Annotated in this window: 44 protein-coding genes and 3 tRNA genes (1 of these 47 only partly in view); 10 read left to right on the top strand and 37 right to left on the bottom strand. The window is 48.6% G+C overall.

Translation table 11 applies throughout. The annotated features are described in order from the left end of the window. From ACN0T0_RS04610 to ACN0T0_RS04600, 3 genes are all read right to left on the bottom strand, one after another. Positions 1-1,798: the 5' portion of a DUF294 nucleotidyltransferase-like domain-containing protein gene (locus ACN0T0_RS04610; RefSeq protein ID WP_417223773.1), read on the bottom strand. The gene continues 29 nt to the left of window position 1, outside the view; the window shows 1,798 of its 1,827 coding nt (coding positions 1-1,798); it begins with the start codon at positions 1,796-1,798; its stop codon lies beyond the left edge, outside the window. 157 nt (positions 1,799-1,955) lie between these two features. Then, positions 1,956-3,764: a sodium:solute symporter family protein gene (locus tag ACN0T0_RS04605; protein WP_417223771.1), complete on the bottom strand. Its 1,809-nt coding sequence runs from the start codon at positions 3,762-3,764 to the stop codon at positions 1,956-1,958. 32 nt (positions 3,765-3,796) lie between these two features. Continuing rightward, complete coding sequence (locus tag ACN0T0_RS04600; protein WP_417223770.1) at positions 3,797-4,060, bottom strand: DUF4212 domain-containing protein; 264 nt, start codon at positions 4,058-4,060, stop codon at positions 3,797-3,799. Between the two features lie 280 nt (positions 4,061-4,340). On the opposite strand from ACN0T0_RS04600, the gene ACN0T0_RS04595 reads away from it, so the two are divergent. Continuing rightward, positions 4,341-8,279, top strand: a complete 3,939-nt coding sequence (locus ACN0T0_RS04595) for a NahK/ErcS family hybrid sensor histidine kinase/response regulator (protein WP_417223768.1) — start codon at positions 4,341-4,343, stop codon at positions 8,277-8,279. A gap of 149 nt (positions 8,280-8,428) precedes the next feature. Here ACN0T0_RS04595 and ACN0T0_RS04590 read toward each other — a convergent pair whose 3' ends face one another. From ACN0T0_RS04590 to ACN0T0_RS04550, 9 genes are all read right to left on the bottom strand, one after another. Beyond that, positions 8,429-9,094: a response regulator transcription factor gene (locus tag ACN0T0_RS04590; RefSeq protein WP_215951266.1), complete on the bottom strand. Its 666-nt coding sequence runs from the start codon at positions 9,092-9,094 to the stop codon at positions 8,429-8,431. Between the two features lie 197 nt (positions 9,095-9,291). Next, positions 9,292-11,244 (bottom strand): acetate--CoA ligase, encoded by a 1,953-nt coding sequence (gene acs, locus ACN0T0_RS04585; protein WP_417223765.1) that lies wholly within the window; start codon positions 11,242-11,244, stop codon positions 9,292-9,294. Between the two features lie 321 nt (positions 11,245-11,565). Then, a complete protein-coding gene (locus ACN0T0_RS04580) occupies positions 11,566-12,939 on the bottom strand; it encodes a sigma-54-dependent transcriptional regulator (protein ID WP_417223763.1) in 1,374 nt (457 codons plus the stop codon). A gap of 3 nt (positions 12,940-12,942) precedes the next feature. After that, complete coding sequence (locus ACN0T0_RS04575; RefSeq protein WP_417223762.1) at positions 12,943-14,097, bottom strand: sensor histidine kinase; 1,155 nt, start codon at positions 14,095-14,097, stop codon at positions 12,943-12,945. After that, the gene (locus ACN0T0_RS04570; protein ID WP_417223760.1) at positions 14,098-15,543 is read right to left on the bottom strand and encodes a sigma 54-interacting transcriptional regulator; all 1,446 of its coding nucleotides are present in this window, start codon (positions 15,541-15,543) and stop codon (positions 14,098-14,100) included. It lies immediately after the preceding gene. 271 nt (positions 15,544-15,814) lie between these two features. Next, positions 15,815-16,204: a flagellar export chaperone FliS gene (gene fliS, locus ACN0T0_RS04565; RefSeq protein WP_417223759.1), complete on the bottom strand. Its 390-nt coding sequence runs from the start codon at positions 16,202-16,204 to the stop codon at positions 15,815-15,817. A 29-nt stretch (positions 16,205-16,233) separates the two neighbouring features. Further along, the gene (gene fliD, locus ACN0T0_RS04560; protein ID WP_417223758.1) at positions 16,234-18,270 is read right to left on the bottom strand and encodes a flagellar filament capping protein FliD; all 2,037 of its coding nucleotides are present in this window, start codon (positions 18,268-18,270) and stop codon (positions 16,234-16,236) included. Positions 18,271-18,342: 72 nt separating this feature from the next. Continuing rightward, a complete protein-coding gene (locus tag ACN0T0_RS04555) occupies positions 18,343-18,702 on the bottom strand; it encodes a flagellar protein FlaG (protein WP_417223756.1) in 360 nt (119 codons plus the stop codon). A gap of 111 nt (positions 18,703-18,813) precedes the next feature. Beyond that, entirely contained in the window at positions 18,814-20,817 is a 2,004-nt protein-coding gene (locus tag ACN0T0_RS04550) for a flagellin (protein ID WP_417223754.1), read from the bottom strand. A gap of 281 nt (positions 20,818-21,098) precedes the next feature. Between ACN0T0_RS04550 and ACN0T0_RS04545 the strand changes: the two genes are divergently transcribed. Next, a complete protein-coding gene (locus tag ACN0T0_RS04545) occupies positions 21,099-21,404 on the top strand; it encodes a flagellar protein FliT (RefSeq protein WP_417223752.1) in 306 nt (101 codons plus the stop codon). 471 nt (positions 21,405-21,875) lie between these two features. Here the strand turns inward: ACN0T0_RS04545 and flgL are convergent, their stop codons facing one another. The 13 genes from flgL to ACN0T0_RS04480 all read right to left on the bottom strand — a co-directional run bounded on the left by flgL (position 21,876) and on the right by ACN0T0_RS04480 (position 35,632). After that, positions 21,876-23,117 carry a flagellar hook-associated protein FlgL gene (gene flgL / locus ACN0T0_RS04540; RefSeq protein ID WP_417223751.1) on the bottom strand — a complete coding sequence of 414 codons (1,242 nt, stop codon included), beginning with the start codon at positions 23,115-23,117 and terminating at the stop codon, positions 21,876-21,878. A gap of 15 nt (positions 23,118-23,132) precedes the next feature. Beyond that, positions 23,133-25,208 (bottom strand): flagellar hook-associated protein FlgK, encoded by a 2,076-nt coding sequence (gene flgK / locus ACN0T0_RS04535; protein WP_417223749.1) that lies wholly within the window; start codon positions 25,206-25,208, stop codon positions 23,133-23,135. A gap of 84 nt (positions 25,209-25,292) precedes the next feature. Continuing rightward, positions 25,293-26,360, bottom strand: a complete 1,068-nt coding sequence (gene flgJ / locus ACN0T0_RS04530) for a flagellar assembly peptidoglycan hydrolase FlgJ (RefSeq protein WP_417223747.1) — start codon at positions 26,358-26,360, stop codon at positions 25,293-25,295. 8 nt (positions 26,361-26,368) lie between these two features. Further along, the gene (locus ACN0T0_RS04525; protein ID WP_417223745.1) at positions 26,369-27,460 is read right to left on the bottom strand and encodes a flagellar basal body P-ring protein FlgI; all 1,092 of its coding nucleotides are present in this window, start codon (positions 27,458-27,460) and stop codon (positions 26,369-26,371) included. A gap of 22 nt (positions 27,461-27,482) precedes the next feature. Further along, complete coding sequence (gene flgH, locus ACN0T0_RS04520) at positions 27,483-28,157, bottom strand: flagellar basal body L-ring protein FlgH (protein WP_417223744.1); 675 nt, start codon at positions 28,155-28,157, stop codon at positions 27,483-27,485. A 22-nt stretch (positions 28,158-28,179) separates the two neighbouring features. Continuing rightward, positions 28,180-28,965 carry a flagellar basal-body rod protein FlgG gene (flgG, locus tag ACN0T0_RS04515; RefSeq protein WP_417223743.1) on the bottom strand — a complete coding sequence of 262 codons (786 nt, stop codon included), beginning with the start codon at positions 28,963-28,965 and terminating at the stop codon, positions 28,180-28,182. Between the two features lie 36 nt (positions 28,966-29,001). Next, positions 29,002-29,745 carry a flagellar basal-body rod protein FlgF gene (flgF, locus tag ACN0T0_RS04510; RefSeq protein ID WP_417223741.1) on the bottom strand — a complete coding sequence of 248 codons (744 nt, stop codon included), beginning with the start codon at positions 29,743-29,745 and terminating at the stop codon, positions 29,002-29,004. Between the two features lie 163 nt (positions 29,746-29,908). Then, positions 29,909-31,867: a flagellar hook-basal body complex protein gene (locus ACN0T0_RS04505; RefSeq protein ID WP_417223740.1), complete on the bottom strand. Its 1,959-nt coding sequence runs from the start codon at positions 31,865-31,867 to the stop codon at positions 29,909-29,911. A 15-nt stretch (positions 31,868-31,882) separates the two neighbouring features. Beyond that, the gene (locus tag ACN0T0_RS04500; protein WP_417223738.1) at positions 31,883-32,554 is read right to left on the bottom strand and encodes a flagellar hook capping FlgD N-terminal domain-containing protein; all 672 of its coding nucleotides are present in this window, start codon (positions 32,552-32,554) and stop codon (positions 31,883-31,885) included. A gap of 30 nt (positions 32,555-32,584) precedes the next feature. Beyond that, complete coding sequence (flgC, locus tag ACN0T0_RS04495; protein WP_417223737.1) at positions 32,585-33,019, bottom strand: flagellar basal body rod protein FlgC; 435 nt, start codon at positions 33,017-33,019, stop codon at positions 32,585-32,587. A 2-nt stretch (positions 33,020-33,021) separates the two neighbouring features. After that, on the bottom strand, positions 33,022-33,423 hold the full coding sequence (gene flgB / locus ACN0T0_RS04490) for a flagellar basal body rod protein FlgB (protein ID WP_417223736.1): 402 nt from the start codon (positions 33,421-33,423) through the stop codon (positions 33,022-33,024). A 401-nt stretch (positions 33,424-33,824) separates the two neighbouring features. Then, on the bottom strand, positions 33,825-34,700 hold the full coding sequence (locus ACN0T0_RS04485) for a CheR family methyltransferase (RefSeq protein WP_417223735.1): 876 nt from the start codon (positions 34,698-34,700) through the stop codon (positions 33,825-33,827). Beyond that, on the bottom strand, positions 34,697-35,632 hold the full coding sequence (locus tag ACN0T0_RS04480) for a chemotaxis protein CheV (protein ID WP_417223733.1): 936 nt from the start codon (positions 35,630-35,632) through the stop codon (positions 34,697-34,699). The genes ACN0T0_RS04485 and ACN0T0_RS04480 overlap by 4 nt, the downstream gene beginning before the upstream one ends. 69 nt (positions 35,633-35,701) lie before the next feature. Between ACN0T0_RS04480 and flgA the strand changes: the two genes are divergently transcribed. The 5 genes from flgA to ACN0T0_RS04455 all read left to right on the top strand — a co-directional run bounded on the left by flgA (position 35,702) and on the right by ACN0T0_RS04455 (position 38,150). After that, entirely contained in the window at positions 35,702-36,403 is a 702-nt protein-coding gene (gene flgA, locus ACN0T0_RS04475) for a flagellar basal body P-ring formation chaperone FlgA (RefSeq protein WP_417223731.1), read from the top strand. 118 nt (positions 36,404-36,521) lie between these two features. Then, positions 36,522-36,845, top strand: a complete 324-nt coding sequence (gene flgM / locus ACN0T0_RS04470; RefSeq protein WP_417223730.1) for a flagellar biosynthesis anti-sigma factor FlgM — start codon at positions 36,522-36,524, stop codon at positions 36,843-36,845. Positions 36,846-36,848: 3 nt separating this feature from the next. Continuing rightward, complete coding sequence (locus ACN0T0_RS04465) at positions 36,849-37,340, top strand: flagella synthesis protein FlgN (RefSeq protein WP_417223729.1); 492 nt, start codon at positions 36,849-36,851, stop codon at positions 37,338-37,340. Positions 37,341-37,497: 157 nt separating this feature from the next. Further along, positions 37,498-37,574, top strand: a tRNA-Arg gene (locus ACN0T0_RS04460). Positions 37,575-37,817: 243 nt separating this feature from the next. Further along, positions 37,818-38,150 carry a PBPRA1643 family SWIM/SEC-C metal-binding motif protein gene (locus ACN0T0_RS04455; protein WP_417223727.1) on the top strand — a complete coding sequence of 111 codons (333 nt, stop codon included), beginning with the start codon at positions 37,818-37,820 and terminating at the stop codon, positions 38,148-38,150. Between the two features lie 87 nt (positions 38,151-38,237). Here ACN0T0_RS04455 and ACN0T0_RS04450 read toward each other — a convergent pair whose 3' ends face one another. The 4 genes from ACN0T0_RS04450 to ACN0T0_RS04435 all read right to left on the bottom strand — a co-directional run bounded on the left by ACN0T0_RS04450 (position 38,238) and on the right by ACN0T0_RS04435 (position 44,136). After that, complete coding sequence (locus tag ACN0T0_RS04450; RefSeq protein ID WP_417223725.1) at positions 38,238-41,297, bottom strand: AAA family ATPase; 3,060 nt, start codon at positions 41,295-41,297, stop codon at positions 38,238-38,240. Next, the gene (locus ACN0T0_RS04445) at positions 41,294-42,442 is read right to left on the bottom strand and encodes an exonuclease SbcCD subunit D (protein WP_417223723.1); all 1,149 of its coding nucleotides are present in this window, start codon (positions 42,440-42,442) and stop codon (positions 41,294-41,296) included. The genes ACN0T0_RS04450 and ACN0T0_RS04445 overlap by 4 nt, the downstream gene beginning before the upstream one ends. Positions 42,443-42,482: 40 nt before the next feature. After that, the gene (locus ACN0T0_RS04440) at positions 42,483-43,139 is read right to left on the bottom strand and encodes a hypothetical protein (RefSeq protein ID WP_417223722.1); all 657 of its coding nucleotides are present in this window, start codon (positions 43,137-43,139) and stop codon (positions 42,483-42,485) included. Positions 43,140-43,251: 112 nt separating this feature from the next. Beyond that, positions 43,252-44,136 carry a LysR family transcriptional regulator gene (locus tag ACN0T0_RS04435; protein WP_417223721.1) on the bottom strand — a complete coding sequence of 295 codons (885 nt, stop codon included), beginning with the start codon at positions 44,134-44,136 and terminating at the stop codon, positions 43,252-43,254. 214 nt (positions 44,137-44,350) lie between these two features. Between ACN0T0_RS04435 and ACN0T0_RS04430 the strand changes: the two genes are divergently transcribed. Continuing rightward, positions 44,351-45,436 (top strand): efflux RND transporter periplasmic adaptor subunit, encoded by a 1,086-nt coding sequence (locus tag ACN0T0_RS04430; RefSeq protein ID WP_417223719.1) that lies wholly within the window; start codon positions 44,351-44,353, stop codon positions 45,434-45,436. Next, positions 45,437-48,511 (top strand): efflux RND transporter permease subunit, encoded by a 3,075-nt coding sequence (locus tag ACN0T0_RS04425; protein WP_417223717.1) that lies wholly within the window; start codon positions 45,437-45,439, stop codon positions 48,509-48,511. Positions 48,512-48,620: 109 nt separating this feature from the next. Here the strand turns inward: ACN0T0_RS04425 and ACN0T0_RS04420 are convergent, their stop codons facing one another. Both ACN0T0_RS04420 and ACN0T0_RS04415 read right to left on the bottom strand, forming a co-directional pair. After that, the gene (locus ACN0T0_RS04420) at positions 48,621-48,800 is read right to left on the bottom strand and encodes a hypothetical protein (protein WP_417223716.1); all 180 of its coding nucleotides are present in this window, start codon (positions 48,798-48,800) and stop codon (positions 48,621-48,623) included. A gap of 122 nt (positions 48,801-48,922) precedes the next feature. Continuing rightward, a complete protein-coding gene (locus ACN0T0_RS04415) occupies positions 48,923-50,548 on the bottom strand; it encodes a response regulator (RefSeq protein ID WP_417223714.1) in 1,626 nt (541 codons plus the stop codon). Between the two features lie 316 nt (positions 50,549-50,864). Between ACN0T0_RS04415 and ACN0T0_RS04410 the strand changes: the two genes are divergently transcribed. Then, entirely contained in the window at positions 50,865-51,788 is a 924-nt protein-coding gene (locus ACN0T0_RS04410; RefSeq protein ID WP_417223712.1) for a histone deacetylase family protein, read from the top strand. A 136-nt stretch (positions 51,789-51,924) separates the two neighbouring features. Here the strand turns inward: ACN0T0_RS04410 and ACN0T0_RS04405 are convergent, their stop codons facing one another. The 6 genes from ACN0T0_RS04405 to ACN0T0_RS04380 all read right to left on the bottom strand — a co-directional run bounded on the left by ACN0T0_RS04405 (position 51,925) and on the right by ACN0T0_RS04380 (position 57,670). Continuing rightward, positions 51,925-53,226, bottom strand: a complete 1,302-nt coding sequence (locus ACN0T0_RS04405) for a sodium ion-translocating decarboxylase subunit beta (RefSeq protein ID WP_417223711.1) — start codon at positions 53,224-53,226, stop codon at positions 51,925-51,927. A gap of 13 nt (positions 53,227-53,239) precedes the next feature. Continuing rightward, on the bottom strand, positions 53,240-55,018 hold the full coding sequence (gene oadA / locus ACN0T0_RS04400) for a sodium-extruding oxaloacetate decarboxylase subunit alpha (protein ID WP_417223709.1): 1,779 nt from the start codon (positions 55,016-55,018) through the stop codon (positions 53,240-53,242). A gap of 59 nt (positions 55,019-55,077) precedes the next feature. Further along, a complete protein-coding gene (locus tag ACN0T0_RS04395) occupies positions 55,078-55,317 on the bottom strand; it encodes an OadG family protein (RefSeq protein ID WP_417223707.1) in 240 nt (79 codons plus the stop codon). A 258-nt stretch (positions 55,318-55,575) separates the two neighbouring features. Continuing rightward, complete coding sequence (gene thiI / locus ACN0T0_RS04390; RefSeq protein WP_417223705.1) at positions 55,576-57,033, bottom strand: tRNA uracil 4-sulfurtransferase ThiI; 1,458 nt, start codon at positions 57,031-57,033, stop codon at positions 55,576-55,578. A gap of 418 nt (positions 57,034-57,451) precedes the next feature. Continuing rightward, positions 57,452-57,528, bottom strand: a tRNA-Arg gene (locus tag ACN0T0_RS04385). Between the two features lie 65 nt (positions 57,529-57,593). Continuing rightward, positions 57,594-57,670 (bottom strand) — tRNA-Arg (locus ACN0T0_RS04380). Between the last annotated feature and the right edge of the window lies 1 nt (position 57,671).

Raw genomic sequence — 57,671 nt, 5'->3', positions numbered from 1 at the left:
GATGTTTTTTAAATCCTTTAACGATATGCATCCCATCCCGAAGCAAATCTTTCTCCATTTTATCCAATGATGACAGTTCAAGGATATTAGGCGTTTGGTCTACACCATCACTCGACTCGTCAATACGCTTAACCTGTTGCTTTAGGCGTGTCTGGATAAACAATGCCAACGCCTCACCCAATTCACGACCATGTTCAGGCTTCATCTCCCCCATCTCAACCAGCGCTTCGATACGCTTGAAGGTGTTGGTTTCCAATATTTTGAACTGCAACGCCATAGTACGTATACCGTGCACAATCGGAAAAATACCGGCCTTCTTCACATCCAGCTCACCTTTATCTTTTAAGTTACCAAAAAAGGTCAGCGGAGTATTGAACTCAATAGCCGCCCGGGCAAAATGGGAAAAGAAAACATCATTGTTCTGCAGATGACGCAAAAACCAGTTTCTTGACGCTTTAAAAAGCGCCGCATTACCCGCGACCGGATGAGCATCAACGGCAATCGCTAATCGCATCTGCGCCTCGCCTTCACACTGGTAAGACCAATCACTCATAGCTTGAGTCCACTGGCCAATCGACTTAACCCACTCTGGGTTAGAGACCATGATATTACCTGGGCATTTAGGAAAGCCGAACGAGATCAGTATCTCGGTAAAGCGCTCCATAGTCGCTTGCATCTCAGGCCAGATCAAACCATCACGATAGATCAATGCATTATCCTGATCGGTTTTCATGACCTGCTCGCCACGCCCCTCACTGCCCATCACCACCAAGCACACATGGGGCTGCATATCCGGCGGCACAACCAACCCGAAGAGTTTAGCAATCACCCGTTCATTCATGGCGGCAATCAACTCCATCGCAAAGCGCGCCTTAACGCCCTGCGACACCATCGCTTTAATCAGGTCATTTAATCCATGCGCCGCCTCATAGAGATCTTCAACCGTCTGCGCTCGCTCGATTCGCAAACCGATCACATGGGAATGACTGGAAAAATAACTCAATACATCGGTCAGTTCGATCACGCCGGTTAAACGATCACCATCCATCACCACGATTCGCTCTATGCGCTGCTGAGTCATAATAATCAGCGCATTAAACAGATAGTCATCCGAGGTTGTGGTAATCAGTCGATAACTGGCGATACCGGCAACACTGGCATCCAGCGCTAACTTATTCACCACCACCGCATCTAACAGATCGGTCCCCGTCACCATACCGTAACGATTACCACGTTTAACCAAGACACAATCGGCACGCTTCTCTCGCATCAGCAGCGTCGCTTCAGTAATCGTCGTTCCTTCAAGCACGATCAGCGGCTCACGAATCAGGCCGTCTTTGACCTGAGCCAGCATAAACTCGGCCATATCCTGATCGCCGCCCTCTTGGGCTTGGATCTCAGTCTTAGCGGAAAGGCTTTGCTGAAAGTAATCGGCAAAGCGACTATTACTGGCGCACAGATCGAGCAGCACACGGGTCGGCAATATATGGCAGATCGTTTCGTCGACCGCAATAAAGTTATGAATCGCCTTACCCTTAAGTGCCGACCAACCGCCAAAGTAGTCTTCGTTGGTATAGTGAACATAGAGGTGCTCTTGCGCCCCCTGCTCTTCTACTTCGTCACTCTCAGCGACCCGACCCTTTAAGATGACGTACACACCTTCAGGCACACTGCCCGCCGCAAGAATGGTCTCACCTGACTGGTAGTAACCAATATCCAAGCTCGAACGCAGTAGCTCCTGCTCCTTTGCAGACAGCAAGCTAAACGGCATATTCTCTATTTTGAAAGATGATGGCATCAATACTCTCCTCAATCCGCGGCGGCTTAAAGCATCTGATTAAAGGGTCAAAGAACCCTTTAGGCTGAAACTTTAATAACACTCAATCAGACTCGATAAAAAAAGGCGCGCCAACCTTCGCTGACGCGCCTTACATTGAATCAGATCTATTCAGATCTTAGTGCGCGTGAGCAACACCAGCACCACGTGGTACACGAATGTTCTCAACCATTTCCTGAATTTCAGCAGGTGGTGGCGGAGTCATCATGCAAACAACATAAGCGACGATGAAGTTCAGGATCATACCCACGAAGCCGAAGCCACCGGTGGAGATACCCAAGAACAGGTCATCTTTCGAGCCGCCCATGAAGGTGAAGTAGACCATATAAGCCATAGTAGAACCCAGACCCACAACCATACCTGCGATTGCGCCTTCTTTGTTCATACGGCTGTTGAAGATACCCATCACGATAACAGGGAACACTGAGGAGGATGCCAAACCAAAGGCCAGCGCCACCACCTGTGCCACAAATCCTGGCGGGTTAATACCGAAGTAACCTGCAATACAGATCGCCACAATCGCCGCAAGACGAGCGTACATCAGCTCCTGTTTCTCAGAGATACCTGGGTTGATACAGGTTTTCATCAAGTCATGCGCAATCGCAGTAGAGATTACCAACAACAAACCTGCCGCTGTTGATAGGGCCGCAGCAACCGCACCGGCTGCTACCAGCGCAATAACCCAGTTAGGCAACTGAGCAATCTCAGGGTTAGCCAATACCATGATGTCACGGTCAACATACACTTCGGTGACAAATGGAGCGCCTGGCGCCGGTGTTGGATTAACCTTAGCGTTTGTTACCGCACGCTCACCATGAATACCACGAGCCTCACCATCAAATGCTGGCTTACCACCGTCAAACGCTGAACCTGCAGAGTATTGTACTTTGCCGTCACCGTTATAATCGTGCCAGCCTAACAGACCCGCATTTTCCCAGTTCTTAAACCACTTAGGCATTTGCTCGTATTCAGTACCCACATTAGCGGCATCAGTACCGTTAATTGTTTCAATCAGGTTTACACGACCGAAACCAGCAACACCAGGGATAGTAGTGTACAGAATCGCGATGAAGATCAACGCCCAACCCGCAGAGGTACGCGCATCTTTAACACGCGGTACCGTGAAGAAACGTACGATTACGTGTGGTAGACCCGCAGTACCCGCCATCAGCGCCGCTGTCAGACAGAAAATGTCGATAGTGGATTTCTGACCGGAGGTATATTCCGCAAAGCCAAGGTCAACAGACAATTTATCCAGCGTTGCCAAAACAGACAAACCTGAATCCAGTGTCGCACCCAGACCAATTTGTGGCAGGAAGTGACCGGTAACCTGCATAGACATAAAGATCGCTGGCACCATGAACGCCAGAATCAGTACGCAGTACTGAGCTACCTGAGTATAGGTAATACCCTTCATACCACCCAATACAGCGTAGAAGAATACGATCGCCATACCGATGATAACGCCCGTGTTGATATCAACATGCAGGTAACGGGAGAATACAATACCCACACCACGCATCTGACCAGCAACATAAGTAAAGGAGATAACGATAGTACAAACAATGGCAATCACACGCGCCGTTGTAGAGTAATAACGATCACCCACGAAATCAGGCACGGTAAACTTACCAAATTTACGCAGGTAAGGTGCCAGCAGCATCGCCAACAGCACATAGCCGCCGGTCCAGCCCATCAGGTAAGCCGCTCCATCACGACCGATAAACGATACCAATCCCGCAAGCGAGATAAAGGAAGCTGCTGACATCCAGTCAGCGGCTGTCGCCATGCCGTTCGCAATGGGGTGTACACCACCGCCAGCGACATAGAATTCTTTTGTAGACCCGGCACGGGCCCAGATTGCAATACCAATATAGAGAGCAAAGGAGCCCCCTATAAAGATGTAAGTAAGTAGATCAAGACTCATATTCGTAATCCTCAGCTCAGCCGTTATTGTTCTTATTCATGAACATCGTATTTTTCATCAAGCTTGTTCATGCTCGCAACGTACATCCAAATCAATGCGACATAGACGAAGATTGCACCCTGCTGCGCGATCCAGAAACCCAGAGGGAAACCGAAGAACGGGATAGCGTTCAATTGATCAACGAACAGGATTCCAGCGACGAAAGACACTACAAACCAGACCGAAAGGTAAGTCATGATAATGCGTAGGTTTTCGGCCCAATAAGCCGAAGCATTGTCTTGTGCAGAAGTAGACATTTGCACCATCCTTATTTTTGTTATTGAAGGTTAAGTAAAAGTTGTGGACTGTTAGAATTTAACAAAGTGTTCTGGCAAAAAAATCCCCTACTTTGGTCTGATCAAACATCACCAAAACACCCTAAACAGGCCGCAGGCCATACCCTGCGCGCCTTCAAGCCATTTCAAAAAAACCGTTACAACTCAACAGACTAGACAAAGGTATAAGAGCGATAGGGTTCTCACCCCGAGTTCGGTTACACTAAGCACTCCAGCACCGTAACAACAGGCAGACCTGACTATGCTTTCTGGCGGCTCCATTATTCTTATTTCACTGGCCTATGTGGGGCTGCTCTTTGCTATTGCCTACTTTGGTGACCGCAGCGCCCAAGGACGCTCATACGCCAGCAACCCCGTTATTTATTCACTGTCTTTGGCTATCTATTGCTCCTCTTGGACCTTCTACGGAGCAGTAGGTCGGGCATCGGTCAGCGGCTGGCAATTTTTGGCCACCTATCTCGGCCCCGCCATTGTGTTTATTTTTGCTTGGCGGGTTATTGAAAAAATCATCTTGGTGAGTAAGCAGCAAAACACTACCTCAATTGCCGATTTTATCTCCTCCCGCTATGGCAAGAGTCAGGCACTGGCGGTATTAGTCACCATCATCGCCGTCTTTGGCACCATTCCCTATATTGCCATGCAGCTCAAAGCCGTGGCGATTAGCTATGACGCGATTGCTCCCGGCGCGACTGAAGCCCTCAGCAAGGGTAACGACACCGCTCTGTTTGTCGCCTTAGTCATGGCCGTCTTTACTATTTTATTCGGCACCCGGCATATCGATGCCACCGAACATCACGAAGGCATGGTGCTAGCGGTGGCGTTCGAGTCCATCGTCAAACTCACCGCCTTTATTGCCGTCGGCCTGCTGGTTACCTTTGAGATTTTTGATGGTGTGCCTGATCTGATCGACAATATTCGCCATCAACTCAACAACAATACTAATTTCAATAGCCCACTCAACGGCAGCTTTCTCGGCAATAGCTTCCTCACCGAGATACTGCTCGCCTGTGCCGCTATTCTCTGCCTACCACGACAGTTTCATGTCACCATCGTCGAAAATACCCGCATTGAAAATCTAAAAACCGCCCGTTGGCTCTTCCCCCTCTATATGCTGTTGCTATCACTGTTTGTGCTGCCCATCGCAACCGCAGGGATGACCCTATTCGCAGGCTCCGATATCAATGCTGATACCTTCTTGCTGATGCTGCCCCTGCACGAAGGCTTTGAAGATTTAGCCACCTTCGCCTTTATTGGTGGTCTATCCGCGTCAACCAGTATGGTTATCGTCGCCTCTATTTCACTCTCCACTATGGTTTGTAACGACATTGTTATGCCTCTGCTGTTGAGAGTTTCTTGGCTCAAACTATCTAAAAATAAAGATCTCGGCGCGATGCTACTTCGTGTCAGGCGAATCACCATTATCTGCCTGATGATCATGGCTTACTTTTATTATCGAATCCTGGGTGATCAAGGCACCCTGGCATCATTTGGCCTGCTGGCCTTTGCCGCCTCGGCGCAATTCTTACCGGGACTACTCGGCGGCGTCTATTGGAAAACCGGCTCGCGCCACGGCATTCTCATCGGCCTTTGCGCAGGCTTCCTAATCTGGCTTTACACCTTGGTGTTCCCCACCATGGCCAGCGCCGGCTTGATGCCCAACTCGTTTATCGAAAACGGCTTATTTGGTTATGACTTCTTACGACCCACACAACTATTCGGCATCACCGGTATGGATCCCCTCACCCACGGCACGTTCTGGAGCCTCTCGATCAACACCTTGCTCTATGTGGTGATATCCCGCTATAGCCCACAACGACTGGTCGATCGGATTCAGGCCAGCGCCTTTGTAGATGTTTACAGCAAAGACCTATCTGAACCCTCCCGGGTGTTCAGCCACGCCACCGTAGGTGACTTACAGATACTCACCGAGCGCTTCCTCGGCATTAGCCGCACACAGCACGCGTTTACTGGCTTTGCTCTAAAGGCGGGCATCGATCCACCACTGTCCGGCGATAAAGCCAGTGCCGAACTGATCCAATTTACCGAGCGTCTGTTAGCCGGGGTTATCGGCGCGTCCTCTGCCCGCATCGTATTGGCCTCGACCCTGCGCGGCAAAGATATGCAGATTGGCGATGTGGTCACCATCGTTGATGAAGCCTCGCAAGCGCTGCGCTTTAACCGTTCGTTACTGCAATCGACCATCGAAAACATCACCATGGGCATCAGCGTGGTGGATCAACAGATGCGTCTGGTCGCTTGGAACCGGCGTTATATTGAGATGTTCGAATACCCTAGCGGCCTAATCTGTGTTGGTCGCCCAATCGAGGAGATCTTCCGCTATAACGCCTCGAAGGGTGAATATGGCCCCGGCGATATCGAACAACAGGTTACAACCCGCCTGACGACCCTAAAAGAGGGTAAGGCTCACTCCTATGAACGCCACCGTACCGACGGTTCGGTATTAGAGGTCCGGGGCAATCGGATGCCCAATGGTGGTTTTGTTAACACCTATATGGATATTACCGAACATAAACGGGTGCAGGAGGCATTGCGGGAGAGTGAGCAAAATGTCCGTATCTATACCGATAATGTGCCGGTATTGATCGCCTTTTTGGATACCGAGCGGAACTTCCGCTTTATCAACAAAGCCTATGCCAATACCTTTAAACTCGATCGCCACAACATCGCCGGCGTTAACAGCGCCAGCACCCTATCTGCACAAGAGATTGAGATACGCCACCCCTATGTTGATAAGGTATTACAGGGTGAACGTCAGCGCTTTGAAACTCAAATCCCATCACCCGACGGCCAAGCCCGTTATGCGGAAGTAACCTACATTCCTCATATCAACGACAGCGGTGATCAACTGGGTTATTTCACCCTTTATCAGGACATCACCGAGCGTCGTAAAGCCGAGCAACTACTACAAGAAACCAACGAAAACTTAGAGCAGCGGGTACGCGAACGGACCCATACGCTATCAGTGGTTAACAAAGAACTGCGAAAAGAGAACACCATTCGTGCCCTCATTGAGGATGAGCTGCGACAGGCTAAATTTGATGCCGACGCTGCCAACCTAGGCAAAACCCGCTTTCTTGCCGCCGCCAGCCACGACCTACTGCAGCCGCTAAATGCCGCTCGATTATTTATCTCGGCCCTAGCGCAGCAAAAACATACCGAAGAAACCCACCAACTGGTTAACAACCTCGATGGCTCGCTAAAAGCCGCCGAGAGCCTGATAACCACCATTCTCGATATCTCTAAACTGGATGCGGGCGCTTTAGAGCCAAACCTCAGCCACTTCTCTATCAACGGCATGTTCGACAATCTCAGCGCCGAATTCACCGCCCTAGCTGAAGAGAAAAACTTGCAGTTTGATTTCGTTAAATGCTGCCAGACCATTCATTCCGATCAACAACTGCTGCGTCGAGTTCTGCAAAACTTCCTCTCCAATGCGATCCGCTACACCCAGCAGGGCAAAATCATGCTCGGCTGCCGCCGTACCGGAAAGCATCTGCGGATCGAGGTATGGGATACCGGCGTAGGCATCCCTACCGATAAGCTCAAAGAGGTATTTGAGGAGTTTCACCGCATCAACAACCCAAAACATTCTCAGGTGGATGGACTCGGCTTAGGTCTGGCCATCACCGAACGTATCGCCCGGATGCTTCACCATCCAATCAATGTGCGTTCATGGCCTAACAAAGGTACTGTTTTTAGCGTTACCGTACCGTTGGGCGATAAAACCAAAGCGGTTAAAGCACGCCCCGAAAAACGCGGCTGGATACGCAGTAAAGGCCTCGAAGGTATTAAAGTACTGGTGATCGACAACGAACCTAAGATTCTCGAAGGGATGGGCGCCCTGTTACAGGGTTGGTCTTGCTCTGTAGTTACGGCTATCTCAGCGGCGCAGGCTAAGGCGAATATTATCGAGCAAGACTTTGTGCCCGATATCATTCTGGCTGACTATCACCTCGATGAAACCCTCACCGGCGTCATGGCACTACAGGACCTCGCAGAGCTGTGGGACCATCCGATTCCAGCAGTGGTGATTACCGCCGACCGTACCGACGCAGTTAAAGAGGAGATCACCGCCAATCATGCTGAAATTTTACATAAACCCATTAAGCCGGCAGCCCTTAGAGCAATTATCAGCAAACTGATTGCCTCGGCAAAATAAGATCAACATGAACATTTCAACGCTATTGCCGACTAGACAGCGGCAACAACACTAAACAGCAGTACCAAAAAAAGCGCATCTACTAAACAATGCTAGTAGTGCGCTTTTTTATGCAGACTATAAATAGCCTAGATAATGATGCCGTTGGTTTAGCCCAACTCAGTCTTTGGAGGATCAACACAGAGTCTCTGTGCTGCAATTACAGCTTGTGTACGACTATGGACACCGAGCTTACGCAAAATCGCCGTCACATGAGCTTTAATGGTCGCCTCCGAGACATTCAGATCATAAGCGATCTGCTTGTTCAGCAAGCCTTCGGTCAACATAGTTAACACCCGGAACTGTTGCGGTGTCAGTGATGCCAAATTAGTGGCAAACTTCTGATCCTCTTCAGTCACGTCCACGACGCCCTCGGCGACTTCTTCAGGTAGCCACTCTTCACCTTCGAGTACCGTGGTAATCGCTTCAGCGATCACATCCAAGGGGGAGGATTTAGGGATAAAACCGGAGGCACCGTAATCCAGCGCTCGCTTCATCACCGAGGACTCTTCACTGCCCGACACAACCACCACAGGAATACCTGGGTTTTTGCCCCGCAGGAACACTAAACCGGTAAAACCGTTAGTCCCCGGCATGTGTAGATCAAGTAATACTAAATCAGCATCTGAGTGATTTTCGACCGCTGCCTGAACCGCTTCCAGAGAATCGGCTTCAACGATTTCAACGCCCGGAACAGCCTGAGTTACCGCCTGTTTCAGTGCTGCACGGAATAACGGATGATCATCCGCAATGATTATCTTCTGCGCCAGTTGCATTCAGCTAATCTCCCTCCTTACTCGCTTCCAATCTGTGAAAACGTGTAAATATATCTACTTATAAAGTGCAGCGTCTGATAAAACAGCCGCTTACGCCTGATTATATTAACACCACTTGCAAAGCAAAACTCCCCCCCGACCTTAAAAACCGGGAGGGAGCTTTGAAATTGTAGCCCTAAGTTAGTGCCTTAGCACATTTACTTACGGTTCATTCGGTGCTCAATCAGATCATCAACCACGGATGGATCGGCCAGGGTAGAGGTATCACCCAAGGCATCGAAATCATCTTCGGCAATTTTACGCAGAATACGGCGCATGATTTTACCTGAACGCGTCTTCGGCATACCTGGTGCGAATTGAATCAAATCAGGCGATGCAATCGGACCGATCTCTTTCCGCACATGCAGTCGCAACTCTTTCAGCAGCTCATCGGATTGTTCAAAGCCAGACTGCAGGGTGACATACACATAGATGCCCTGACCTTTCAGTTCATGGGGATAACCCACAACGGCGGCTTCAGCAACTGCAGGGTGAGCAACCAATGCTGACTCAACCTCTGCTGTTCCCATACGGTGACCAGACACGTTGATAACATCATCCACACGGCCAGTAATCCAGTAATAACCATCTTCATCACGGCGGGCACCATCACCGGTAGTGTAATAGCCCTTGTAAGTAGTGAAGTAAGTTTGGACAAAGCGCTCATGGTCTCCCCAGATAGAACGGCTCTGACCCGGCCATGAATCTTTAATGACCAAGTTGCCATCGGTGGCGCCTTCCAGCTCATGACCATCCGCATCCAGCAGTGCAGGCTGCACACCAAAGAACGGACGCGCCGCCGCACCCGGCTTAGCCGCAGTAGCACCCGGTAGTGGCATAATCATCATGCCGCCGGTTTCAGTCTGCCACCAAGTATCAACGATTGGGCAACGGCTCTGACCAATAATACGGTAATACCATTCCCAGGCTTCAGGGTTAATCGGCTCACCCACAGAGCCCAGAATGCGTAGGCTAGAGAGATCAGAATCACCCAGCACATCTTCGCCCTGTTGCATCAACGCACGGATAGCAGTTGGCGCAGTGTAGAACTGATTAACTTTATGTTTTTCGATAACGCGGCCAAAACGGCTGTTATCAGGATAGCTTGGCACACCTTCAAACATCAGTGAGGTAGCACCATTCGCCAACGGACCATAAACAATATAACTGTGACCGGTCACCCAACCAACGTCAGCGGTACACCAGTAAATATCACCATCTTTATAATCGAAGGCATACTCATGGGTCATGGCGGCATACACCATATAACCACCCGTGGTATGTTTCAGACCTTTTGGCGCACCGGTAGAACCGGAAGTGTAAAGGATAAACATCGGTGCTTCGGCTTCCATCTCTTCAGCCGGGCAATCGGCAGACGCATTGGCCACCAGATCTTCATACCAAACATCAACATTGTCGTCCCAAGCAACATCTTGCTCGACCCGCTTAACCACGATAACACTGTTGACGCAGGCTTTAGCCGCAGGATGTGCCAGTGCTTTATCAACGTTCAATTTCAGTGGTACTGACTTACCAGCACGCAACGAATAGTTAGAGGTAACCACAACCTTAGAATTAGCCCCTTCAATACGAGCCGCCAGCGCTTCTGGGGAGAAACCACCAAAAACGATAGAGTGCACCGCACCGATACGGGTACAGGCCAACATGGCCACGGCCGCTTCTGGAATCATCGGCATATACAGAGTGACCACGTCACCCTTCTCAACACCTTGCGCTTTCAGTGCGTTAGCAAATTTACACACGCGCTCATGCAGGTCACGGTAGGTAATGTTTTCAGAATCGCTGGGATCATCGCCTTCCCAGATAATCGCAACCTGATCACCACGGGTTTCTAGGTGACGGTCGAGACAGTTGTAAGAAGCGTTCAGTGTGCCATCTTCAAACCAGCGGATATCGACGTTATGCGGATCGAAAGAGGTATGTTTAACCTTGGTGTAAGGTTTAAACCAGTCCAGTCGCTTACCTTCTTCGCCCCAGAATGTATCCGGATCGTTAATAGACTGCTCATACATCGCTAGATATTTTTCATTGTTAATATGCGCAGATGCAGCCAGCTCTTCGCTAACCGGATATATCTTAGAATCGCTCATGTGTGATGCCCTTAGCTTGTTATTTATTCTATGCTGTGATCATGGCGGCTAAACCCTTAGACACCATGTCTCCCTATCCCTGCTCCACCGATATTATTGTTATTCGCGGCGAGATTTTTCAAGTTACTTTTCAATCAGCTCAGACTCGAATCGAGCCGTGCCGTTAAAATCGTTATTCTAGTGGTTAATGTTATACCTAAGGGACTAATTCTTCCTGAATTAGACATTGGTCTATCCGACGCAGGCCATTAGTCGTACAAGCCGCTTTTTATACAACTTTAGGCGTATAAAAAGCGGCTTTCTGGCCGATACACTGAGAGCCTAGCTTTTCAATTCTGCATCCAGGTCGATCCCTGCCTCACGCATCCGCGCCAGTTTATAACGCAATGTTCGAGGACTAATCCCCAGTTTTTCCGCCGCGTCTTTGCGGCTGCCATTGGTTTCTCTCAGGGTCTCGATAATGAGCTGAAACTCGTGCTGCTTCATATCGTTGCCCAACTGACTCGGCTCATCACCGGCTAAAGCAACTGCCTCGATTCGACCAGCCATATCGGCGGTTTGCATACTGCCGGGCTGAATATGTAGATCCGCGGCACCGATCAACGCCCCCTGCTGCAAAATCAAAGAGCGCTGGACAATATTATCCAGTTCCCGAACATTGCCGGGCCAGTGATACGCTTGTAAAACCCGTTGCGCTTCATCACTCAGCGATACCGCGGTACGGTTCATTTTGCGGGAATATTTTGCCAACAGGCGCTGCGCCAATGGCACGATATCACCAACACGCTCCCGCAGCGGCAACCACTGCAGAGGAAAGACATTCAGCCGGTAATAGAGGTCTTCACGGAACTTATGTTCGGCGACAAACTCTTCGAGCTTGCGGTTGGTGGTGGCTAAAATTCGCACATCGAGGTTAATAATTTTACGTCCACCGACACGTTCGACTTGTTGCTCCTGCAAGACACGTAGCAATTTAGCCTGTAGCCCCAAATCCATCTCGGAAATCTCATCGAGCAAAATCGTACCGCCGTTAGCCTGCTCGAATTTACCCGGATTGCTGGTATAAGCGCCGGTAAAGGCCCCTTTTTCATGACCAAACAGAGTCGCCTCAAGCATATTTTCGGGAATTGCCGCACAGTTGATGGCAATAAACGGCTTGTCGGCCCGGGGCGAGTGCACATGAATATACTGCGCTAACACCTCTTTACCGGTACCACTTTCACCGGTAATCAATACTGTTGAATCAGTTTCAGCAACCCGCCTGGCCACTTGCAATAGCTGCTTACTGCTATTTTCTTCAGCAATCGGTTGCAGATGATCCTGTTCATTAAGGTGACTGCCGGTATAACGCTTCACCACCTCAATCAAAGCCTCAGGTGCAAAGGGCTTCATCAGGTAATCGACGGCACCGCTGCGAATCGCATCTACCGCTTTATTCACCTGACCATAGGCCGTAATCAGCATCACCGGCAAACAGGGTTGAGCTTGCTGGATTTTCGCCAACAGTTGATGGCCATCCATGCCCCCCATATTGACATCACTAACCACCATATCGACAGAATGCTCGGCGATCACCTCGAGTGCTTGCTCGCCGGATTCGGCTTCGAGGTAATCAAAACCCGCCAATTCAAGGGTATCCACCAGCGCTTCCCGCAGATCGGCATCGTCTTCAACCACTAATATTTTCATACTCATAAACTATCCGATCCTGCCGTCATGGGTTAAGCGGTCTGTTTGATTATCGCGCTGATCAGCTACTTGGCCATCGGTCTGATAAGGGATCAGAAAAGCAGCCTGAGTGCCAACACCCGGCTGAGAACGCAGAATAAACTCACCATGATGCGCCTTAGCCACCACCTGAGCCACTGCGAGACCTAAGCCAGTACCATGAGACTTAGTCGAATAAAACGGCTCCATCACCTTGTGACAAAGCTCTGCATCCATACCCGGACCATTATCTCGCACCTCGATTCCCAACTTATCACCCACTAACTGAGCCTCAATAACCAGTTCACAGCCCTTACCGCCAGCCTGCAAACCATTGTTGACCAAGTTCATGATCGCCCCCAGCAACGAGTCTTTATTGCACTGCAACTGTAGTTCTGGCACCCGATTAATACAGTCGCAATCCGCATCCCAGCTTAGCAACGGCATATCCAGTGCATCTTCCAATTCACGAAACAGTTGCGCGATAGTGATACGATCTTCCAAACGGGTTTCGCCACGCGCAAAGATCAGCATATCCCGCACCTGTAACTCGAGGTTTTCCAGCCGTGACTTTACTTTACCGGCAAACTTAATTCGCTGTTCCGGACGCAGCTCAGGCTTCATCAGATGACCAGCATAGAGAAGTGCAGCAGATAACGGAGTACGCACCTGATGCGCTAAAGAGGCCATCATCCGGCCCATCTCAGAGAGCCGCTGATAATGGGCTAGGCGTCCCTGCAACAGGCGCGTATCGGTTTGATCGGTCAGCATTAACAACTGCCCCGCTTCATTCGCTAAAGTGCTGGTCGACAGGCTCACCCGGCGGCCACTCTTCAACGATACCTCATGGCCATCATCACTACGGGGGGCAAAGCTACGCTGGATAACCCCCACCCAGCTTTCATGTTTTAGTGGCAGCCCTAACAGTTGCTCGGCGGCACTATTACATTCGGCCACGCGCCCGCGACTGTCAATCACCACAACCCCGGCCGGCAACAGATCCAGCAGATCTTCCAAGCGCCCCGATAGGCGATCATGGGCCGCTTGTTTCTCTACACTCACTTGACGAATATCATCAAGCTGAGATTTCAGTTGAGCCACTTCCTGCTCAAGCTGAGCTATTTTAGTATCGGCGTCTGTCATCATCTATTTTCGCTGAATTCCATATTTACGCATTTTTTCCACTAGCGTGGTGCGGCGAATCTGCAACAAATCAGCTGCCCTTGCCACGACCCCGCCGGTTTTGTCCAGCGCCTGAGTAATAAAGGTTTGTTCGATAGCCTCGGTATAGCGCTTGAGATCCATCCCTTCATCCGGCAACGCCAGCACACCGGACTCAGTCTCGGCCAGTGCCTCTGTATCCTGAACAGCATCCGCCCCGCGATACAGCTCAGGATTCGGCTCATCAATATGGCGAAATTTCGCTGGCAGCTCACTGACCCCCACCACCGCATCAGGATACAGAATGGCCAGACGCTCCACTAAGTTGGCTAATTCACGGATATTGCCGGCCCAATCGTGCTGCTGTAACGAGCGAATCGCCGCCGGATGAAAACGAATACGGCCAAAACCATCATTAGCAACCCGGCGAGCAAACTCGTCCACCAATGGCGGAATATCTTCTATTCGCGCACGCAGAGGCGGCATATCGATAGGGAAAACATTGAGACGGTAATAAAGGTCTTCTCTGAAACTCCCATCGACAATCATCTGTTCGAGGTTTTTATGGGTCGCGGCGATGATGCGCACGTCGCAATCGATCGTGACACTGCCACCGACCCGTTCAAAGCAGCGTTCTTGCAGCACCCGCAGCAACTTAACCTGCATCGGTAGAGGCATATCACCGATCTCGTCTAAAAACAGCGTGCCACCATTGGCCAATTCAAACCGCCCCGCCCGGGAGCTAATCGCTCCAGTAAAGGCGCCCTTTTCATGACCAAAGAGTTCACTTTCCAGCAGGTCCGCCGGAATAGCACCACAGTTGACCGGCACAAAAGGCCCATTGGTACGCTTAGAGGCGCGGTGTAGATTGTTCGCGACGATCTCTTTACCGGTGCCGCTTTCACCGGTAATCAATACATTTACATCTCGCCCCGCCACCTGGCTGATCATCTTGCGCACCAACGCCATCGATTCACTGTGTCCGACCATCCCTTCAAATTGGCTAGCGACGGACTTAGGCGAAAAGAGGTCCGGCTGACCGGCATATTGCAACTGTAGTTGACGATAGATCAGCGCCCGGTGCAACATCACCGTTAGCTCCGTCAAACTAGCATCTGGATTTAACCGACCAATCACTTTTTCTTGCAGCTTTTCAGAGAGCTGGTCTAGCTCCGTCCAAGGGCTGATCGCAATCACCGGCAGCTTGTCATCAATCTGATCGAGTTGCTGCATCAGTTTTTCCACTGAAATCGGTAGCCCACAATGCCCCAACCAAACCACCGCTCGATCGCCCGGCTCGTTACTCTCTTGCAACCAAGACACATAGTCTGTGGTGATATGACGGATATCGGCAAAATCTAACCGCTGCGACAGGTGCCTGCGATTATCGGCATCATCATCGATATAAATAATATGTAACGGGCTACTCATAGGCTTACCAGATTAACAATCACTCGGTGTTGTGCCCAAACGGCTTAAGCCCTCAAAGGACAGAACATGACACAACAATACGTCAAATTTATGACATGCAGCGATAAAAGACAACCAAAGATGGTGATGTTTTTTTGACACATGCTTTATTGAGTCTCTATTCACGTGATAGAGCATCCATCAGACAACAAAAAACCGCCTAGTGGCGGTTTGGGTAATTAGAGTAAAACTGCACTGTTACAAACTAAAGCGCTATAACACAAAAGAGTACTTAAGCAGGCACATCCATCTGAGTCCAGCCGGATTTTATCTCTAACAGCAAGTTCATCACTTCCTGCACTGTCTCTGCGTCATTATCACGGTTAGCCTTAGAAATAGTACGTACCATATAGTCATACAGCGCATCGAGATTTTCAGCGATATCGCCGCCTTTTTCGAGATCAAGAAAGTCTTTCAGACCCAAAATAATATCGTTCGCTTTATTCAGTTGCTCTGATCGGCCTTGTATATCTTTACGCTCAATTGAACCCTTTGCTTTCGCTAACGCGGTTAATGCACCATCAAACAGCATGGTAATAAGCTGCTGTGGCGAAGCGGTCTGAACCGCCGCTGACAAACCGACACTTTTATACTGTTTCAAAGCATTCAGATTAACATTCATTTTTTTAACAACTCCAAAAACACTATAAATTATGATGAATATGTAAACGGTAAACGATCGGTCAGCCCTGTCAACGAATCGGCAGTACTACTAAAACTGGCAATAATTTGCTCCATTGCCAGGTATTGCTGTGTCAGAAGCTCACTTTTTATACTCATCTTACGATCAAGACTCTCTTGGTCATCAACGATACCATCGAGCTGATTATTAATACTGTCTTCTCTCGACTTAATCACCCCACTACTAGAGAGAAAGCTATCGATCAACAGTGACAATTCACCGGCAAAGCCTCGAGAAAAGGTAAAACTAAAACCCCCAGTGGTCCCCTCTTGCACCGTCAGGTTTAAACCATAGGGATCGGTATCTATTGCGGGCAGTAATACTTCGCCAGAGCCAAAGGCTGCCTCACCATTAATCGTACCAGTGGCATCGACACCCGCGGTAGAGATTGAGGCGTCCGACAAACCGGTTGCGCTGGCAAACTCGGTGCCTGCCGCATCGAACTCAACCTTTGAGGTGCTACCATACTGACGAGATTGCAGCTGTATCTTATCGCCATCGAGAACTACATCAACAAACGCATTGGCCCCTGAAATTGAATCATCATTATTGATCAATGATTGTAACTCTGCACGCAACTCTTCAGCGGTGTTAAAAGTACCTGCTAGTGTTAACGATTCAGAGGTAACACCATCGACCGTCACAGCAAACGAAAAATCGCCCCCAGGAGTGGTCGTATTAAATGCACTAAAATCTTGGTCGCTCAGTACTGACCCTTTAGCGGGTGAAGTCGTCACTGAGCCGCTGTAGGTGCCAGACACCGTTTTCGAGGCGTAACTACCAATCACCACATCGACGCCACTACTGGTTGAAGAAGTCTGAGGCGCAAAAATCGATGCGACCTTATCAAACTGATCCTTCATCGCGGCGTCAAAATCTTCAGAATCGATTTCAAGGGTTCCATCCAACGTTGTGCGAATACCAACATTCGTTAGGGCATTAAACTCGCTCACCCCCGGTACTGCATCAGAGATCATGCTACGAATACGCGCTAGCAGATTTTTAGCCGTACCATCCGTTGCCAACTCACCCTGAGAGGTCAGGTTGGTTTCAGCATCGGTTGTCACACCCGTCAATGATTTCATCGTGGTATATAAACTGTTATACCCATCAATAAAATTGCGAATCGCGGTTTCAGCGGTATCTTTCTCTTCGGAAATGGAAAATGTAAATTTTTCGCCCGGACTGGCCTTATTGATTGAGAATGACAATCCTTGCATTACGTCATCAATCTCATTGCTGTCGCGATAAACATCGAGACCATTCAATTTCAAATGTGCATCTTGACCCTGCTGAGTTTCGGTCACACCCGCCGAATAAGCAGCATTAAACTCAAAACCACTTAACCCTTCGGCGTCTTTACTAGCATCATCACTGGTAATCTGCAGTGCATTATTTTCACCCGAGGGGGCTGAAATCATCAGCTGATAATTACCGTCCACCAGCAACACCGATGCTTGCACATCAGAGTCGGCTTCGTTGATTTTATCGGCAATATCCTGCAGCGAATCATCTGTCGTAATGGCTACATCGATAGAGGTTTGACTCTCATTCTCGGCAAACGCGCTGGGCTCACCCGCCGCATAGGTCCAGGTGCCAAGACTAATAGTTAAATTACCGGAAACATTCAGTGCTGATTTTTTATCTGCTGCGGTAGTGCCAATCGCGAGAGATTGCGCTTGAGCCACCTCAATCACTTCAAGCTGATAACTGCCGACCTGCGCATCCGTACCGAGACTGTTGGGCGTAACAACATCTGTTTCTGGGAACGATACCGCTCGGGAATTAAAGGTGTCATTATTTGCAAGCGGTTCAAGCAGCCCCTGAAATTCAGACAAACTGCTTTTTAATGCGCCATAGGCTGAGATTTGCGCATCCAATGTTTCTTTTTTAGAATCAAGACGCTGTTGCTGGGGAGCTCTTTCGACATCAATCAACTGGTTAACCAGTGACACGGTATCGATACCTGAACCGAAGCCCAACGCGGAAACAATACTGGTATCCATAACAACTCCTATCATCTAAACGCAGCCACCGGCCGCCTATAAAACACTTTATTTAAAACAGTTTACACCGAATCAGGCATGATCGTTAAATATTAGCCCCATCATACCGTCAATATGCTTGGTCAGTTTCAGCGCTTCCTCGGTAGGAAACTGCCGAATCACTTCTTGGGTTTCGGTGTCCATCACCTTAATAACCGTCTCTTTAGTATCACTATCGACTGAGAAATTTAAGTTGCGCTGACCGTTATGCATAAACTCATTGAGCTTATCAACCATCGCTTCCAACTCTTCAGCACTCATCTCCTGCGACACTTGCGAATTTTCAACAGGGGATACGGCTTTTACCGCAGCGGCCTCACCCTGACGTACCGAGGGTGTTGGTGGCTGAGCCGCGGCTAACGTGTTGCCTGAATTCATAGATTCAACTGACATTTTCTTTCTCCTTAACGAAAAATCCCCCACCAACGGTGGGTGAGGGACTTTAACTTTCAGGGCTACGCAAAGAAGAACTCATAAAAGTAAAACAGAGTCCCTCTTAAGCACTTATTGTAGCAGTGACAACACTTGCTGTGGCGCAGCGTTAGCTTGAGCCAACATCGCAGTACCCGCCTGCTGCAGCACTTGCGCACGGCTCAGGTTCGCAGATTCTTCCGCAAAGTCAGCATCTTCGATACGTGACCGTGCAGCGGAAACGTTTTCGGCAACGTTAGACAGGTTGCTGACGGTGAAGTCCAGACGGTTAGCCACGGCACCGAGATCACCACGGGTGGAGTTGATTGTCTCCAGTGCGTTATCAATCACACCGATAGCTTTCTGGGCACCAGATGCTGTAGAGATATCAATGCTGCTCAGTGAAGATCCAAATGCACCATTCGAAGTAGTGTTCGCATCCAGTAGACCTGTTGCCAGTGCACCATTGGCTGTGACATCAACGCTAATTGGCGAACCACTATCAGATGTCAGTTTGACACCACCTACACCGTCAGCAATATCAGTACCTGCAGTAAGGCCAGCGCCGAGAACAGCAGCAAAATCCGCGCCGTTATCGCTAGCACCAGCATCATCACCAAAAGTAATCGAAGCTACATCACCCTCTAAACGCAGTTCACTACCGGAAAGTACAGCAGTAATACCTGTCTCAGCAGTTTTAGCATTAATCTGAGTAACCGTTGTCGACAGTTTCGCATCAGCACCAGCAGCGATTGTTACACCGTTAATAGTAAACGCAGCAGCTGTACCCGCGCCTGTTGAGTTAGTTGCAGTATCAATTTCAACCGATGTAAAAGCATTAGCTGTCACACCTGACTCATCACTAACGTCATTAATTGCAGCCACAGTATCTTGTAAAGCACCCGATTCACCGGCACCAACCTTCACGCCATTAATCGTTACATCACCAGCAGCCAACGTTGTTGTACCACCATCGGAGGCAGCACCTTCTATAACACCTGCAGCGTTGCTTTCACGGAAGCCTAATGCAGTTAAATCAGCCGAGTTACCAGCAGAACCTCGCTCGATAGTGATGTCATCGCCCGAATCTGAAGAAAGGGCAATAGACGCCTCAGCACTAGCGGCGATGGTACCGGCGGCTCCACCAACATCTGTGATACCAACACTAGCAACGTTTTCGGCACTAATACTCAGCTTATTGTCATCTGTAATAGAAGCACTGAGTAAACCACCACCTTCTTCATTTAATTTATCAACCAAAGATTCGAGGCTATCTGTATCCGTGACACTAATGGCCGCAGTGGTACCATCAAGCTTAGTCAGCGTTACTGTTAATGTGTCAGTCCCTTCAACTAAGATACCATCGCCCGCCGTAGTAGCAGTTAACTCTGCATAAGTAGAAGCCGAAACCCCGCTCACATTGGTATTAATCGCATCAACGAGTTCACCCACATTATCGGTAGCACCACTGTACGTTTCACCGATCGCCATAATAGACTGGCCATTAATCGTCGCTGTATTATTTTCAAGCGAAATACTAGCTTTGGTAATAGAGGCTCCCATTACATCCGCACTAGTAGAGCCCAGTCCCAATGATTTAGAATCCATTGCACCGATTTTCATTTCAATCGTCTGGTTGGCTTCAGAACCGACCTGTAACGTAACGCTGCCCAAGCTGCCGTCCAGAACATTCTGGCCGTTGAAACTAGTGGTTTCAGAGATACGATCTAGCTCAGCAACCAACTGCTTAACTTCCGCATCCATAGTTGAACGGTTACCGCTATCGTAGGTGCCGTTGGCAGACTGAATAGACAGTTCACGCATCCGCTGCAAAATGTTGGTTGACTCGCTCAACGCACCCTCTGCGGTTTGAATCAGTGATTGACCATCATTCGCGTTACGAACCGCTTGGTTAAGGCCGCTCACCTGAGAGGTCATACGGTTAGCGATGGAAAGGCCTGCAGCATCGTCAGAAGCTGAGTTGATACGCTTGCCACTGCTTAGTCGTTCCATTGCCTGATTTTGCTCGTTCAGAGAGCTCGTTAGGTTACGCTGCGCGTTTAACGACATGATGTTGGAATTAATTACTAAGCTCATGAGTTGTTCTCCTCATATCAACCAGATCTGACTGGCCGTTAATTTGTACATTGTCGGTACCGTTCTGACGCTTTATAAATCGGAGCGCTACCGGGTATGGAATACTTTATCGACCATTTTTTAAGATACTTTAGCGATTCTTTTGTGCTTTCCTTAGAGAATCCACAGACTTTCTTTTATAGTCTTTATCTGAACCACTTAGCGACTGCCTTAGTATGGCCAAGTATCTACTATATCGGCAGCCACTCAGCCTGCTTTAGCAAAATAGTCAGGATAAAATAATGTTTGAAATAATTCGCCAGGCATTTGAATTAACAAAACAAATGCTCGCCGCCGTAGAACAAAACAACTGGGACGAAGTGCAACGGCTGCAGCTAGCCCGACAGCAGCTTATGCAGCAGTCCGAAACGTTACCGGCACCGACGGATAAGCCAACATCCGAGCGTATCAGCCAACTCGTCATCGCCATGCAGGAGATGAATACCCACATAGCGCCCTTGCTGCAGCAGCGCCGCCAAGCCCTGATAAAAGAATCGTTACAAAACAATAAAGGCCGAAAAATGGCCAAGGCCTACAAAACCCCGTAAACACAAACCTAAGACGGTGAAGATTAGCGATTCATTCTTCATCGACACACTATGTTACGTATGATTACATTGGGTGATTTGTAGCGTTTAAGGACGATCCAACTACATTGAGCTGTTGCCTCACGGGTATAACGCGGGGATATCCGTCTTAATCTCGGCCTAGCAGGTCGGGTAATCGATCTTTTCCAGCGGCATCATCCAGATACCGCACAGGTATTCCCGCACAACTGATGCATTGAATAGAAATAGATGAGTATGTTTGACTTTTCGACAGGCGATACAGGCAGTCAATCTTATTGATCAACAGGTATGGTTTACGGTATTTGGCACACTTGGGAGTGGCAAACAGGCTCTAACGGAACCTGCTTTCTTCGGTAATATGGCATTCCATGCCCTCCAATGAAATATCATCACCTCCGGTACTGCCAGCCTGGCTGGCCAACACTCAGCTATTCTGCGATGTTATAAAGCTTAATTGATGTAATTAAATAGAGAGAGCGACGTCACACGACCAAAAGTTGCCTGTGCGGCTTCTAGTGTCACTTCCTGCAATTTAAACTCGCTAATTACCTCATCAAGGCTTGCATCAACTAACGCCGACAGTGTGCTTTCCGTCAACAGCTTAAAATCAAGGTTTGAACTCGTCGCGTATTCGAGCGTATTCAAGCGAGAACCCAACGTGGAGCGCGCCTCTAAAGTACGCTCCGCAGCCTCTTTAAATTGACTAATGCCTGTTGCCACCGCCTCATTTAACGCTGTGCGCTCTTCCTCTGTGGTCACTGGTTGAGCCAACACATTTGCAAGATCTATCGCGACTTCCAGCACATTCTTCCGCTCAGCCCCTGTATTAATCACGATAGTGTTATCTAACGGGTCAGCTGACACAGCACCCAGCTCAAACTCAAGCCCTTCAAACGATACCTTGTCACCCGGCACAAATGCAGCTGCATCGAGGGTATTTCCGCCGCTATCTTTAATCGTGTAGCTATAGTTACCCGGAGTGGCTTCTTCGATGGTCACCGCCAGATCCCCCAGCCCATTAGTGGCTTTCTCAAATTGATCTTCCGCCGCTTGGTTTTGAAACCCAGCCTCGGAGATAAAGCTATTGCCATTAGTTACTGACTGCCCAGCAAGCTTTACTTGCAATGGCCCTTCAACGGATTCAAACAGATACTGGCCTGAGTCATTCGAGGGTATAAACAAATTACTGCCGACCTGAATTACACGCTGCCCGTCATCACCCATATAATCATAGCCACCGCTGCCTGACTCGACATAGGGCTGCGTTGAACCTTTACTACCGGCAAACAGATACTCACCTTCAGAATCCTGAGTATTCATTAAACCGGCAACATAATCCGTTAACTGATACAGCTCGCTGGCAATACTGGCCCGATCCTGATCACCCAATACACCATTACCCGACTGAACGCCTAACTCACGCATCCGATCAATAGCTATATTGATATCATCCAAAATGGTTTCTTCCAGCTCTAAACGCCGCTGAGTAACATTGATGTTGTCATCATATTTTTCATTCTGCGCCAGCTCCCTTTCTAACTTGATAACCTGTGCTGCCGCAACAGGATCATCGGAGGGGTTTACCAGTTTTTTACCGGTCGAAATCTGCTCTTGCAATTTACCCAGATTTATCTGGCCTTGCTGCATGTTTTCACTGGCTTTCAAATACTGCTGTTGGGTTGATATACGCATGTTTCAACCTTCCTCTTAAATACTATTTAACAGACTATCGAAAATCGTTTGAGAGACTCTAATTAACTGAGCAGACGCTTGATAGGCTTGTTGATATTGCACCAGCTTGACCGCTTCTTCATCGAGGTTAACACCGGATACACTGTCTTTGGCACTCGTACTGGTATCCAGTACCGCTTTATTCGCCTGTTCAGAAATGACCGCCGTCGCCGTGCGGGTACCAACTCGCTCAACCAAGCTGCCATAAATATCCTGATAAGAGCCTCGGTCGAACAGGTTGCTTTGCTGCAGGTTCGATAGCGCTAACGCATTACGGTTATCGGAAACACCATCTTGGTTAAAGCCAAAATTAAAGCGATCACCTGCGCTTGGCATATTACTGATACTAACTGAATAACCCTCAAGCTGAATATCATCACCAGGGCTGTAATCATGGACAGTCTGTGCACCCAGAGAATCATCCAGCGTTAAAGCAATAGGCTGCGGGTTATCACTATCACTCATATCGTAAACAGTGAAGGTGGTCGTTGATGATCCCGCTGCCGGTGTATTAAAAACGATTTGTATTGGCGGACTAAGCTCGCCACCGGTAACCGCAATATCCTTGGGATCGGTCACCTGAGCAACCGCAACACCTGTACCCTGATTATTCGCATCCGTCGTAACCCGGATAGGGGATGCTAACGCTAACTGTCGCCCATCTTGAACCACTAATGATAGATCTTCAGCGCCACTCTTCACGGGCTGAATCAAAAACTGATCACCCTTAGCAAAACGGTTAGAGGTGTCGATGGTGACTTTCATACCGTCCACGGCAAAGGAGAGTGAACCGCTTTCTGCATCAAAGAAATATTCACCCTGACCCACCGCTGCGATAGCATCACCTCGATCAGCCGAGGTTAACGCTGTTGCCGGTGTCGGATCAGTCACGGCGGTTAGTTGATTAATAGATATCTGCTTGCCATCACTCTGACGTGTCAGAGTAAATTTATCGCTATCGCCTACATCTAATGAATAACCCGAGGCCTGCAGCAGCGAAACATCTTGAATTTCAACCCGTGCTGATTGTATATCAGAAAAATTATTTGAGTTTGCTGATACTCGCTGCTGTTGTAGAAAATCGTTATTCATATCGGTGAATAGATCACCACCGAACTCGTTATTGAGGTTTATCCCCGAGCGGTGCTGCTCATTCATGCTTTCAGATAAACCGATCGCAATTAATCCTAGCTCGTTACGTGCATCACCCAGTGCCTCGTTACGATACTGCAACAGGCCACCGATTTTTCCGCCGCTGACAGAATCGTTGATATTGATAACATTATCAGCGATAACCAAAGCGATCTCTTTCTGAGAACTATCAGGATTACCCTGTATCGCCACAAACTTCTCTGCAGAAGAACCAATTACCAACGGTTGACCATTGCCGATATAAATACTGTATTCATTTTCTGACTGATCGACCACCGTCACCCCAACCAGCTCTGAAAGCTGATTAGTCAATTCATCACGACGATCTCGTAGATCATTAGCAGAATTATTTGAGGCAGCAGCGACACGAATTTTTTCATTAAGGCCAGCGATATTATCAGCCAAGGTAGACACCTGACTGGCATAGCCTTCGAGCTGCTGATTAATAGTGTCTTCTTGCCCACGAATATTGGCATCGAGGCTATTAAAGCGCTGTACCAGCGCTTCAGACTGCGCCACAAAGAGTTCGCGGTTAGCGATAGAGGTGGGATCGTCCACTGCATTTTGCAATGCGCCAAAATAATCATCTAATGCTGCCGAAACACTTTGGGTCTCGCTGGCTAATAGATTATCCAGCCGCCCCGATAAATCAGCATAAGTAGATGTCTGGTTATAGGATGACAGGTCGGTCCACACCTGCTGGGTGAGAAACTTATCAGTAATGCGTTCAATATCCTGTACATACACGCCGGACAAGTCAGGACGAGCAACTAGATTAACCTGCTGACGGCTATAGCCGTCAGTATTCACATTACTGATATTCTGACCGATAGTACTCAACGCTGACTGATTCGCCTGCGTTGCCTGACTACCAATGCTTAATAAACTGGAACTGGACATATATAAACTCCCGGGAATACTCTATCGGCAAAGCAGGGAGCAGACAGGTTTCACCTTGATACTGCTCTCTATAGCGGCCAACGGCTAACTTTCTTTAGTGCCTGAACCGGCATTCAGGCCGGCCAGAACATCCCCATCAAATATTCGACTAATCTTCGCTGCATATTCAGGATCAGTGGCATAGCCCGCCTGCTGTAAGCCACTGAGATAGCGATAAGGATCGCCGGCTTGCTCCAATGCTTCTTGATAACGCGTACTACCGCGCAGAAAATCGGCATAATCTCTAAAGCTTTGTTCATAGGAGTCATACACCCGAAATGCTGCTTGTTCCCGCTGAGCAACCCCATCACGAAACTCGACGGTTCCCACCTGAGCTTTTTCACCCGACCAGCGGCTATCCGCTTTAATATTGAATAGATTATGACTCGTCCCTTCAGGGGTCTGAACCAAGTAACGTCCCCAACCGGTCTCTAACGCGGATTGCGCCAATAACACTTTAGGATCGACGCCTAACTCTGCAGCCACACTCTCAGCCAATGGCAGTAATGTCGCCACGAACTGCTCAGGGCTATCAAAGCGCTGCGGCTGTGATTCGGCCTCAGGCTTAAGTTGCTCTGTGGTAACACTCTTCACGTCTGTTTCGGGTGCGCTCACAGCACTCTGCTGCCCGTCCAGTTCCGCGGCTTTTTCGGCTGCCCGTGCCTGAGCTTGCGCCTGACCTAGAATAGCGGATGCCGCCATACTCGCAGCAGTATCGACGGTGCGATTTAACATCCGTTCCGACTCTGACAACGGCTTGAGGCGATTATCCTCTTCCTCTTCGCCCATGCGCGGATCGATATTGCCGCCCAGTTGCCGTACCAAGATTTCAGCCAAACCAAAACCTTTATTTTCGGCGATCTCTTTGGTCAGCTGGGTATCGCCCATCTGCTGATAAAACTCCACCTGCGGGCTGTTGAAATAACTATCCTCAGAAAAGCTGGCATTCGCCTCACGCATACTTTTGACCAACATATTAAGAAACAGCTGTTCAAACTGCTCAGCCACCGCCTGCAGTGCTGCTGGATCCTTGTCCTTGGCTTGCTGACGTAACTTATTCATCTCACCTAATTCGGTGAATAGCTGGGCATGTTGAGTCGAATCGGTTTTCATTGTCAGCCTCAGATCACAATCAATTCAGCTTTCAGGGCACCGGCTTGCCGTAGCGCCTCAAGAATAGCCATTAAGTCACCCGGCGCAGCACCCACCTGATTCACCGCTTCAACAATATCTTGTAGTGAGGCGCCCGGGGAAAATTCAAACATATGGCCACTGCCAGCATCCACTTCAATACCGGTGCGCGGGGTTATCACGGTATCACCACCCGCCAACGCATTGGGCTGATCGACATTGAGATCCTCGGTGATCGCAACGGTCATGCCGCCGTGAGTAATCGCCACCGGAGATACGCGAACATTCTGACCAATGATAATGGTGCCAGTGCGTGAGTTAATAATCACTTTCGCTACTTCCTGCGCCGGCTGTACCTCAAGATTTTCGAGCACCGAGAGAAATGATACCCGCTGATTAGGATCGCGGGGCGCTGAAACCCGAATAGAGGTTGCATCCATCGCTTGTGCCATGCCGGGGCCAAGCAAACTATTGACCTGTTCGGCGACTCGCCGCGCAGTAGTAAAGTCAGCATAGTTCAGATTCAGCACAAGGCTATCACCTTGGCCAAATGCATTGGGCACGGTACGTTCTACCGAAGCCCCACCCGGGATACGACCAACACTAGGAACATTCAGTGATAAACGTGAACCGTCAGAGCCTTGCACACCAAACCCTGAAACCACAAGATTACCCTGAGCGATCGCATAGATCTGCCCATCGGCCCCTTTCAGCGGTGCCATAATCAAACTACCACCACGCAGGCTTTTGGCATCACCGATAGTCGATACAGTGACATCAATTACCTGACCCGGTTTGGCAAAGGGCGGCAAGTCTGCATGCACCGCGACCGCCGCAATATTTTTTGACGAGGGGTTAATATTCGGCGGAATGGCCACACCGAAGTTATTCAACATATTGCGAAAGGTGGCCGAGGTAAATGACGTTTTATCACCCGTACCATCTAAACCCACCACCAAACCATAACCAACCAACTGGTTACTACGTACCCCAGCGACAGAGGTTAGGTCTTTTATGCGTTCAGCATTAACCGTGCCGCTTAACAACACGGCAGTTAAAGCGATTATCCAGAAACGAGTCATCATTTTTCTCCGCATCATTCGCTTAGAATGGCCACAATGGACCAATAAAGAATTTCGACAACCAACCCATCGAGTTGGAATCATTCAACGCACCCGAGCCGCTATAGGTAATCCGCGCGTCGGCTAACTGAGTGGAGTTAACAGTGTTACTACTGGAGATATCCTGTGGCCGAATCATACCGCTGACGCGGATATATTCATCGCCCTGATTCAGGGTTAACCACTTCTCACCTTTGACAATCATCAAGCCATTAGGCAGCACTTCATGCACTGTCACAGTGATATTGCCATCGAGGCTATTACTCATATCGGATGAGCCTTCACCTTCAAACTCTGTATTTGAGTCTCCGCTACTGATACTCAAAGGCTTACCTAAAATAGTCGGTTGCACACCAAAGATCGTAGGCGATGCCAGGGTTTGTGAGTTCGACTTATCCACCGAGGTTTTATTACTTTTCGTTGACGAGGTGCTCTCCTCCAAAACGATCGTGATAATGTCACCTACCCGATGCGCCCGGCCATCACCATAGAGACTATTACTGGTGGCGGCGTTAAAGATCGAGCCGGTAATTTCCCGTGGAGCCTGCATCGCCTGAGGGCGTACCGGAGCAAAGCGCGGATTATCAGGCTTAGGCGCGGTGCTCGTACAGCCCCCTAAGATCAGAGCGGCGGCCAGCATGATTAGGCGTAATTTCATCGGTTACCTCCTCTACTCAGGTTTACAGATTCTGCGTCACGTAGGACAACATCTGGTCAGCGGTGGAGATTACTTTAGAGTTCATCTCATAAGCCCGCTGAGTGGTAATCATATTCACCAGCTCTTCGACGGCATTGACGTTAGAGCCTTCCAACATGCCCTGACGTAACTGCCCCGTCCCCCCTTCACCAGGGTTTGACAGCGTTGCATTACCACTCGCCGCCGTCTCTAGGTAGAGGTTTTGCCCAAAGGATTGCAGCCCTTGAGGGTTAGCAAAGTCAGCCAGTTGCAGTTGGCCAATTTCCTGCGAGTCAGGACTGCCTTGCACCACCACACTGACCACACCATCCACACCAACGGTCATCGACTGTACTTCTGCAGGCAACGTCAAACCGGGCTCTAACAGATAACCTTCAGAGGTAACGATTTCATTATCAGAGTTCAGCTGAAACTGCCCGTGTCGGGTATAACCGGTTTCACCATTAGGCATGGTGATCTGCCAAAAGCCGCGGCCCTGAATAGAGATATCGAAGGATTCACCCGTCGTTTCCAATTCGCCTTCTTGAAACAGCTTTTGCGTGCCAGCAACCCGCACACCGGAGCCTAACTGTAAGCCTGAGGGCAGTTGCGACTCTTCAGCGGTCTGCGCACCGGGCTGACGCTGGATCTGATACATCAGATCTTCAAAAACTGGGCGATCTTTTTTAAATCCAACGGTACTGACGTTTGCCAAGTTGTTGGAAATAATTTTCAGGGAGGTATCCTGCGCGCTCAGACCCGTTTTTGCTACAAATAGGGCTCCATGCATACTTATTCTCCACCTGCGTTATTCATCATTATTCTGTTATTGAAGTGACAATATTTTAGTAGCCGCTGAGGAGTTCTCTTCTGCGGTCTTCATCATCTTCACATGCATCTCAAACTGACGGGCTAAATCGATAACCGATGTCAGCTCTGAGATCGAGTTAACATTGCTTGATTCAAGAAAGCCGGAACGAACTTTCACATCGGCGGCCGGCAACAGCGGCTGATTATTGCCGGCATGCATCATGCCATCCACGCCTTTAAACAGCTCACCCGCCTCAGGATTTACTAATTTAATACGATCGAGTATCGCCAATGCATTAGCCGCATCACCGGCAGGTCGGATGGTAATCGTGCCATCACCGCCTATATCCAGCTGTTCAAAGGGTGGCAAAGTGATCGGTACGCCGCCATTACCCATCACCCGATCGCCTGCGTGGGTAACGAGTTGGTTTAAGCTATTAATCTGCAGCTCACCCTGACGGGTATAGGCTTCATTACCTTCAGCATCCATCACTGCAATCCAGCCATCGCCATCGATAGCCACATCCATTGATCGCCCGGTCTGCATCAGCGTGCCCGTGGACATATTGGTGCCGGGACGTTCAGCCATGGCATATACCCTTGAAGCAAAGCCATCTCCTTCAACCTGCATCGCCCGTGCTTGGGCGAAATCAGCCTTAAAACCCGTCGTCGTCGCATTCGCAAGGTTGTTCGCGTGGGCTTGCTGAGAGCGCATATTTTCGCGCGCGCCGCTCATTGCCAGATACAACACTTTATCCATTGGATACCCCGTTTGCCGCCTTCACACTAAAACGGTCATCAATTGCCGCTTTAGTGGTTTAAATTCACTAACAGGTAAAATGCAATGCTTGTGCCAACCTGTCATTTAGACGCAAAAAAGGCGACCGAGGTCGCCTTAGTATCAATACACTTAAATCCAAGAATCAGATTTGGAGAATCGCCTGAGTCACAGTATTCAGTGTTTCCAGTGTTTTCGAGTTCGCCTGGAAGTTACGCTGTGCCTCGATCAACCTTACCAATTCTGTCGACAGATCGACGTTTGACTGCTCCAGTGCAGCAGAACGCAAGCTACCATTCAGGCCCGTACCCGGTGGGTTAAGGACCGCATTACCTGAGGTCAATGTTGCCCCCCACTCAGTATCACCCGCTGGCTGCAAGCCTGATTGGTTTTCAAAGGTTGCGAAGGCAACCACACCCAAGTTCTGCTTTTCACCGTTAGAGAAACTCGCCACCATTTCACCGGTTTCAGCAAAGCTCACACCGATCAAATCACCTTTGGTATAGCCATCCTGAGAGGAGGTTTTAACAATGGATGCAGAAGCAAACTGAGTACTATCGGACAGATCCAAGGTAATCAAGGTTTCAGTATTGGCGGGATCGGCCCCTTTAATCGTTAATTCTGGTGCCGTTGCGCCAACAGAGAAGCTTGTACCATTAACGCTGCTCAAAAAACCGGTAGTCGGATCGAAGCCCAACATTACCGCACCCACTTCACTGAGTGTATCGGTACTATTGACAGAAAAACCGGTTTCGCCAGGGTCAACACTCTTACCGATATCCAACAACTCAGTGCCGTTCAGGTAAGCATACATCTGATACTGACCACGGTAAGTGTTATCACCTTCATAGGTCTTTGTTGTATCGGCCGTCAACACCGCACTACTAGCCGCGCCGGTTGCCATATCGGTTTCTGTCACACTGAATTCAGAACCGATGTTGCCGTATTCTGCTTTAAAGCGAATATCCAGACGGAATTCACCACCTTCTTCAACCACGGAAACGGACTCAACATTCGGGTTACGATCTTTAATATCCGTTTGTCGAACTGAGATCAGTTCTGCAATTTCAGCGAGTGTTGGCGCCGTTGGGTTGGTCGAAATTTCAATCGCAACACCACCGATATTCAGCTCAGTATCTGCCGTTGGCACCGCTAACTTATAAGCATAGTTCTCGTTAGCATCCCGCTCAGTTGGCTCAGGAGTAATATTTACACCAGTGCTATCGCTGATATTCATATCACCGTAGCTACTGTATTTAGCATAGGTTTCAAAACTCACCGATCCCACACCCGCCGCTGCAGTTGCGTCTTGAGTAAATAGTAGCGTTGATGTATCAATACGCTTATCGGTATTTCGTAGGTTATCTAGGTCAGTTGCATCCGGTACACCTGCCGCATCAAAGCTCACGTTAACGCCACTGATGCTCAATGTATCAGGAAAGGTCACATCAACAGCATACACATCACGAACCGGGCGCTGCTCGACCATGTTGTATTTAACCGTATGCTCATTACCCAAACTATCAAAAGTCCGCACGGTGGTGCTGTAAGTGAAAGATGCTGGCACGTCCTTATCATACGGCGTACTTAACAGTGTCGGGTCGGCCGCATCGTTGATGTTAAACGACAGGCCAATGTTACTGGTCGCCTGAGGTGGGCTCTCTTTCTGATCCACTGCTAAGTTTTGAATCGGTAGACGATTACCTTCACTATCTAGACCATAACCCTGCAAATATTTGCCGGTTTTGGACACGACATAGCCATCTTTATCCAGCTCAAAAGCGCCGGCACGGGTATAAGTTACACCACCCTGGCCATCATCTAACTGGAAGAAACCAGAACCATTAATTGCAAGGTCCAAGTTGTTACTGGTGAACTCGGTGGTTCCTGCTTCAAAGTTTTGTGCAATATCCGTGACGGTAACACCGGAGCCCGCAACATTGCTTGAACCCGCCCCCACCACTGCGGTTGCATAGATATCACCAAACTCGGTACGGGAGGCTTTAAAACCAACGGTACTGGAGTTAGCGATGTTATTGCCGGTCACATCTAAATTAGTCGATGCCGCTTTCAAACCTGTTATCGCAGTATTAAAACCCGCCATGATATTCTCTCCGATTTAACCTATTCGTTTCACATCGCTAAAGTCGACTGAGCCCGCATCGGTATTTACTTTCATGCCGATACCATTCTGCCCCAGCGTGACGCTATTGACGTTATAAGCGATAAAACTGCTCGCTGTTTCGTAATTTCCATCAACCTGTGCTTCAGCAACCACTCGATACTCACCGGCAGGACGGTCCCCCGCACTCCAAGCAAAGTAATGGTCTCCGGCACTTTGACTACCCATCTCAACTTCATCGACCAGGTTATTAGCACTGTCATAGATAGAGACACGTAAATTTTCTGTGCTGACCGGCAACTCAACGATGCCGCGAATTTCACCCGATTCGGCCACCTTCGCCACATCGGTATTGGCATAAATATCCTGACCAATCATCGATGATGCCTGAAGCGCCGCCTGACTCGACAGTAGCGATGCAGACATCGTTTCCATCGTTGTATTCAGCTTGGCGATATTCTCAACCGTACTCATGCTGGCAATCTGTTGCATGAATTCGCTGGTTTCGGCCGGGCTGGTCGGGTCCTGATTTTGTAGCTGCGCAATCATCAGCTTCATAAACATCTCACTATCATCGTTACTCGACGTAGTCGATGTAGTGCTGCTCTGATTCTGCGTATTGATCTGATCGTAGATCGATTGCGTTCCTGAAACGTCGTTAACACTCATAACATATACCTCACATCAGGCTTTCTGAGCTTACTGCCCCAGAGTGAGTGCCCGTTGCATCATCTGTTTAGCTGTATTCATGATCTCAGCATTTATTTGAAAAGAGCGTGACGCAGAGATCATGTCCGCCATCTCCTCTACAACATTGACATTGGGATAGTGAACATAACCATTTTCATCGGCCATCGGATGATCCGGGTTGTATTCCTGACGCAGGGGCGCATCACTTTCAACAATTCCTGCGATCGCCACACCCTGCCCCGCCTGCACACCTAACGGCGCACTGCCTGGCTGAGTGTTACCCATCTGTTTCAATTCAAACACCGGCTTACGGGCGCGATAAGTTTCATTAGCACTGCTGCTAACACTCTCGGCATTCGCCATATTGCTGGCAGTGGTATTCAGGCGCACGGTTTGTGCGCTCATGGCCGAACCCGCAATATCAAAAACATTACCCAGAGACATGGTTATTCACCCTTAATCGCGCTGCTAAGACCTTTAAATTTTTTATTCAGAAACTCAAACGACGCCTGATAATCAATCGCATTCTCGGTATAGCGCGCCATCTCAGCCTGAACATCCACCGTATTCCCATCAACACTCGGCTGACTGGGAATCCGATACATCAACTCTGATGCAAAATCGGCGTTGATCAAACCACTATTGTGTCCCTCACTGGTGCGGCTCATTTTTAAAGGCTGCTGACCATGTTGAACACCTTGCAAAACACTTTCGAAATCGATATCCCGAGCTTTATAATTCGGCGTATCGCTGTTGGCAATATTGTTGGCTAGAATTTCAGCACGTTGAATTCTCAAGCCTACGGCTTGTTCATGAATCCCCAGTGCTTTATCAAAGCTAATCGCCATCAGGTTGCCTCAAAGTGTTTAGATACCCAGATAATGCAAAAGCGATACCAAAACTTAAATGTCATTTAAATACATAGAGTTATATTTACTAACAAGTAAAAGCGGCAATCGTTATCCGGGAAATAGCGGCAAAGCGGCAAGGTAAACGAGCAGGCGGCAATGTGAACGCCAATGCGTAAACAGACAGTATTGTTTGCCTAATGGTGCATAAGAACCGTCAGTCTCAGGTCTGAAACTATATGCGAGCCGCTTATGGATCAAAGGGATGTTCAGATTATTATCTTCGCCCACTGAAAAATCAGCAGCCACGCAAGTGCGGGCCCCGCTAAGGTCCGATTCAGTTTTGTAACTCAGTAAGAAAACACAGGAGAGCGTCGCAGGATTGTCGCCAGTACGCCTAGCTATTTAGCTTTATAGATGATGCCCGGACGGCAGTGAATCATATCAAACAAGGTATGCAGATCACCGATCGACTCTGAAGCTCCTAATAGCAGATAGCCACCGGGTTTAAGGGTCTTGTGAATTTTCATTAAAATATCGCGCTTACGTTCAGTAGAAAAATAGATCAATACGTTACGACAAAAGACAATATCGCACGGACCAATACCCGGGTAGGCCCCCAACAGGTTCAACTCTCTAAAGGTAACTTTGTTTTTGATCTTAGGCATCAGCTTCCAAGCATCTAATGCCGCGGGTTCAAAAAACGCTTTTAATCGGTCTTGGGACAACCCTCGCCCTAGCGCCAGCATCTCGTATTCAGCCAACCGCGCCTGTTCAAGTACTCGGGTAGAAATATCAGTCGCGACAATTTCTTCACCCAGCCTGAAAGTACCAGGATTTTCCTGTTTAAACTCATCAATAATCATGCTGATAGAGTAAGGTTCTTGACCGGTTGAGCAGGCTGCAGACCAGATTTTTAAACGCTGGGAAGAGCCATTGATGGCGAGCTCAGGCAGTAATTTTTGCTTTAAAATGTCGTAGGGGTGAATATCGCGAAACCATAGGGTTTCATTGGTAGTCATCGCGTTGATGACCTGTTCTTTTAGGCGACTATTACCCGGCTTCTTGAGCACAGTGACTAACTGCCCTAATGAGCCATACTGACCGTCAATAAGGATTTTACCTAGTCGGCTCTCCACCAGATATTGCTTATGTTTTGCCAGCAAAATACCGCACGCTTCCTCAAGAAACTGACAAAATTGGTCAAACTCTGATTGAGTAATCCTTATTTTATTATCCTCTAACACTCTTCCCCCATACAGGGTTGAATCACTCACCCCTCTACTGACTCTATTCGCTTAACAACGGCTTCAGCCAATTCATCCGGATTAAATTTACCGATAAACGCATCAGCACCAACCCGTTTGACCATCGCCAAGTTAAAACGACCACTTAGAGAACTATGCAACATAACATACAAGGACTTTAGGCGAATGTCCTCACGGATTCGCTTAACAAGGGTATAACCATCCATCTGTGGCATCTCAATATCTGAGATAACCATTAAAAACATATCGGTTACTTTTTGCTCTTTGTCAGCCAATTGAGTCAGCATGTCTAATGCCGCCTGACCGTCATTGGCCGTGGTCACATTGATATTAAGATTCTCCAGCGCCTTCTTCACCTGTGTACGAGCCACACTGGAATCGTCCACCACTAAAATACGATAGCCGGCAGCGCTTTTTTTAACGCTCTCAGTAATCATAGTCGACTTTACCTCGGTACTCACCGGAATAAGGTCAGCTAACACCTGTTCAACATCAAGAATCTCAATCAAACCACCCTCATACTGCACCACTGCGGTAAGGTAGTTCTTTTCATTGGTTTCAATCGGCGGAGGACTTACTTGATCCCACTTGGCCGGTAAAATGCGATCAACATTACGTACCAAAAACGCCAGAACACGACGGTTATACTCCGACACGATCAAAAAGCATCCATGGCGATCTTTAGCTTCAACTGGCTCACCACCAATGGCCTGCGACAGATCGATAACCGGAATCGTTTCGCCACGAATATGCGCCAACCCTTTCAAGGCGGTGGTCTGCTTAGGAATCCCGGTTAACTCAGGACAGGTGAGAACTTCACGAACTTTAAACACATTGATGCCATAAGTCTGGTCATCATTAAGTCCGAACAAAAGCAGCTCAAGGCGGTTTTGGCCTGCCATATTCGTGCGTTGGTTTACAGTACTGTTTATACCTGACATGATGCTCTCTGTACTAAGCGTTACCTGAACATTGCCAACTCGGTTGCAATGCGAACTTCCGGATTCAGCGTGAAAAAATATACATTCTCCACAATAATCACACTTATAGCGATGTTAGCGGTGCCAGTAAAGGGCGCACTGGCAGAAGAATCGAATTCAATTGCTCTCAAAGCGCAACATTACTTAGAACAACAGTATCAGGTTAGCCACCCAATGGCTCGTACTGTTGTCAACGTTAAACCATTAGCCAAGGCCCTCGATAAACGCCACTGCAATCAGCCGATAACCTTTACTCATGCGCCTAGCAGGGCAAACCGCATCTCGGCAAAAGCGATCTGCCACCGACCTGCATGGACCATTTTCATCACCGCCACCGTCGAACAATGGCAGCCCATTGTCATATCAAGTCGCGCCTTAACCAAAGGTACCATTTTGGGTGATTCTGATATTTATCTGAAAGCATTTGATATTAAACGGCTTACATCACCCTATTTTACCAACCCGGGCGAACTGATCGGCCGAGAGATGAAACGTTCGATCGCAGCCAACCAAGTTATCTCCCCCAACTTGGTTGAAAAAAAACTGCTGATCCGCAAAGGTGATGTCGTCTATATTCAGGCTAACAAAGGCCCAATGTCCGTACGGATGACCGGCACCGCACAACAAGATGGTGCCTTAGGCGAACAAATCTCAGTGATTAATAACCGTTCAGGCAAACAGGTTCATGGCTACGTTAAGAGCCAAGGCGTGATCTCTGTAAATGGCCGCTAAGCGCATCTCGCCGGCTGATATTTGAGCTGCTATACTGGGATCATAATTTTACAAATATCGTTAAAGTTTCCCATCGACTCGCCGATAGCTGTGTATAGAACAGCATGAGGACCAGAAAATGGTTATTGATATCACGGGCTTAACGTCTTCTTCACAGGCGGCTAACTCTCGTGCAAAGGTAAGTGAACAACCTGCGACCGAGAGTGGCAAATCGCAATCCCAGTCACCGACTGCGACAGAGTCTACTGTTTCGTCTGGTGTAAGCCTGAGCGATGCGGCACAGGCTGTCCAAAAAACCGCCGGCCAAGTGGTCGAAGAAGGTTTTACAGTGGACGAACAAAAAGTAGCTGATCTAAAAGCCGCAATCGACAGCGGTAGCTATCAGATTAACTATGAGAGCACGGCTCGCGGCTTATTTCAGTTAGAAAGTTTGTTGGATTAATTGATGCCAACGAATCTACCGCCGCTCGACCAAATTAATGCTCTGACGACTCAGGGCATTGGTTTTCTCACCACACTCAATGAACTACTTGATGCTGAGTATCACGCTCTGCAGCAGCGTGACGTGGCTGAATTACAAACATTGGTTGAGCAAAAAACTGCCGTGCTGCAGCAACTTGAAGAAAATAATCAAAGCCGTAACCAATTCTTTATCGCGGCGGGCATTACCCCCAATAAAGCCGGCTTAGCTGATTACCAATCTCGACTCAATGAAGCAGACGCTCACGCGTTCAAACACGGTTGGAGTGAGCTCGAAATAGTTTTGCGACAGGTCAATGACAAGAATAAGCGTAATGAAATCGTCATCAGCCGTAACAGTCGCAACCTAGAACAGCTCATGAGTATTCTGCGTGGACAGAACCAGAAAAACACACTCTATAATCAGAGTGGTGGAAAAGGTAACTACGCCGCACAAAACAGTCTCGGAAAAGCCTGATTTTTTAGCATTTCCCCGTGACCTCCGCCCTCGGAACAAGTAGAATTCACGCCACTGTCTCCCCAGTTCATTCGATCAAATCGAGCCTTGCTAAGGCTTTGAGCGGGATTACATATGCATAACCTTGACCTATGCATCGGGACATCAAAACGTGTATGGGGATGTAGCTCAGCTGGATAGAGCAGCCCCCTCCTAAGGGGCAGGTCGGGGGTTCAATTCCCTCCATCCTCACCATACATTATTGCTTTTTACCGTTCACCATCCTAATAACATAACCCCAGATACCATCACGCATCCGTGTCTGCCAACATTTTATCGAAAATATCGACGCTAGATATAACTGTCTCGGTCGCACAATAAAAAGCGGACAATAGGAATACCGGCTATAGAGATTACCGTTCCCCTCCGTTAACTGTTAGAATCCTGCTCCCGTCGCGTAATGGCGCAATTCGATGACACAATCACCAGGAGTCACCCATGTCTAAATGTTTCTATAAAGGTACTCCCGATATCATGGGTAACTACGGTAAAAGCGGTTATAACACCAAAGCAAAAGTGAAAATGGGGAGTGAGATCAGCCCATTGCTCGTGAACGTGACCTCTGAATTGCGGCAACAGGAAGTCGAGGCGCTTGCCGCTGAGCATGATCTGGTGGTTAAAGTCACCGTTGATGCCAGTATTGACGAAAATATCGCTGCACTCACCGCTCTGCTGACCACCCCGAAAACCGTGCATAGTGAAAAGACACCGGAAAGGAACGCCCCTTGCTCTTGCGGTAGCGGTAAAAAATTCAAAAAGTGTTGCGGCTAAAAAGGCCGTTATCCACAGCCCCGCTCACATACTACGAACTTTAAAGATAGGGGACAAACTCCCCCTATCCTGTCATACCCCGGAGAGTTAGGTAACCACGCGCACCGTACTACCCTCCCGTGAGCCAATCACATCAATGCGCAATGCCATCTGCTCTTTCAATTCAGATACATGGGAGATAATACCGATGGCACGCCCCGTAGACTGTAAGTCGATCAAGGCATTGATGGCTAACTGTAAAGACTCTTGATCTAAGCTACCAAAGCCTTCATCGATAAACAGTGTATCCAATTGAATTCCCCCCGAACGCTGCTGCACGACATCGGATAACGCCAGCGCGAGGGATAGCGACGCCATAAATGACTCGCCGCCCGACAGCGTTGCCACCGGACGCACCTTGCCGGTAAAAGCATCATCAATAGCGAGATCAAGCCCTGCGGTGACATTACGCTTTTGCGCCTGCTCATTCTGCCGCACCAAACGATACTGCCCTTTACTCATTAGGTGTAACCGCTGACTCGCTACACTTAACACCGTATCCAGTAGAGTCCCCAGCACAAAACGTTCGAGACTCACTCTCACATTACCTTGGCCCGATGCGGCTTTTGATAGCGCCCCGACGACTTCATATTTTTGACGGATACTTTGTTGGCGCCGTTTAATCTCGGCGATTTTACTTTCCACACCTTTGAGTCGAGCCAGCGCAGTCTTGCTGTCAATCCACGCTTGATCCGCTAAAGTGAATTCAGCCTCAGCCTGCTCAACCGCACCCGATATAGCGTCAAGATCCGGTTGGGCTTTACCCTCTAGCGCAGCGTCCAGCATATCGATCTGAGTCGCGAGCTGTTTAACCAAATCATCATAATCGGCAACTGTCTGACGCAGCGCTTTAAGCTGTTCTCGATCCAACAGGGCGTCATCAAACGCAGCCTGAGAAGCAAACCTCTCCTGCAGTGCTTGCTCCCACGCAGCTGCCGCCAATTGCGCCTGATCAGTCAGTTTAGATAGCTGTATACCGGCTTCTTCTAACCTAACCCCGAATGCAGACAGTATTTGTTGTTGCTCCTTATCCTTCGCCTGAGCGGAGCCATAATCCCTTTCTAACAGCTCGATCTGCTGCTGCACCTGAGTTAAAGCTTGATTAAGGGTCGTTAAATCACGATATTCATCCGGCAGATTTTTCTCCGCCGCCACCAGCGCAGCCTGTGCCGCAGCATGCTTGGCACTCGCCTGACGCAGGTGCTCTTCCTGCTGTGTAATAACATCGTTTAAGACCGTTAAAGCCTGTTCATCCCGGTTCAAGGTTTGTCTTAAGGCAGCAAGCTGTTGCTCATCTTGGTCAGTCTGCTGAAGCTGAGTTTCAAGCGCGGACAACTGCTGCTTAAAATGATCTAACTCAAGCGATGCTAGATCGCCTAGCTGACCGATAAGCAGTTGAACCTGCTGTTCACACTCTTGCAGCAAGCGCAGCGCATCCTGATAGTTTTTCTCACTGAGATTGTAAGTGTTCTGCTGCGCCTTTTGTTGCTGGCGCGCCAATTCGACCCCTTCTTTATCCACAGAAGCAGCATCCGACTCAAAGGACGCCGGGGATGGATGCTCAATGCTACCGCATACCGGGCAAGGAACATCTTGTTCGAGCTTTGCCGCCAGAATAGCTGCCTGACTACTAAACCAACGCATCTCAAGTTGATCGGCGTGTTGTTCGGCTGTCTGGTACTGCCTTTTGGCTAAATCACGCTGACGCCCAGCCTCAGCCGTTTTAGTCTCTAGGCTCTGTCGCAGCGTTTGCTGTTCATCCAACGCTTTTCGCTGTTCAAAAATTTCCTTAGCTGTATGGATCGACTGCACGATATTCGCTTTATTCTGTAGCCGTTGCTGACGTTGCTCTATTGCGTCTTTATGGCCCTTAATCTGCTCGATTAGTGTTTGATACTGAGCCTTTTGTTGCGCTTTTTCACGCAGACATTGCTGTTCATGTTGTACTGTTTGGCTCAGCCGCACCTGTATCTGTTCATAACCGCTCAGTTGCGCCTGATAATCGCTAAGACGTTGCGCCTGCGAGATTAAGCCATCCCGCTGGCTATAACGGCTGGTCGCCGCAACTAACTCAGCCGCCGTTATCTGCGTCTGATGTGCAGCGTTGACACGTTGTTGTTCAATGAGAGCAACCGCGCCGCGCTGCTCCATAACATTTTTCTGACTGTTTTGTGCATCACGCCACAACGGTGCTATATCAAAGGCCGCATCGCCTTGAACAATAGCCCGGCGAATCTTATTGATGTTCTCAACCTCAGCCTGCTTTTGCGCAAGCTGCGTTTTTAACCCCGCTCGTTGTTCAAAGCGACTCTTAATCTCTTGGGCGGCGGTGGCTTGATGCTGCTGACGTTGCAACACCGCCGTACACTGCTGTTTCTGCGCTGTCGCTAGAGTTAGTCGTTCCTCTTCTGCCTGTCGCTTTTCCAGCAGCGCTTCCAGACTATTGACACCGACATCGGCTAAAGCATCATCAATTCGCAGCTCAAACGCTTTGTTCTCCCGCTCAATATTGCCGGCTTTATCTTTTAACAGCAGTTCAATCTGCTTGTATAAGCCGGTTTCGAATAGAGTCGAAAGTATGGTTTGTCGATCATCTGATTTTGCCAACAAGAGTTCTCGGAATTTACCCTGCGGTAATACCATGACCTGCCGAAACTGTTCTGCCGTCAACCCGACGATCTCGCGAATACGCTCATCGGCATCTTTTTTCTTTTTCGCCACTAAGGTTGTTTCTGTGCCATCCTCTAACACCTCTCTTAAATGTGCTGAGGCTTTCTCTTCCGTTTCACCATCGCCGCGCTTGGCTGGACGCATCTGAGTTGGCACTCGGGTGATACGATAACGACGATCTTTAATCTTGAATGTTAGGGTTACGCTAGTGAGGGATTCTCCAGCGGCAAAATCACATCGCAACCCTTGATCTTTACGTTCAGAATCGGTCGTCTCACCATAGAGGGCATAACAGATACCATGCAAAATGGACGATTTTCCCGCGCCCGTCGGCCCATCGATCAAGAACAATGGATTATCGCCTAACGCATCAAAATGAATCACTTCCTTACCGGCAAAGGGGCCAAAGGCCTGAAGCTCAAGTGTTTGCAGTTTCATTCCATACCCGCCAATAGGTTTTTTGCTTCATTAATGGTTTCGCTCAACAGCTCAGTTTGCGCCTCAGACAACCCTTCCCCCATTACCTGCTCAAAAAAATCATCGAACACTTCCAGTTCGGTTTTTCGATTACCAAGGTCAGTGACTAGACGATTACCGCTGCTAACGGCAAAACTTAACCGCTCTAATTGCAGGACATTAGGGTACACCGCCCGTAATTGTCCCATAGGGTCTAATATATCTTTGCTATCGGTCAGCTTAACCAGTAAATAGTCATCGTTTTTTTCATCTGTTCGCCCCTGCTCTATAATCGTTTCCAGCTCACCTTCAAGAACCCTTAGCTCTCGTTTGGGCTGCAGTGGCAAGTGTTCATATGAGGCCTCTCCGGTTGGCGATATCTCCACCAGCGTTACCCCCTTTGACTGCTTATATTCGGAAAACGAATATTTCATCAACGAGCCCGAATAACGAATATGCTCATGGCCTTTATATTGCGGCCCGTGCAGGTGTCCCAAGGCTACATAGCTAAAATCAGATAACGGCTCATAACTGACCCGGTCGGCACCACCAATCGACAGAGGACGTTCCGAGTCTGATTCCTGTGCGCCATCGATAAAGCAGTGACTGATTAGCACCGAGGGAATGCCGTTGGCTAACTGCGGTTTAATTTTATCGACCAGGTAAGTGTGCGCCTCATCATAGCTACGCACATCACAGTCAAATGCCTCCCTCACTTCAACCGGATCGTGATAGGGAATGCCATAAAAACGCACTAACTGATCGCCGGAGGTAACCTCTATCGGCGTTTCGATGTTATGGATATCACTCAATATATAGACCCCTGAGTCTTGCATATATTGAGCGCCAAAACGCAGCCGTTTAGCACTATCATGATTGCCCGAAATCATGATCACCGGGATATTTAACGCGCGGGTGAATTCATCTAAAAAACAATTCAACGCATCCACCGCATCGGCGGGGGGCACCGAACGGTCGAATATATCGCCGGCAACCACCAGCGCATCTATCTGATGCTCAATCGCATAACGCTTTAGCTGCTGTAACACATAGAGTTGATCATCCAGCAGCGAGATGTTCTGAAACAAGCGGCCAATATGCCAATCCGAGGTATGTATAAATTTCATTCACTGTGTCCATGCACCAATCATCGCGCCATTATAGTACTCAATCATCCGCGAGAAACGGGTAAAAAGCATCCCCCCAGAGCTGTTCCGGGTGATCCATCATCAAATCAATAAGAACGGGAATGACTTTAAATAACAAGGCGGTACAGTCATTTAACTGGCTGCGATTAGCCTGACTACTCCAGGTTGAACCGCCATGAATGATCTGATTACGCAGCGTATAGATGCGTCTAAACACCACCGACAACACCTGTACGGTATCGCGATTGCCCAGCGCATTGGCGGCTTTGCGCTTCGACAGCTGAAAACGCTGCTTCCATTCATCTTCTGGAACCTTACCGTTGTGAGAATCCCAAAAGGGTTGGAAAATATACTGATTATCAAGCAACACCCGAATAGAACTGGAAAATTCAGCCCACACCAGATGATACAAGCGATCTTCACTGTCGAGGTCCACCAGCTTTTTAAAGAAGGACTCAAACATACCTTTCTCTGTTGAGCGGTATTGTTCGTCAATATCGGTCGCATAGGCGGCATTGAAGGCTATCCAGAGAAAAATAAATTGCGCATCCAAATCACCGGCACTCTGCTCTGCCCGGTCTAACCAGCTTAAAGCTCGATGGGTGCGCAACGACAGATTAGTATGAAAGACCTCGCGCAATGCCCTATGCTTCTGTTTAAGCTCCCTGTAAGCCATATAACCTCCTGTTAAAAAGTCCATCTTTGCCAATGTTAACGGAAAGTACTATTTAGCTAATACCTGACACCCTAACAGAGACCACATGCCCTATGTCTACCCCTGCCCAGCTTTAGGCATGCGCCCCCTGCGAAAAAGAATGCCATATCATGCTGGCCACAGGCCCTAAACTCACCTCAAGACTACGAATTAAGCGCACCTCACCGGATACACTGTACTCAATATCTTTAGGCGTTAAGCGCACCAACTCCCCCCGCTCAAGCTCATGGGTAATCAAATGTTCAGGCACATAGCCCCAACCTAGCCCGGCCAGCAGCAGTTGTTTGACGGTAAAACCGTCCTGCGCTTTCCACTTACGAACCCCTTTGTCCAACATAATACTATCCGAATCAAACCTAAAAATACTGGTTTCAACTGTTAAGTGTACCTGTGACTTTAGCTGCTCAGAATGGCTCACGCCCATAGGAAATAGCTCGGGGGCGGCGACCAGCAAGATATTAAAATGACCAATCTGCAGCGTATCAAAATCACCCGCTGCATAAAGCGTCGGCCACCAAGGGCTAACCACAAGATCCGCTTGACCGGTTTGTAACATCTCTAAGGCCCCAAAGCGGGATTTCTCAAAGACTTTGAATTCCGTCAACGGATATTGCTGTTGGCACTGTTTGAGCACATTCAAAATCTGTGAATAAGGGCAGGCTTGATCCAATGCAAAACGGATTAACGGCTCATTACCGGCGCCCAGATGCTGTCCAAGTGAACCAAGCTGCTGGCTTGTTAACAACAACTCCTGAGCTTTACGGTAGAAAGATCGTCCCTCCTCGGTCAAACTCAGTCGATAACTGTCGCGGTTAAGAATCTTAAAACCATACTCCTCTTCGAGCTTTTTTATCGCCATCGAGAGAGCTGGCTGAGTCTTATGCAGACTCTCAGCCGCCAGTTTAAGGGAGCCGCATTCGACAATTTTACTGAGGGTACGTAACTGATCTAATGTCATATAAATTATATTTAACATCTTGGTAAAAAATAATGAATATTATTTAACCAGAGTCTGACATATATTTCATCGTTCAATGGCGAATATTACGCCGCGCATGCCAAAGTACCGACGGTTATAATCCGTTTCGACACAGAGGCAAACACTTTCGCTATTCAATCGATAAAAACCGTCATCCGGTTTTATTCATCGAAAACATCTTCAGAGGTTTTGCATGCAGGTTTCATCGATCTCTTTTCTGGTCTTACTCGTTGCCCTAACCGGTTGTAGTGACAGCAGTGACGTCGCCCCAGCCCCTGACCTTATTCGCCCGGCAAAGATATTTCAGGTAACAAATCCCACTTTAACCGATGTGCGTAGCTTTCCCGCCGAAGTTGAAGCCAATGGTGGTGCTAAGCTTGCCTTCCGGGTGAGCGGACAGATATCACAAGTACTCGTACGACCCGGTAATAAAGTCAGTAAAGGACAGGTTCTAGCGCGGCTAGATCAAAAAGATTACAAGTTATCACTCGATGACCGTCAGGCTCGCTATGAACTCGCCCGCTCGCAGTTTGAACGGGCCAAAACGATGTTCGAACGCAAGCTCATCTCGCAATCCAACTACGATGAAGCCAGCGCTGAACTCAAAGTGGCATTAACCTCATACAATGTGGCCAAAACAGATCTGGAATACACTTACCTGCGTGCTCCCTTCAGCGGCACTATTGCTAAAGTCGATGTCGAAAAACATGAAAATATTCAGGCTAAACAGACCGTATTGCTGTTACAAACTAGCGATCAAATCGACATCACTATTCAGATGCCGGAAAACATTATCTCACGGGTAAGAGCCGATACCGGCTATCAGCCAACTGTCGTCTTCGACACTCACCCGGATCAACACTTCCTGGTCGACGTTAAAGAGTGGGATACCCAAGCCGATCCCTCAACGCTGACCTACAAGGTGGTATTCTCTATGCCGACCCCCACCTCCTTTAATGTTTTACCGGGGATGGCGGCCAGTATTCAGATCGATCTATCAAAAGTGACCGATCTCAACAATACCCGTCTGATGCTGCCCGTCGGCGCGGTATTTGTCGCTGAAGGCGCACCGCTGACAGATAGTCAGCGGTTTATCTGGAAGTATGACCCACAAACCCAGCAAGTACATCAAGCAACAGTAACCGTGGGCGAAATCACCCAGCAAGGCATTGTGATTGAAAGCGGTATCGAACCCGGTGATCAGGTAGTGGCCGTTGGTGCTAACTTCTTAACCGAAGGTCAACAGGTGCGTCCTTGGAACAGAGAGGGAGGTCTGTAAATGAAGCTGACCGAGTACTCGATTAAACGCCCCGTCACCAGCTGGATGTTCACACTCTTGCTCTTGGTCGGCGGGATCATTGCCTATAACGCGTTAGGCCGTTTAGAAGACCCCTCTTACACGATCAAACAAGCGATGATTACCACCGCCTATCCGGGCGCATCTCCCAAACAGGTTGAAGAGGAAGTCACCTACCCGCTTGAAAATGCCGTGCAACAACTACCTTATGTGGATTACGTTACTTCGATCTCATCGGCCGGTTTATCGCAGATTATTATTGAGATGAAAAGCACCTATCGCAAAGATGATCTGCAACAGATCTGGGATGCGTTGCGACGCAAGGTCAATGACCTTGAAGGCCAGCTGCCCCCCGGCGTCGCTACGCCAACGGTGCTAGATGAATTTGGTGATGTCTACGGCGTCTTACTGGCGGTCAATGGCGATGGTTATTCATATGAAGAGCTGAAAGACTATGTCGACTATCTCCGCCGCGAATTGGTGCTAATCAAAGGAGTGGGCAAAGTCACTGTCGCCGGTGAACAGCAAGAAGAAGTCGTGGTTGAGATTGCCCGTAGCAAGCTTTCAGCGCTGGGCATCCCCGCTAACCGTATCTATGAATTACTACAGACTCAGAATCAAGTATCAAATGCCGGTAGCATTAAAGTCGATAGTGAATATATCCGCTTACACCCCACCGGTGAGTTCAATAGCGTCAAAGAGCTGGAAGGATTGTTAGTATCCAACCCAGGCACCTCGCAGTTGGTGTACCTAGGAGATGTCGCCAGTATCAGTCGCGCCTATGCCGAAGTGCCGAAGAACATCATTAACTACAACAACCATCAGGCGTTATTAGTCGGCATCTCTTTCAGCAGCGGAGTTAACGTGATTGAGATCGGCCAAACGGTTAAAGAGCGCATGGCCGAGCTCGAATATGTGCGCCCTATCGGTATGGAAGTGAGCAGCGTCTATAACCAACCGGCAGAGGTGGATAACTCGATGCAGTCGTTCATGCTGAGTCTGGTGGAAGCCGTCGCGATTGTCATTGCCGTACTACTGATCTTTATGGGGCTAAAAAGTGGCGTACTGATCGGTCTGATTTTGCTGTTAACCGTATTCGGTAGTTTTATTTTTATGAAGCTATTTGATATCGAGCTACAGCGAATATCCCTAGGTGCACTGATTATTGCGTTAGGTATGTTAGTGGATAACGCCATCGTCATTACTGAAGGGATTCTCATTGGTCTCAAGAAAGGCCAAACAAAGCTCCAAGCCGCATTAGAGATTACTCGCCAGACGAATCTACCGCTGCTAGGGGCCACCGTGATTGCGATTACGGCATTTGCGCCGATTGGTTTGTCCGCAGATGCCTCAGGGGAATTTGCCGGCAGTCTGTTTTGGGTGTTGCTGATCTCACTGCTGCTCAGCTGGGTAACCGCGATCACCCTCACGCCGTTTTTCGCCGACCTGATGTTTAAAGAAAATGCCACCGTGTGCAATACCGACGAAACTGATGCCGAGCTTTATCAAGGGGTTATATTTACGGTCTATAAAGCGCTGTTACACCTCTGCATGCGTTTTCGTCTTCTCACCGTTATCATGATGGTGGTGTTGTTTGCTACAGCGATCATGGGCTTCAGTCAGGTAAAACAATCGTTCTTTCCGCCATCTAATACACCGATGTTTTATCTGGATTACTGGCGTTATCAGGGTTCTGATATCCGTGAAACCCAAGCGGATGTCGAGTCGATTCAGCGTTATCTACTGCAGCACAAACAGGTTGAACAGGTAACCAGTACCACCGGACGAGGCGCACCACGCTTTATGCTGACCTATGCACCGGAAAAATCCTATGCGGCCTTTGGCCAGCTTATTATTCGGGTGCAAGATAGAGATGCATTGCCCAGCGTAATGACCGATCTAAGAGCGCATATGAACGCTAACTACCCACAGGCACAGTTTAAAATCAAGCGCATGGAAATTGGTCCATCCACCGATGCCAAGATCGAAGCTCGCTTCAGTGGCCCTGATCCGGATGAATTGCGGCGTTTAGCCAGCGAGGCTGTCACACTCTTAAAGGCCGATCCTGGGGCACGCAATATTCGTCACGATTGGCGTCAACGGAGCAAAGTCATTCGGCCCCAATTTAATGAAGCGATGGCTCGCCGCGTTGGTATCAGCAAACAAGATATCGATACCTTACTACTGACCACCTTCTCAGGGCAACAGGTTGGCCTCTACCGCGAAGGCACTAAATTACTGCCGATTATCGCCAGAGCCCCTCAGGCAGAGCGTCTAACGATTGACAGCCTACCAGAGCTGCAAGTCTACAGTCAGGCCACTAACGCTTATGTACCCATTACACAGGTAACCAACGGCTTTAAAACAGACTGGGAAGATTCGCTGATTATTCGCCGAGACCGTAAGCGCACGATTACGGTAATGGCCGATCACGATGTACTCGGCGATGAAACCGCCGCTACCCTGTTCAACCGGGTTCGTCCAGGCATTGAAGCGATTCCATTACCACCGGGTTATACACTCGAATGGGGCGGCGAATATGAATCATCTAGTGATGCCCAAGCAGCGCTGTTCGGTGGCTTACCACTGGGTTATCTGTGCATGTTTATCATTACGGTACTGCTGTTTAATTCGGTACGAGCACCCTTGGTTATTTGGGCGACCGTACCGTTGGCACTCATCGGGGTATCGTTTGGCTTATTGGTCATGAATGCGCCGTTTAGCTTTATGGCGCTACTCGGTTTACTCAGCCTGTCAGGCATGCTGATTAAGAATGGTATTGTCCTGGTTGATCAGATCAACCTCGAGCTATCTCAGGGTAAGGAGCCTTATTTAGCGGTCTTCCATTCGGCTATCAGCCGGGTGCGACCCGTGGCCATGGCGGCCATTACAACCATCCTGGGGATGATCCCACTACTATTCGATGTGTTCTTTAAATCGATGGCGGTCACCATCATGTTTGGCCTGGGCTTTGCGACGATTCTGACATTGATCGTGGTACCAGTCCTTTACACCATGGTCTATCGCATACCTCGCCCAGCACGAGCTAACCAATAAGCTAAAAACGGATGACACCTAACCTAACGGGGTGTCATCCGCCTAAAGCAAAACTTGAAACCGACAATCGAGCTAAGCTAACAACAGCGCAAGGCTGAAATCCGCTCGGTTATTCAATGCTGACCAACAGCTCGTGCCCTACCACTTCATCGATCACATCATAAGCGATACGGTATTCTTTACCTTCAAACTTAACGACAGCATAGTCATAACACATTTTTACAATGATGCAGTTAGCGACACTGTCACCCTTGGCGACACGAATGATATTGCGATTATGAAGCAGCATAGCAGAGCCTTAAAATACAGATAAATGAACAGAGACGGTGCCCATACTATCATTTTCTCGGTGCTATCAATATTCGGTTTTTACCTGGTGATTGAACGGGCGATATCAGCGCTATCAACAAACTACTTTAGCAGCGGGCCGAGGGAGGAAGGAGGAAGTTCAGCCAAAGGAGTAGCTCGGTACTTTTGCAGCAAGCGTTTCTTATTATCCAGATCAGGCGCCATGACAGCATGCTCGACCAGATTAAGATAACGATCGACCATCTTCAGTCGCCCTTCACGACGGTCAGTGCCATCACGGGCGGTTTCGAGAAACAGTTGAGCTAGATTTAAAACCGCTGCTTTATTATTAAAATCGAAATCTACCGCTGCACCGAACGATTTGATCGCCAGCCCGATCTTGCCCGATAGGTAGTGTTTAATACCCAGCCGATTGGCTTTATCACTCATATCCGGATTGAGCTGCTTAACCTGAGCATCCTGCTGTGCAGTCACGGGTTGAACTTTCTCCAGCACCGGCAACGCCTCACCCGACATCACTAACAGTTCACGGTCGATATCAATGGGATTATCTAACTCACGATTAATCAGTTTGGCATCCCGTAGAAAACGTTCCTTTTCGTTATCATCATCAAGATCTTCAGCCATCTGACTACGAATAAGAAATGACCGCACCTCAGCTTCTCTGTCCGTGGGAAACTGTTTACGGGCACTAATCAGCAGCCCATCAACCTCTCGCTCGATCTGCTCTTGGGTATTATCATCACTACTTTTGACTTCCATACGCCGTAGATTAGCCAGCTTGAGATAGGGTTCAGCGGAACGATAACAACTGTGCTTACCTAACGAAATCGAACGTCGATAGGCTCCTTTGGCCAGATCCAGCTCCTGAGTCTGAATCGCAACCCGCCCTAACTCCATCTGCCGCGGTATCCCTAAAGGTGCGCGGGTAGTCGCTTCTTTGAGTGTTTCACGGGCCTGTACCAAGTCTCCCATTTTTTCATGGACTTCAGCTAACAGATCATAAGCGGCGATCAACAAAGGGTTATCACTAATCAATTCTTGCAGTAATTGTTCTGCGGCGGTCAGATCATCTAAACCGCAATAGGCGCGACAGAGATAAAGCCCTGCCTCTTTATCCCGAGATTCCCAATAAATACCATCAAGAAGCTCACGCGCCTTCTCATATTCTCCGAGGTCCAACAGCAGAGTACCGCGTACTTTTTGCAGGTGGTTATATTCCGGGTGCTGCCGATCGATCAACGCTTCGCAGATCTGTAGGGCCTGATAACGTGCGCCAGACTCGATCGCCAGATCCACGGGCCGCAATGCCTGTTTGCGACGCATAATATGGTCGAGTCGGTATTTCAGTTCTTCTATCGAAAACGGCTTGGTAATCAGGTCATCGGGGTGACTATCAATGGCGTGGAGCACCACTTCTTGGGATGAATCACTGGTCATACACACCCAAGCAGCACTCGGTTTGATGTAGCCACGAAAGCGTGCCTCTTCCAAGATTTCAATTCCCGTGACACTATCACTCGCGTTATGCCCCAACAGAATGACATCAAAATCGTTTTGCGCGATAAACGGAATAATCTTGTCATTGATGGTCACGGCTTTAACATTGCCGATACCCAGCTCGCGCAACATATAGTAGATCGTTGCCCGCATATTACCGCTGCTGTCGATTAACAGAACATGCTTGTCCGTATAGTCGATCCGGATATCGGTTGAGTTGTTACGCACAGCGGCCACGGCTTACCTTGTCTTAAAACTGAGTTCAGTCAAGTATAAGAGCCACGTGCCCAAGGAGAAAGGGAAAACATACCAAAACGGGATCTGTTTCATGCAGACAAAAAAAAGCACCGGGTGTAGGGTGAAACACTCGGTGCTAAATACAGTTCTATGCTGTGGAAAGAATAATATAGTCTTCCGGGCAACAAGGTACTGACATAGATCAACGGTAGACCGGGTTCGATATTTATTACCTACAACTTTTGACTAAGCGCTGCCACAGTGTTATTCCAGTAAACTAAATATAAATAAAAGAATCTGATCAGATATGACTACTGCATTTATTACTCATCTTGACCATGGTCTGCACAATATGGGGCCGGAACACCCAGATAGCCCTATTCGTCTACTGGCGATTCAAAAAGTTCTGCAGAAGACCGGGTTGATTGAGCATCTAAAACAGATGGAGTCAGTTCATGTGACCCCTGAGCAGATCCAACTGGCCCATGCTAATCTGCACCAAAAACGGCTAGAAATGAAAGTGCCGGTAGAAGGCGTGTTCTACGCCGACGAAGATACCGCGTTGTGCCCTGATTCCTTACATGCCGCTAGCCTCGCGGCGGGTTCTGCTATTTTAGCGACTAACCAGGTACTCGCAGAAAAAGTCGATAATGCTTTTTGCTCCGTACGCCCGCCCGGCCACCATGCTGAACACAATGCAGCCATGGGGTTTTGTTTTTTTAACAATGTTGCCATCGGTGCTATGCATGCGTTGCTGCAACCCAATGTTAACCGGGTGGCCATTGTCGATTTTGATGTACATCACTGTAATGGCACAGTCGATATTTTCAAAGATAAGCCTGAAGTATTAGTATGCTCGACCTTTCAGCACCCCTACTATCCAGAACGCTATGCCGATATCCAACGGGACAATATCGTCAACTGCCCTATCGAAGCCCACACCCGGGCGTCAGTTTTCCGTGAAAAATTAGAAAAGGTCTGGCTGCCGGCCATACAACAGCATAAGCCCGATATTCTGTTTATCTCCGCAGGCTTCGATGCTCACCATGAAGACCCCATGGCCGACCTCAACCTGACGGAAGAGGACTTCCGCTGGGCGACCCAATTATTAATGGATGCTGCCCGTACCACCTGCGGTGGGCGAATCGTCTCCGTGCTTGAGGGCGGCTACAACCCTGTCTCACTGGCGTTTAGCGTACAGGCACACTTAGAAGTGTTAGCCGGATATTAACGCACCACAGCCCGTTCCGGCGGGCTAACAGACAACATCGAGTAAACCCAGCGCCTAATTCACTCCAAATCACTTCAAACGACTTAGTCTAAAAACAAAAAAACCGCCCGGAGGCGGTTTTTTTAGTATCGAAGGTCTAGCCTACGAATTTGATCATCACACCTGCAGCCACCGCTGAACCGATAACACCGGCTACGTTCGGTCCCATCGCATGCATCAACAAGAAGTTTTGAGAGTTAGCCTCAAGACCCAGCTTATTGGACACCCGCGCAGCCATCGGCACCGCAGATACCCCAGCAGAACCAATCAATGGATTGATTGAATTACCACCGGCCATTTTGTTCATAATCTTCGCCATCAGTACACCGCAGGCAGTACCGATACCGAATGCAACAACACCCAACAACAGAATACCCAAGGTTTGCAGATCAAGGAACTTATCCGCAGACAGTTTAGAACCGACTGACAAGCCTAAGAAAATGGTCACGATGTTAATCAAAGCGTTCTGAGCCGTATCGCTCAAACGATCAACCACACCACACTCTCGCATCAGGTTACCGAAACAGAACATACCCAATAGTGGTGCCGCATCCGGTAGCAACAAGGCAACCAAAATCAACAATACGATAGGGAACATGATCTTTTCAGGCTTAGAGATATGCCGCAACTGAACCATGGCAATCTTACGTTCGGCTTCAGTGGTCAGCGCACGCATAATCGGCGGCTGAATCATAGGCACCAATGCCATATAGGAGTAGGCCGCTACCGCTATCGCACCGAGCAGATCAGGTGCCAGCAAAGACGCCACATAGATCGCCGTCGGGCCATCCGCACCACCGATAATACCGATTGCCGCAGCATCCTGAATGGTGAAATCCATGACCCCCAAAGTCGTCAGACTTACGGCCCCTAGCACGGTGGCAAAAATACCAAACTGTGCTGCAGCGCCAAGGAACAATGTTTTTGGATTCGCCAGCAACGGACCAAAGTCGGTCATCGCGCCTACGCCCATAAAGATCAGAAGAGGTGCGGCACCTGAAGCAATCGCAACGGTATAGAAGTTATACAACATACCGTTATTAAAGCCATGATCGTTTGCCGCATAAACCGCTGCTGTATGGGTAGCTGCATCCGCTGCATGATAGGCGTGCGTTACCGCTTCCGGCTCGGCACTACCAATATTCAAGGCAGCAGCTAAGGTCTGCAACATTTCAGGGCCACCCAGATGGATGGCATTCTCAACTGCAGACATCGCCAAACCCGCTTCCGGGATATTGGCCATGATGCCACCGAAACCAATCGGCACTAACAGTAAAGGCTCAAAGTTCTTACGAATCGCAAGAAACAAAAGTAACAGGCCGATCAGAATCATAAAGACCTGACCTGGCGTCACATTGTATACCCCTGACGCGTGCCAGAGGTCCATTAGCTTATCCATTTAGAATCCGCCCTTACACCAGAGTCAGCAGACTGTCACCAACCTGTACAGTGTCGCCTTCTTTAACATCGATAGTAGAAACAGAACCGGCACGTGCTGCTCGAATCTCGGTTTCCATCTTCATCGCTTCCAGAATCACTAACACATCACCTTCTTGAACTGTCTGACCTGGAGAAACAATTACTTTCCAGATGTTACCAGCCAGTGGAGCAGGAACAGACTCTACAGGGCCTGCTGCCGGTGCTGCTGCAGCCGCAGGCGCCGCTGCTGGTGCTGCGGCGGTGATATCGCCGCCTTCAGAAACCTGAACAACGTAGTTCTGACCATTAACATTAATAGTGTAAGTCTGTGGACCAGTATTCTTAGGTGCAGCCATTGCTAGGGCGTCCTCTAATGTAGGTGCGGGTTCAAATGCGTCAGGGTTACCGCGATTTTCAAGGAATTTAAGACCAATTTGTGGGAACAGCGCATAGGTTAGAACATCATCAATTTCGTTCTCACCGGCGGCTAGGCTAACACCTTTCTCAGTCGCCAACGCCTTCAACTCTGTTACCAACTTGTCCATTTCGGATTCAAGCAGATCAGCCGGACGACAAGTGATGGCTTCGCCACCTTCAAGTACGCGAGCCTGCAGTTCTGCATTGTAAGGTGCTGGCGCTGCGCCATACTCACCCTTAAGAATCCCCTGAACTTCTTTAGAGATGGTTTTGTAACGCTCGCCCATCAGGACGTTGATGACCGCCTGTGTACCCACGATCTGTGACGTCGGAGTAACCAGTGGAATCAAACCAAGGTCTTCACGTACCCGTGGAATCTCAGCTAACACCTCATCGAACTTGTCAGATGCGCCCTGTTCACGTAGCTGGCTTTCCATATTGGTCAGCATACCACCGGGTACCTGAGCGACTAGAATACGGGAATCAGTACCCCGTAAGGAGCCTTCAAATTTAGCGTATTTTTTGCGTACTTCACGGAAGTAAGCTGCGATCTCTTCCAGTTGCAACAGGTCAAGACCCGTATCACGGTCAGTTCCAGCCAAGGCTGCAACCACCGATTCAGTTGCTGTATGACCATAAGTCATAGACATTGAGGAAATAGCCGTATCGACCCGGTCAATACCCGCTTCAACCGCTTTCAAAATCGTCATGTCAGACAAACCAGACGTCGCATGCGCGTGCAACTGAACTTCAAGGTCGGTTTGTGCTTTCAAGCGAGACACAAGATCAAAGGCATCATAAGGTGTCAGGATACCGGACATATCCTTAATCGCGATGGATTCAGCACCCATATCTTCCAGTGTTTTAGCGTACTCAACCCACATATCAATGGTGTGTACAACACTCTTAGTATAAGAGATGGTGCCCTGTGCGTGCTTGCCACTTTGTTTAACCGCTTTAATGGCGGTTTCTAAGTTACGTGGATCGTTCATCGCATCAAAGATACGGAATACATCAACACCGTTAGTAGCGGCACGCTCAACAAACTTACTGACTACATCGTCTGCATAGTGACGGTAACCCAACAGGTTTTGACCACGCAGTAGCATCTGCTGCTGGGTATTCGGCATAGCTTTTTTGAGTTCGCGGATACGATCCCAAGGATCTTCGCCGATATAACGAATGCAGGAATCAAAGGTAGCTCCACCCCAGCTTTCTAGGGACCAGAAACCAACTTTATCCAGTTTCTCAGCGATTGGCAGCATGTCGTCAATGCGCATGCGGGTAGCAAACAGAGACTGATGCGCGTCCCGAAGTACTACATCGGTAATGCCAAGAGGTTTTTTATCAGACATGGGTATAGGCCTTTTGTCGATTAATGCTCTTTAAATAAATATTTGGTTTTGGCTGCAACTCAATGCTTGCGGAACTGATGCACTGCGGCAGTCATTACTGCGATCAGCTCATCATTTCCTGCGGCGGCTGCAACAGCTGCTGGCTTTGCTTTTGCAGGCTGAGGTGGCGCCTCAGGTGCAATCTTGGTCACCAGCTTCGACATAAAGCCTGTCGCGAAAACCAACAGGGTCAGGAATACGAAAACGAATCCCATACCAAAGACCATCAAACTCAGGCCTTCTGACATTAGATTATCCATCTAACGGGTGCTCCTTCTTTGTACGAAACCCATATGTCCGTTGCCGGCTTGTGGCCGCATCTCGTCCTCGGAAGAGAGGATCCGGTTGCAACAGAACAGATGAACAGTTAATAAACGGTCAACAATTAAACCTGAATTATGCGTTTCAGGCAACTGCTTAAAGAATAATTAGCGTATAAAAACTGCCGCAAACGTCTGTAAATAAACTACAAAAAACATCGAAAATACGCCAATTAACGCACTTCAGCTTTTACCTTTTTAACCTTCAGGACGATAGACTTTTACGTTCTGATAACCCTTATCCTGTAGGTTCTGGGCATGCATCTGGCTCATTACACCCTTATCACAGTAAAGCAGGTATTCATGGCCTTGATCCAATTCTTGAAATTTTGTTTCAAGGTCAAAGAAGGGAATCAACAACACTTCAGCCTTTGGCATATTCAACGGTTTGCGTTCTTGCTCACGGCTATGACGAATATCGATTATCTTTTGGTGCTCACCAACCCGGGTTAACGCCTCGATCGTGGTATGCACATTAATATCTTCGACAATCTTATCGATAGTAATGACCTGAGTATTGTCTAACGCTTGAGTTAACACGTCGTAATCAAAATTGGCCTCTTCCTCTTCGATACGCTCCATCTTAGCATTTGTCGTTGGACGATCGGAAATAACACCACAATATTCAGGGATATTTTTAGCAAAATCATAAGCGCCGATAGTTTTGGTGATATCGATAATATCCTGCTTATCCATGGTGATCAGCGGTCGCACGACAAGCTTAGAGGTGACTGAATCGATCACCTGAAGATTAACCAGGGTCTGACTTGAGACCTGAGCAATACTTTCGCCGGTTACCAGCGCAGGCAACTTCATACGGTCCGCGACTTTTTCAGCAGCCCTCATCATCATCCGTTTTAAAATCACGCCCATATGCGTGTGATGTACGTTCTGCAGTATCTCACCCACCACCTCATCAAATGGTACTGAGATAAACTTAACCCGAGAAGCACTGCCATATTTCTGCCACAGATAGAGTGCAATCTGCTTTACACCAATCTCATGAGCCCGACCACCCAAATTAAAAAACAGAAAGTGGGTCTTACTACCTCGACGCATGGTCATATAACTGGCAACCACTGAATCGAAACCACCAGAAATCAGTGAAATGACATCCTCTTGAGTGCCTAAAGGATAGCCACCCAAACCTTTATGCTGATGAGAGATCAAAAACAGGTGCTCATCGCGTATCTCCAGCTTCACAGTCACCTCTGGATTGTGAAGGTCGACACCTTTAGTATCGCAATGCTGCAGCAAACCGCCGCCAATATAGCGTTCCAAATCAACGGATTTAAAACTATGCTTGCCGCCCCGCTTGATGCGCACAACAAAGGTTTTTCCTTTAACCTGCTCAGCATAGACTGACTTAGCAATCTGAAATACATCTTCAAATTCACCCAGTGGGTATTGATCCACTTCAAGGATGTGCTGAATCCCCGGTGTACAGGTCATCAACTCAATGGCCTGTGCTCTCAGCTCTGCATCGGCAGATGGCAACTCAACTTCAACCCGATCCCATAAACCCCGCACTTTAATATCATTATCGATACGCTTCAGTGTCACCTGCAGATTCGATTGCAGACGCTGGATAAAGCGCTTACGAACAGGCTTGCTCTTGATCGTGATTTCAGGAAAGAGTTTGACAATAAATTTCATGGTTTACATCTGCGCAGGGTTAAAAGGCCGGCCATTATACATTGCTGCGAGGAGGGGACAAAATTCATACAGTGATGTTTACCTCTGATATCGCAAATGAGTGCTACCGTTAACGGCCATAGAGAAAACAAAAACGCCTAAGAGCCTATTCAGCGGCAATATTACAGGGCCACACCTTTATCTTTAGAAAAGTACAGAAATGAAATACAGGAGATATTGATAAGATAAGTGTCTTTATGAAAAACACAAAATGAACAATTCTGGATAGTCTTTTATAGAAGCGATTTAGAATCTGATAATACGATGAAAACTTAAAAGCGATAGAATCATTAAGGAAGAACTTAGACAGTATCTGTACGAATTATTTACAATTCGTACTTCAAAACCAATCAAGCCTTATTTGAAAAAATATATTAGCTGGTGCGCCCGGCACGATTCGAACGTGCGACCGCCTGGTTCGTAGCCAGGTACTCTATCCAGCTGAGCTACGGGCGCGTATCAGGTAATATTTTTAAGCAGATGAAACAATCAATCAGTTTAAACATACACATTTATTTAGGTGGTGCGCCCGGCACGATTCGAACGTGCGACCGCCTGGTTCGTAGCCAGGTACTCTATCCAGCTGAGCTACGGGCGCT

This window comes from Amphritea sp., from assembly GCF_048266285.1.
Classification (GTDB): Bacteria; Pseudomonadota; Gammaproteobacteria; order Pseudomonadales; family Balneatricaceae; genus Amphritea.
The sequence above is the reverse complement of the archived record's forward strand: the minus strand, read 5'-3'. Positions and strand labels throughout refer to the sequence as shown.

Coding starts and splice junctions, on each gene's coding strand:
- ACN0T0_RS04605 (WP_417223771.1), bottom strand. CDS start 3,764: ATGAGTCTTGATCTACTTACTTACATCTTTATAGGGGGCTCCTTTGCT.
- ACN0T0_RS04600 (WP_417223770.1), bottom strand. CDS start 4,060: ATGTCTACTTCTGCACAAGACAATGCTTCGGCTTATTGGGCCGAAAAC.
- ACN0T0_RS04595 (WP_417223768.1), top strand. CDS start 4,341: ATGCTTTCTGGCGGCTCCATTATTCTTATTTCACTGGCCTATGTGGGG.
- ACN0T0_RS04590 (WP_215951266.1), bottom strand. CDS start 9,094: ATGCAACTGGCGCAGAAGATAATCATTGCGGATGATCATCCGTTATTC.
- acs (WP_417223765.1), bottom strand. CDS start 11,244: ATGAGCGATTCTAAGATATATCCGGTTAGCGAAGAGCTGGCTGCATCT.
- ACN0T0_RS04580 (WP_417223763.1), bottom strand. CDS start 12,939: ATGAGTATGAAAATATTAGTGGTTGAAGACGATGCCGATCTGCGGGAA.
- ACN0T0_RS04575 (WP_417223762.1), bottom strand. CDS start 14,097: ATGATGACAGACGCCGATACTAAAATAGCTCAGCTTGAGCAGGAAGTG.
- ACN0T0_RS04570 (WP_417223760.1), bottom strand. CDS start 15,543: ATGAGTAGCCCGTTACATATTATTTATATCGATGATGATGCCGATAAT.
- fliS (WP_417223759.1), bottom strand. CDS start 16,204: ATGAATGTTAATCTGAATGCTTTGAAACAGTATAAAAGTGTCGGTTTG.
- fliD (WP_417223758.1), bottom strand. CDS start 18,270: ATGGATACCAGTATTGTTTCCGCGTTGGGCTTCGGTTCAGGTATCGAT.
- ACN0T0_RS04555 (WP_417223756.1), bottom strand. CDS start 18,702: ATGTCAGTTGAATCTATGAATTCAGGCAACACGTTAGCCGCGGCTCAG.
- ACN0T0_RS04550 (WP_417223754.1), bottom strand. CDS start 20,817: ATGAGCTTAGTAATTAATTCCAACATCATGTCGTTAAACGCGCAGCGT.
- ACN0T0_RS04545 (WP_417223752.1), top strand. CDS start 21,099: ATGTTTGAAATAATTCGCCAGGCATTTGAATTAACAAAACAAATGCTC.
- flgL (WP_417223751.1), bottom strand. CDS start 23,117: ATGCGTATATCAACCCAACAGCAGTATTTGAAAGCCAGTGAAAACATG.
- flgK (WP_417223749.1), bottom strand. CDS start 25,208: ATGTCCAGTTCCAGTTTATTAAGCATTGGTAGTCAGGCAACGCAGGCG.
- flgJ (WP_417223747.1), bottom strand. CDS start 26,360: ATGAAAACCGATTCGACTCAACATGCCCAGCTATTCACCGAATTAGGT.
- ACN0T0_RS04525 (WP_417223745.1), bottom strand. CDS start 27,460: ATGACTCGTTTCTGGATAATCGCTTTAACTGCCGTGTTGTTAAGCGGC.
- flgH (WP_417223744.1), bottom strand. CDS start 28,157: ATGAAATTACGCCTAATCATGCTGGCCGCCGCTCTGATCTTAGGGGGC.
- flgG (WP_417223743.1), bottom strand. CDS start 28,965: ATGCATGGAGCCCTATTTGTAGCAAAAACGGGTCTGAGCGCGCAGGAT.
- flgF (WP_417223741.1), bottom strand. CDS start 29,745: ATGGATAAAGTGTTGTATCTGGCAATGAGCGGCGCGCGCGAAAATATG.
- ACN0T0_RS04505 (WP_417223740.1), bottom strand. CDS start 31,867: ATGGCGGGTTTTAATACTGCGATAACAGGTTTGAAAGCGGCATCGACT.
- ACN0T0_RS04500 (WP_417223738.1), bottom strand. CDS start 32,554: ATGAGTGTTAACGACGTTTCAGGAACGCAATCGATCTACGATCAGATC.
- flgC (WP_417223737.1), bottom strand. CDS start 33,019: ATGTCTCTGGGTAATGTTTTTGATATTGCGGGTTCGGCCATGAGCGCA.
- flgB (WP_417223736.1), bottom strand. CDS start 33,423: ATGGCGATTAGCTTTGATAAAGCACTGGGGATTCATGAACAAGCCGTA.
- ACN0T0_RS04480 (WP_417223733.1), bottom strand. CDS start 35,632: ATGTCAGGTATAAACAGTACTGTAAACCAACGCACGAATATGGCAGGC.
- flgM (WP_417223730.1), top strand. CDS start 36,522: ATGGTTATTGATATCACGGGCTTAACGTCTTCTTCACAGGCGGCTAAC.
- ACN0T0_RS04465 (WP_417223729.1), top strand. CDS start 36,849: ATGCCAACGAATCTACCGCCGCTCGACCAAATTAATGCTCTGACGACT.
- ACN0T0_RS04455 (WP_417223727.1), top strand. CDS start 37,818: ATGTCTAAATGTTTCTATAAAGGTACTCCCGATATCATGGGTAACTAC.
- ACN0T0_RS04450 (WP_417223725.1), bottom strand. CDS start 41,297: ATGAAACTGCAAACACTTGAGCTTCAGGCCTTTGGCCCCTTTGCCGGT.
- ACN0T0_RS04445 (WP_417223723.1), bottom strand. CDS start 42,442: ATGAAATTTATACATACCTCGGATTGGCATATTGGCCGCTTGTTTCAG.
- ACN0T0_RS04440 (WP_417223722.1), bottom strand. CDS start 43,139: ATGGCTTACAGGGAGCTTAAACAGAAGCATAGGGCATTGCGCGAGGTC.
- ACN0T0_RS04435 (WP_417223721.1), bottom strand. CDS start 44,136: ATGACATTAGATCAGTTACGTACCCTCAGTAAAATTGTCGAATGCGGC.
- ACN0T0_RS04430 (WP_417223719.1), top strand. CDS start 44,351: ATGCAGGTTTCATCGATCTCTTTTCTGGTCTTACTCGTTGCCCTAACC.
- ACN0T0_RS04425 (WP_417223717.1), top strand. CDS start 45,437: ATGAAGCTGACCGAGTACTCGATTAAACGCCCCGTCACCAGCTGGATG.
- ACN0T0_RS04420 (WP_417223716.1), bottom strand. CDS start 48,800: ATGCTGCTTCATAATCGCAATATCATTCGTGTCGCCAAGGGTGACAGT.
- ACN0T0_RS04410 (WP_417223712.1), top strand. CDS start 50,865: ATGACTACTGCATTTATTACTCATCTTGACCATGGTCTGCACAATATG.
- ACN0T0_RS04405 (WP_417223711.1), bottom strand. CDS start 53,226: ATGGATAAGCTAATGGACCTCTGGCACGCGTCAGGGGTATACAATGTG.
- oadA (WP_417223709.1), bottom strand. CDS start 55,018: ATGTCTGATAAAAAACCTCTTGGCATTACCGATGTAGTACTTCGGGAC.
- ACN0T0_RS04395 (WP_417223707.1), bottom strand. CDS start 55,317: ATGGATAATCTAATGTCAGAAGGCCTGAGTTTGATGGTCTTTGGTATG.
- thiI (WP_417223705.1), bottom strand. CDS start 57,033: ATGAAATTTATTGTCAAACTCTTTCCTGAAATCACGATCAAGAGCAAG.